Genomic DNA, 42,196 nt, shown 5'->3' on the forward strand with positions numbered 1-42,196 from the left:
TGGCATTGCTTCAACACTGTGCTACACAGCTTCAGACACAGCGTTTCATGCTATTTCATTTTGCACATCTGAAAACACTTTTTGAGTCGATGCCGCAAACCGATGTGTTGTTTGGAAAACCGATGCCGATTCAGGCTTTGAACCATGCAGACAAGGCGTTTTTGCAGGCAACGCAATCGCAAGTGCAATGGCTGATTGATAGTGAACAGCGTTTAGCCCAATACCTCAAATTTGCTGAGCAGCATCAACTGTGTCTACGCATTAATATTGAAATCGATGTGGGTTTACACCGCGGTGGTCTGAAAACGATCGATGAGCTAAAGGCTATTTTGGATGTAATCGTTCAACATCCTCAACATTTAAAATTTTCAGGATTGATGGGCTATGACGCACATGTGGCGAAGATTCCACGACTGATTCAATCTGCTGAACAGACTTATCAACAATCCCAGAAAAGTTATCAACAATTCAAAGCTTATGTACAACAGCACTATCCAACTTTATGTGATGAACACACCTGTTGGAATGGTGGTGGTAGTCCTAGTTTTAGTTTTCATTGTCAGCAGAGTGTCTGTAACGAAGTCTCGTTTGGCTCGATGTTATTAAAACCTGCAGATTTTGAACTGAAAAATTTACACGCTTTCCAAAGTGCCTTGTGGCTCGCCACACCCGTGTTAAAAGTGTTGCCAAGGACAGAATTACCACAGTTAGAATGGCTCAGTCGTTGGGCAAAATCTCAGGCTGTGTTTATTTATGGAGGCTATTGGCGAGGGGACTATGTTTATCCTCAAGGCAGTCAGCCCCATGCATTATATGGTCGAAGTAGTAATCAGGAACTTGTGCAAATTCCGCAGACAAGTAGCATAGACATAGATGATTATATTTTTTTACGCCCTGCGCAAAGTGAAATGATCATCCCTCAATTTGCACAGCTTTGGTTGTATCAATCAGATCAATTGATCGCCTTAGAGACATTCAGAGAATAAAAAAGCGTCATTACGTTCTTTGGTTCAATTGTTTCGCAATTTTTTTTTACGTGCGTAACATCAGTTATGAATGAGAACGTGATTATTATGTTGACAGCATAAAGCGCATTTCGGCTGAAATCTGCTTGAATTATCAGGAGTCTTGTAAAAGGCGGTAGAAAAATCAACTTCCATGGGATTAGAGGTTTATTAAAGTTGGCAGGGCGTGTAAAATTTAGGTCGAATTTTATTTATCCACCGTTTTTATCTTTTGAGGGTCTCCCTCGATCATAATCTCGCGGTGACATGCTCCATTGTACGGGGCATCACTCCTTAAGGATTTTTATATGCCAATTATCACTTTGCCAAATGGCGATCAAAAAGAATTTGATCATGCCGTGTCTGTGATGGAAGTTGCTCAAAGCATCGGTCCTGGTCTAGCAAAAAATACAGTTGCTGGTCGTGTAAACGATCGTTTAGTTGATGCGTCTGATTTAATTACAGAAGATGCTAGCCTACAAATTATCACGCCTAAAGATGAAGATGGTATTCACATCATTCGTCACTCTTGTGCGCACTTGGTGGGTCATGCAGTTAAGCAATTGTTCCCAGAAGCAAAGATGGTCATTGGTCCTGTCATTGAAGAAGGTTTCTACTATGACATCTGGATGCCACGTCCGTTTACTTTAGATGACATGGCAGCAATCGAAGAGCGCATGAAAAAGCTCATCGACCAAGACTATGATGTCATCAAAAAAATGACTCCACGTGATGAAGTGATCAAAGAGTTCACTGCACGTGGCGAAGAATACAAACTGCGTCTGATCGAAGACATGCCTGAAGAAACTGAAATGGGCTTGTACTACCATCAAGACTACTTGGATATGTGCCGTGGTCCGCACGTTCCAAATACTAAATTCTTAAAATCGTTCAAGTTGACTAAAATCTCTGGTGCTTACTGGCGCGGTGATGCGAAAAACGAACAGTTACAACGTATTTACGGTACAGCTTGGGCGGACAAAAAGCAGCTAGCTGCCTACATCAAACGTATTGAAGAAGCTGAAAAACGCGATCACCGTAAAATTGGTAAAGCGTTAGACTTGTTCCATATGCAAGAAGAAGCGCCGGGTATGGTGTTCTGGCATCCAAACGGCTGGACGATTTACCAAGTGCTTGAACAATACATGCGTAAAGTTCAACAAGCCAACGGTTACCAAGAAATCCGTACACCGCAAGTGGTTGATTTCACACTTTGGGAAAAATCAGGTCACGCAGCAAACTATGCTGAAAACATGTTTACGACTCACTCAGAGAACCGTAACTATGCTGTAAAACCAATGAACTGCCCATGTCACGTGCAAGTCTTCAACCAAGGTTTGAAATCTTACCGTGATCTTCCAATTCGTTTGGCTGAGTTTGGTTCATGTCACCGTAACGAACCATCGGGTTCATTACACGGCATTATGCGTGTACGTGGCTTTACACAAGATGATGCGCATATCTTCTGTACCAAAGAACAAATCGGTACTGAAGTTGCAGACTTTATTAAACTGACATTAGATGTTTATAAAGACTTCGGCTTTGAAGAAGTACAAATGAAGTTGTCGACACGTCCAGAAAAACGTGTGGGTGATGACAAACTTTGGGATATGGCAGAAAAATCTTTGGCAGACGCTTTAGATGCTGCAGGCCTAGAATGGGAACTTCAACCGGGTGAAGGCGCATTCTACGGTCCGAAAATTGAATTCTCATTGAAAGACTGCTTAGGTCGTGTATGGCAGTGCGGTACAATTCAATGTGACTTTAACTTACCAGAACGTCTTGACGCATCTTATGTGACTGAAGATAACGACCGTGATCAGCCTGTAATGTTGCACCGCGCAATACTTGGCAGTTTCGAGCGTTTTATTGGTATACTTATTGAACACTATGCTGGTTTCATGCCACCTTGGTTGTCTCCAATTCAAGCATGTGTGATGAACATTACCGATTCACAAGCTGAAGCATGTGAGTCAGTCGTCGCTAAACTTAAAGAAAGCGGTATCCGCGCGATTTCAGACTTGAGAAATGAGAAAATCGGCTTTAAGATTCGTGAACGTACTTTAGAGCGTATTCCTTACTTATTGGTTCTTGGGGACCGTGAAGTTGAGGAAGGTACTGTAAACGTCCGTACTCGCTCTGGAAAAAATTTGGGTACTATGTCAATTGATGCATTCGTTGACCTAGTAAAAGCAGCCGTAGCCGAACGCGGCCGGTACATTGTGGAGTAAAAGCGATTAAACAGCCTGACCGTAATCAACAGGGCGGAAAATCAAACCGTCCTGCCTTGAATGATGAAATTCGTGCAAAAGAAGTCCGTCTAGTAGACGAAAATGGCGAGCAAAAAGGGATTGTATCTCTTGCTGACGCTTTGCGTGCTGCAGAAGCAGTAGATCTTGACCTTGTTGAGATTGTTGCTAATGCTGAGCCACCAGTCTGCAAAATCATGGATTTTAACAAGCATTTGTTTGATCTAAAACAAAAGCAAAAAGAAGCGAAGAAAAAACAACATCAAGTACAGGTGAAAGAAATCAAGCTACGCCCTGGTACTGATGTTGGTGACTACAACGTTAAACTACGTGCCATTATCAAGTTCCTTGAAGAAGGCAATAAGGTAAAAATCACGCTTCGTTTCCGTGGTCGTGAAATGGCACACCAACAGTTAGGTTTGGCTCAATTGCAAAAAATTGAAGCTGACGTGGTTGACTATGGTGTTGTTGAACAAACACCAAAAATGGAAGGCCGTCAAATGGGTATGCTGCTTGGTCCTAAAAAGAAAAAGTAAGTATCCATTAAAAAAGCACTGCATTTGCAGTGCTTTTTTTTGCCTATATTTTGGTTTTTTAATCTCAATGATGTTCAAGGGTACCAATAATTTTTGCTGCGTATTGATTGGAAAATAGAGCAAAATTCATCAATGCGAACTTATGTCTGAGGGTATTAAGTAAGTTTCTTTAAGAAAGACAAATTTGATTATATTTTAATTGATATTCAATCGTTGTTTCGATTCAGACGTTTTGAAATGCTTTAATTTAGTTTTAATGTAGGTATAAAGTGAGCAAAGCTTTTTATTGAGCTAACTATGTGAGATCTATTTACATAAAACAGGCCGTGAAATAGGGGTTTTCAGTACCCTCCAATAGATTTTCATCTTGGTAATATTAGGTCGTATATTCCATGTCACAAAAGCAATGAGAAAAAAGCATAGTGCATAGAAATAGAACGTAGGATTATTTTTTGCAAGATACGCCAAAATTTAAAAAGAGTAGATGAACAGCTTGTAAGCCAGACCCACCAAGGATTCATTAAAAACACCTATGGGTAAGATTAAGTTGAGAATAGATAAAAAACGAAACATATAAATTGGAATCGAGACACTATATTTTTGAGATGGGATGATTTTGATTCTTTTTTGTGATGTTTTGAATCTAACTAATTCTCTTAATATAAAAAAGACCCCGAAGGGTCTTTTTAGATGGGGGCTTATTCAGCGCTATTTTCTTGGACAGGACTTTCTATCAATGCCTTTTTGCCAATTGGAATTTGGCGTGGTAGTTTTTCTTCAGGAATAATACGCTGTAAGTCCACTGTCAATAAACCATTTTCATATAGGGCTTGTTGCACTTCTATATGTTCATCTAAGCGTAAAGACAGTTTAAATGTACGACGAGCAATGCCTTTATGCAGGAATTCCACAGTTGTATCTTGCGCTTCAGTTGGTTTACCTGAAATGCTTAGCACTTGATTTTCTAAGTTTAGCGAAAGTTCATCTTCTGTAAAACCTGCGGTTGCCACCACAATGCGATAGCTATTTTCAGCCGTTTTTTCAATATTGTATGGCGGGTAATTTGGTGTGTCGCTTTGCATGGCATAATCAAATAAATCGTTGAAACGATCAAAACCAATGCTACGACGGAAAAGTGGGTTAAGATTTAAACTACTCATAATTAGAACTCTCTTTAATAAGCAAAGTTGTAACAATAAGAAATGTTCAGTGATGCTAGGCATCCACTGTTCACTAACAAGATCGTTTGATCCTTGTACATGTATCAATATCGGTCTGTGCTGATTTTTTTCAAGGGATTTTTATAAAAAAATTATATTTTTTGAATTTTTGTACCTTAAGTGATTTTAAAAGCAAAGTGATAATTCACATTTTAACGTTACTTTTCAGAAAAACTGACAAGCTTTCACTGGATTAAACATGTTATACATAAAGCAAAATGAGATTGCCTTACTGAAAATTAAAAAGGAATATAGATGATTGATCTCTACTATTGGGGTACACCCAATGGACATAAAATTACCATCGCTTTAGAAGAAATGGGTTTGGAATACCAAATTTTTCCGATTAATATCTTGGAAAATGATCAATTTCAGCCAGACTTTTTGAGAATTTCTCCGAACAATAAAATCCCTGCAATCGTGGATCAGAATGGCCCACGAGGAGAGTCAATTTCAGTTTTTGAGTCTGGTGCGATTCTGCAATATCTTGGACGTAAAACAGGTTTGTTTTATCCAGAAGATGAGTTTGAGCGCGTTGAAGTTGAACAATGGTTGATGTGGCAAATGGGTGGTTTTGGGCCCATGTTAGGACAAAATCATCATTTTAGTCGTTTTGCACCTGAACGTATTCCGTATGCAACTGAACGTTATGTAAATGAATCTAAACGCTTATATAAAGTTTTGAACCATCAGTTGATTGGTCAAAAATTTGTGGCTGGAGAGTATTCGATTGCAGATATGGCTATTCTGCCTTGGGCACTGCGTCATGAATGGCAGCAAATTCAGCTGGAAGATTATCCATACGTGAAAGACTATATCGATCGACTGACGGCCCGTCCAGCGGTACAAAAAGCCTTAGCAATACACGTTTAAAAAAAGAGCATGGAAACATGCTCTTTTTTTACGAAATAAATAGAAGCTTTTTCCACCAAGGTCTTTGGTTTTCTTTCAGGGGCTTGAGTGAGAAGGGCTGTAAGGCAACAAAGGGGGAGGCTACACCATTTTCGATATAAGGTTTGAACTTGGCACGTAAAAGTGACTGCTCAACCCGCTTATCAATGTGTGTAAGTCCAGAGCTTTTGATTAATTCAGCTTTTTGAACTTCGCCGGTGGCTAAAACATACAATTTAAAACTAAGGTCACGATTTTGATTGCCCAGATCGTCATTGTTGAAGTTAAAGATAGGTCGCTTTTGCCAAATCATTTGATCTTGTGTAATCACGTGTTGTTTGGCAACTTCAGAAGGACTTTGTGCATATAAAGCGGTCAAAATTTGTAATAACACAATAAAACTTAAGCAAAGAATTTTTTTCATAAAGTGAGTTAAAATTATTCAATATTTGCGTGGCAGATTAGAAGTCTCATGTATAAAAGTAAAGTGCGGAAAGACTCCCCTTAAGATTTTAGATAGGACGGAAGAAAATTCTAACGCTGTGTTAGAATGCGGCGCTGCCGAAAAGAACGCGTTGTTGACGGCTTAGTTGGACGATTTTGCGATGAAAGACTTTTTCTTAAATTTTACCCGTATTGTTGAAAATAACCCAAGAATCTATTGGAGTATTATTTTTGGTATTGCAGGCTGCTTAGTGCTATTTGTCGCTGAAATTGTGCATGTTCAAAATATTCTTGCAGATTTACATACCAAAGATCAAAACTTGATGCGGGCTGCGATTGAACCGATTTCTTCACAATATAAATGGTCGAGAATCGTTGTAATTGTTGCAGCAGTGCTTTGGTCAAATTTTGAATATTTGAAGTCGAAGAAAAAATTAGGTCTCTAAGCATTCGTTTCGATGTGGTCATTTTTAGTTTTATTCTTCGCGGCATTTGGGGCTGCGACCTTACTTCCTTTACAGTCCGAAGCCGTATTGCTCGGCTTGTTGAGCTATGGTCAACATAATCCATGGCTGCTGATTGTGGTGGCCAGTATTGGTAATATTCTCGGTTCTTGTGTGAATTGGTGGCTCGGTTTAAAAGTAGAACATTATAAAAATAAAACATGGTTTCCCGTGTCAGAGCTGAAAATGCAGCAGGCACAGGGTATTTATCACAAATATGGTTATTGGTCTTTGCTACTGAGTTGGCTGCCGATTATTGGAGACCCAATTACTTTAATCGCGGGTTTAATGAAAGAAAACTTCTGGCGATTTTTCACACTGGTCAGTATCGCCAAAATTGGACGTTATCTGTTTATCTACGGGCTATTTTTTCAATTACATTGAATATTTTTCAGCTGAATGCGCTCTTTAAATTGAATTTTAAAGATCTGATAAAACTTACGTGGCGCTTCGATTTTTGCCAGTTCAAATTTCTTTAATAGCAAGCGGGCAATTGGATCACTTGGACTTTGTATTAAACGAATATCGGAAATTTGGTTCTTATGATCTACGCTAAAACTAAAATCTATGCTGAATTGTTTTGCTTCAGATTCCGTCATCGGCAGCTTCATTGCGGGGACGTCTTTGTATTGAAATGTTCTATGTTGGCCAGACTGTTGGAGCTGCAAGCCCTCGGGCTCAAAATCAGCCCAGCAGGTTTTGATGGGCTTTCTTTTTGGTGTTTTACGTGTCGATGAATAGTCATCAGCATTAAATTCAAATGGCTGCGTCGCTCGGAAGGGATAGCTGATGCCCGATTCTATATAAGGCCTGAAGCGTGCCTTTTTTACCGCGTTAATGACCATATCATCCAAATCTGGCAAGCCTGAACTGGTGATGATTTTGACTGCGGTAATGTTGCCCGAGTTGTCTGCATCAATTGCGACATTGACAAATCTAGGGCGTCCTTCCAGATCTCCTGGCTCAAATTTAACTTTGGGTGCGCGCATCCAGCTGACAGGTCTGTCTTGCAATATTTTTACTTCGCTGGCGGGCGCAGTCTCAGCGGCAGCATACTGCGTGCACATCACTGTGCTTGCACAGAGCATTAGACCTATTGCTGTATATTGTTTCAACATAGTCATTCCATCAGTGCGCGGCACGCCAATTCATTATTTTAATGCCGCTAAAAATTGAGATTATGAGCAGCCATTCACTTTAAATTGAATTTCATCTTTAAAGTTCGACTTTTTATAGATCCAAAGGGTGCTCGCAGTACGTTTAACCGAGATCTGACTATTTCTTAGTGCTTCAACGACTTTCTGATCGAGTGCATAAATGCCAGAGCTTTGCTTGATCTTGACCTTTTTTACTTGTCCGTGTTTATCCACTTTAAAGTTAAATTTGACTTTACGATCATGCTGTTTCAACTCATGACTAGTGAGATCTAATTTTGGTTGAGATACATATTGGAATGGCGTTTTCTTATTTGCACTTTGTGCATTCCAAACTTTTGAATCAAAGTTGAAATCACATTCAGGCGTATTGCCTTTAACTCTCAAATTAAACGCTTGATAGCCAATAATGGCTTTGGCTTCACCATTTTCTAAATGTGGTTTGACTTTAGCTTTTTTGACAGCAGAAATTAAGATTCGGTCGAGTTGATCGACACCTGTACTTTCTTCAACACTTGCATCGGTAATTGTACCTTTTGCATTCGCTGTGACACGAATAATGGCTGCGCGGTCACGTTGCTTGAGGTCTTCATTGGCATATACCGGCTTTGGAAAAACCGACCAATTTAAGCGTGTAGTTAAATGTACAGGAGCAACTTCAATATTCTGTGCCGGAAGTTGATGGGTTTTGGTTGAAGCACTAAACGCTGTAGAAAATGGAGCGCAGGCCAAAAGGGTTAAGCACAGATATTGTTTCATAAGTCTATTCTAAGATCACTAAGTGAGTGATGAATGCGTCGATATTGCTGCGCAGTATTTCCTGTATTGGAAATACTGGCAAGGTTTAAATGGAAAATATGCCATTATTTTTTTGACTGATGGGTAATGTCGATCCAAAACAAGTCACGGGTTTTTGCCCAACTGATTGCAACAACAGCCATGGTCATACAACCACCAAAAAGTGTCGCCATGATCGTGCCCATATATTTGGCAGCCAATCCAGATTCAAATGCACCAAGTTCATTACTACTGGAGACAAACATGCCATTGACCGCGGCAACACGCCCACGCATATTTTCCGGCGGGTAGAGCTGTAAAATGGTTTGGCGAACCACCACGGAGATGCTGTCACATGCGCCGGTCATTGCCAGTGCGAAGAGTGATAACCAAAGATTGCTTGAAAATGCGAATAAAATGGTAAATACACCAAAACCCGCTACAGCCAATAACATATTACGCCATGCATGATGAGTTGGAGGGAATTTGGTCAATGCAATCATGGTGATCAGGGCGCCAATAGACGGTGCTGCCCGTAAGTAGCCTAAACCTTCAGGCCCCACTTTTAAAATATCTTCGGCAAAAATCGGTAAGAGGGCAATCACGCCACCAAAAAGCACAGAAACTAAATCGAGTGAAATCGCCCAAAGGACAATTTTGGTTTTCCAGATAAAACGAAAACCTTCACTTAAACTATCTTTTAAATTGTCAGATTCAATTTTAGGAAAACTGCGTTTATTGAGTAGGTAAATGAGAACGAAGCAGACCGTTAGTAGCGCCGCAACACTGAGTAAGCTGGTTTCACGACCTAAAAATGCCAACATAAAACCGCCAAGCATTGGCCCAATAATCACCCCACTTTGCCAACCAATCGTTGTCCATGTTGCACCATTGGCATAGAGCTCCCGCGGGATTAAAAAAGGTTTAAGCGACGTTGCCGAGGGATTATAGAAACCTCGGATCGTTCCAAGCCCAAAAATGACCGCATAAATACCCCAAGACAGTTGGGTGACATCAATTTGGCCGAGACCGTATTGGTGAAATAACCCCCAAAGAATCAGTGGCATCGGTACAGAAAAAAACAGACAAATTTTCATAATGGTCTGTTTATTGAAACGATCTGCAAAGTATCCTCCCCACAAAGAGAGAGCAATAAAAGGAATTGCTTCGGCTAAACCAATTAAGCCCAGTGTTAGCGGGTCTTTAGTGATTTGATACAGTGAGTAAGCAACAATAATTTCTTGAATCAAAATGGCTAAGGTCAGACAAAATTGATTGAGCGTAACAATCGAGAAATCCCGATAACGTAGGGCTGCAAAAGCATCCTGTGCAGGTTTCATAATGGACAGTAATAGTTGGCGTGCCGACATTATATAAGCCTTATTGGGCATCGCTTATAAAATCATCGGAAAATCTATATCAGAAAATTAATTAAGTTCGATATTCGGTAGAAAGATTCGCTTTTGTTTTGAGCAAAGATGCTTTAGAATACTCGCTCCCTTACCTGCAGGGCGTCTTTGCAATGGTGCAGACGTGCCGAACAGGTGTTCAAAAGAGGTTCTTATGCCTAAGATGAAAACTCGCCGTGGTGCAGCTAAACGCTTCAAGCCAACTGCAAACGGTTTTAAACGTCACCAAGCGTTCAAACGACACATTTTGACCAAAAAATCTGCTAAGCGTATCCGTCAATTACGCGGCTGTGTAATGGTTCACGTAAGTGACGTTGCTTCAGTTCGCCGTATGTGCCCATACATCTAAGGAGATTATAAATGGCTCGTGTTAAACGTGGTGTACAGGCTCATCGCCGTCATAAAAAAATTCTTGCTCGTGCTAAAGGTTACTACGGCGCTCGTTCACGCGTATATCGCGTAGCGTTCCAAGCAGTAATCAAAGCAGGTCAATATGCTTACCGTGACCGTCGTCAAAAGAAACGTCAATTCCGTGCTCTATGGATTGCGCGTATCAATGCTGGTGCTCGTCAAAATGGTTTGTCGTACAGCCGTATGATCGCTGGCTTGAAAAAAGCTCAAGTGATTATCGACCGTCGCGTACTTGCTGACATCGCTATGCATGACGCAGTTGCGTTTGCTGCTTTAGCTTCTAAAGCTAAAGATGCATTAGCTGCATAAGTCTTTATGACTTAAAAAGGGACCGCTTTTAGCGGTCTTTTTTTGGGCTTTAAATTCTTATGTAAGCTTAACCAATATTAATCGGTTTTTGTTTTAAGCTGGACATAAGCAAGGTCTCGGTGCTGAAAATGATAGTTATGCCAATGATAATAAATGGGAAATTCATAAATTGCATTTATTTTAAAGTGCGTGTTGTAGAAAGGTGTTTTGGGTAAAATATGAAAAGTTTGCTGGTTGTCTAATAACAACCATTTCTGACCATCTGCATCCATTGAGAGTAATTGCGCATCGGTCATTTTATGAGTGCCAAAATGCAAAGCATAATAACTATGCAATACCGGCATTAGAAAAAAGCTCAGGCTCAGCGTTAAAAATGTACTGGACAGCACGCTTCCTGTAAACGCCATTTTGGGAATATCTTTTTGTATCCACAATACGCTTGGAATGAAAATCAGCAGAAAAATAATGGCCAAACACAGCAAAACCGGATAATTGGAAATGTAAAAGAACTGCGCTTGCGCGTTTAAATATAAGCCCAAAATACCAATAGGAACGCTGCCGATAATCAGGTAGGCGATCCGCGAGCTGATCTTGGTTTGCAGAATTAAATTTTGCAGATCTTCTTGAGAAAGCGTCAGCGCCGCAATCTCATCCTGAAAATTATAATATTGTTTGAGTATTTGAATCAGCTGCCCTTTTTCATGTTCACTTAAGCATGCAAGGTGCAGTTGAGATTGAACATTTTTAAGGGGGAAGAATAAAAGCTGTGGATTTTCTTTGTTGGCAGTCTGATAAATAGGACGCTGCAGCCATGAGATCCGTTTTGGGCGTTTTATACCAAGAATGGCAAATTGACAGTATTCTACCTCCTGCCGCTGAATGAATGTGCTGAGAGGTATTTTCCACAAGCGGTAATAAATTTTATCAGGCGTAATGACCAGTTTAATCTGCGTTTTTAAGTAATCAATGACAATTATAGATACGATGTAGAGCAGGATCAGCTGGGCATGATCGGCTTGCAGCTTGTAAATCGGGAAATTTTTTAGGGTGAATTGCAGGTATTCAATCACTATGCTGACGTTAAGCGGTTGAGCTTGATCTCTAAACCATTTGAAAAAAGGTATAATAAAGACCATCGCAATGCCTAGTAAAATAAGCATTAAAATTGTTGGCCATGAAATCAGCGGTTTTTTAGCATAAATGTCAAATTCTGTTTTCATAAAGTCTCATAATAATTATGTTGAAATTTTATATTTAAGTGTTTGGTTACTATATTTAAATTTTGAATATTTGATCGATGCTTAGCGCTAAATTATATCTGAAAATGAATAGGCTAGGTAGGTGCTGCGCCCCGAGCCACGGTTTGTGCGTATTATGTCGTGATTTCAATGTTTAGCTTCGATCTTGTTGCCTGGCCGGTTTGTTTAATGCTCAGTTGAAGGCCCGCACATGCACACGGTGCTTTTCGCTCAGAACGGGAAGGTATTTATATTGCGCATGTTCATCATAATTGCGGGCAGAATTAATTCATTCATCTGGGGACAGCTAGAATCTGTTTTTTTTATAAGGCGTGCAGATAGGGGGGACGGCCATAAATGAATGGATAAATACCAACTGAAAAATTATTGGATCAATATAGTCTGTGAAAAGTGTGTTTTTATACTGCAATTGAACCTGACTTTATCAATATCGATGCAGATCTTTTAAATTATCGTGAAGAATAAAAGTTAACCTATCTTATCTAATACTGTTATCTTGAAGTAGGTTCACTTGACTCAAGTAGATCATCATGACAATGAAAAAAATAAACGTAGTCGGTACATCTGCTACAGGAAAATCAACATTTTCTAGGGCATTGGCAACAAAGCTTGGTTTGCATTACATTGAATTAGATAACTTGTTTTGGCTAGATGATTGGCAAGAATGTCCTGATGAGATCTTTTTTGCACGTATTGAAGCTGAAACCGCTAAAGCGAAAAATGGTTATGTTATTGATGGCAACTATACTCGAACGATTCCTGTTAAATGGTCTGAAATAGATACGGTGATATGGTTAGACCTTCCGTTTCCAGTCAATTTATACCGCTCTGTAAGGCGCGCATTTTCTCGGGCTAAGTCCAAACAAGATCTTTGGCCAGATTCAAATAATCAGGAAAGTTTGTGGCGAATGTTTGGTCGAGATTCAATCGTTTGGTGGATGATTAAGACCCATAAAAAGAATCGTGAAAAATATCTACAGATGATGAATGCACCTGAATATCAACATATTCAATGGATTCGTTTAAAGTCTGCAAATGCAGTTGATGCATTTTTAGAACAATTGGACTCTTATGTTTTTGATGTTTAAGTTTTGATGTTTATCAATAAAAAGTGCAGTTAAGTTACAGAAATAATCTTTATACCGCGCTTTGCGCCATGCCTAATGTATGGATAGAAAAGAACAAAAGGAAAATAAAATGTTGGCTGAAATAGTTGGTATGGGTCAAGGTAGCATCACTGTAGAGCTCGAAATGATTCCCCGCAAAGGTGAGGCGGTCAAAATCATGTATGGTGCAGACGCAGAGCTTGAGGGGGAAGTAGTCTCTGTCAGTCATTATATTAATCAACATGCCGATCAGCATCGCGTTCGATTAGAAATTCGTCCGTTTAATTATTTAACGACCTCATAATTTTGAGGTCATTCATACATAAGCATGTTCATAAAAAAGCCCTTCCATGAGAAGAGTTTTTTAGTGTTGATCACATTTATACAGTTAAAGTCCGAAGTAATAAGCCAATAAGCAAATCACTACCGTAATAATAATTAAGGTAATCACTCCACCTGCACCGGGTTTATGGGTTGGATTTGGCGTGTGTGCATGCTGAGGATTTGATTTTCTTTGCTCAGTTTTAAATCCATCCAGAGGAGAGCTTTCGACCACAGGAGTTAAACGTGCAGTTTTATAGTGATTGGCGATTTTTACGATAAATTTAGCCGTTAAATCTTCAGTTTTTTGAGCAAAATGGCGCAAATTTAACTGTTCTTCAGGTGTATAGATGCTGCCATCTGCATGATAGGGATGCTGAATTTTAGACTGAATGTGGCGGTTTAATGCATCTAAGCGATGCAAGCTGTCATGTGCAAAATCCGCTTGTGCATCCGTTGGCAAGAGTCCAAGTTTTGTAGATTCATTCGATTCGCTGCTCGGATCAGGCTGCGTACCATAATAAGGTGTGCCCAACACCTCCGGCTCAATAAAACCTTCCGCAGGTTTTTGTAAAAATAATTCTGCTTCAGTGAAGTTATGAATATCATCCCATCTTGGTAACTGCATATCCGCTTCGATGCGTTTAATGAGTTTATGGTTCAGCTCATAGCGCCAAAAGGTTTCTCGACGAATTTGCAGTTGTTGGGATGCCGGTGCTTCATAGTCATTTTCTGCGTTATACCACTCGGCAAGTTCTTTACCAAAAATCCACGCCTGCTTTTTATTTTGTTCGTGGCTCACAATAAAATGGGCAAAGGGAAGAAGTTCAACGTTAGCATTCGGATTTTGTTCATCATTTAGCAAGCTAGAGCTATGTAAACTTAAGCGTTGTACCCCTTGTTTTTTTAAGCCTTCTAGCCAAATTTGGAAATGTTGAGCCAATAAATGCTGTGATAGCAAATCACGAAAATGGAAACTGTGCTGATCAAAAATGTGGTGATTCAACCAACGTTGAAAACTCAAACCTTGGTTGAGAAATTCATTGCCATAAGTGACGAGTGTGAGCTGTTGTTTCCAGATTGGATCGAGTGCCATAAAGATTGGATCCCATTGATATTGTGTTTATCTTATACTTTTTTTAAAACTTGATGCTAATGCAATTTTAACTTGTGAATGCGCTTCATCATAACGGCTAAAAACTGTTAGAATAAGGGGTTTATATTATTTTTTTAAATTGTTGCTTTGAGAGTTACTATGTCACTGGAAGCCCTGACCACTGAAGCGCTCGCTGCGATTGCAGCAGCAGAGGACCTTGCTACACTCGACCAAGTGCGAGTGCAATTTACAGGGAAGAAAAGCCAGCTCGCGGAACAATCGAAGTCGCTCGGTAAAATGGACCCAGAAGAACGTAAAGTTTTTGGTGCTCAAATTCATGCCGTTCGTGAATCGATTACTGGCGCACTGACTGCTCGTCAAGCTGAATTACAAAAAGCTGCATTAGAACAAAAGCTTGCTAGCGAAACGATTGATATTACTTTACCCGGCCGTGGTCAAACGGTGGGTAGTATTCACCCTGTGACTCAAGTTCAAGAACGTATTTGCCAATTCTTTACCAAAGCTGGCTTTACTGTTGCGACTGGTCCAGAAGTTGAAGATGATTATCACAACTTTGAAGCATTGAACATTCCGGGTCATCACCCTGCACGTGCGATGCACGACACTTTCTATTTTGATGCGAATCATTTACTTCGTACGCATACCTCAGGCGTGCAAATTCGTACGATGGAAACTCAGCAGCCTCCAATCCGTATTGTGTGCCCTGGTCGTGTTTACCGCTGTGACTCAGATCAAACGCATTCTCCAATGTTCCATCAAATCGAAGGTTTGTACGTTGCTGAAAACACCAGCTTTGCAGAACTTAAAGGTTTGTTGGTGAACTTGTTAAATGAATTCTTTGAAAAAGATTTGAAAGTACGTTTCCGTCCATCTTATTTCCCATTCACAGAGCCAAGTGCGGAAGTGGATATCATGGATGAACGTGGTAAATGGTTGGAAGTTTTGGGCTGCGGTATGGTGCATCCAAACGTTTTACAAGCCGCTGGCATTGACCCAGAAAAATACAAAGGCTTTGCCTTTGGTTTAGGTGTAGAACGTTTTGCAATGTTGCGTTATGGCATTAATGACCTACGTATGTTCTACCAAAATGATGTGCGTTTCTTACGCCAATTTGCTTAAACAGTTTTATACCTCTCCCTAACCTCTCCTAAAAGGAGAGGGGTTGTCCATCATGACTTAGGGTTCGTCCTCTTTCTTTAAAGGGGAGCTAGAGGGGATTAGAAATTTAGAATTAATAGGTTTTTATACAATGAAAATTAGCGAAAATTGGTTGCGTACATGGGTTAACCCAGCCATTGATAGCGATACACTTTCTGACCAACTGACCATGTTAGGTTTAGAAGTTGATGATTTATCTCCTGCTGCAAAACCATTTACTGGTGTAGTAGTCGGTGAAGTTTTAACAGTGGTTCAACATCCCGATGCTGACCGTTTACGTGTCACTACTGTAAACATCGGTTCAGGCGAGCCGTTACAAATCGTTTGTGGTGCTCCAAACGTGCGTGTAGGCATGAAAGCTCCTGTAGCAACCATTGGTGCAGTACTTCCGGGCGATTTCAAAATCAAAAAAGGCAAGCTTCGTGGTGTTGAATCGCAAGGCATGCTGTGCGGTGCGTCTGAAATTGATCTTGAAGACAAAATCGACGGTCTATTAGAGCTTCCTGCAGATGCTCCTGTTGGTGTAAATGTGCGTGAATATTTAGATCTTGATGACAATGTGATTGATATCAGTATTACACCAAACCGTGGTGACTGTTTCAGTATTCGTGGTATTGCACGTGAAATTGGTGTGATTAATCAACTCCCTGTGACTGCCCCTGAAATTAAAGAAGTTGCTGCAACAATTACTGATGAGAAGAAAGTTGTTATTGAAACTGATGGTTGCCCACGTTACTTAGGTCGAGTGATCAAAAACGTCAATACCAAAGCACCAACTCCTGAGTGGATGGAACGTGCATTGGCTCGTGCGGGCATTCGTCAGCACAGTATTTTGGTCGATATTACCAACTACGTTTTAATGGAATTGGGTCAACCTTTACATGCATTCGATGGCGGTAAAGTTGAAGGGTCAGTTCGTGTACGCCAAGCAACAGCAGCAGAAAAATTAACGTTGTTGAATGAACAAGAAGTTGAATTATCTGAAAACGTGATGGTGATTGCGGATGATCAAAAAGCTTTGGCGATTGCAGGAATCATGGGTGGCCTAAGTTCAGCGGTTTCTGATGATACCACTGAAATTTTCCTTGAGTCGGCGTTCTTTGATCAACTCTATATCGCAGGTCGTGCACGTAGTTTTGGTTTGCATACTGATGCATCTCAGCGTTATGAACGCGGTGTAGACTTTGAATTGCCGATGACTGCAATGCATCGTGCTTCTCAGCTTATCGCTGATTTAGCTGGTGGTGAGTTTGGTCCAATTACTGTTGCTGAAAAAGTTGAATTATTACCAAAACGTGAAGCCATTGAACTGAACCAAGCGCAAGTTGATCAACTGCTCGGTTATAAAGTTGAATCTGCATTTATTACGGATGCTTTAACGCGTTTGGGTTGCAATGTCACTGTGAAAGCAGAAGGTGAGTGGACTGTTTTACCACCATCACACCGCTTTGACATGGCGATTTATCAAGACCTCATCGAAGAAGTAGCACGTATTCACGGTTACGACAATATTCAAATTAGCTTGCCGGTGATTGATGTCAAACTAGCGAAATACCAAGACCAATTTGAATTGGTTCAGTTACGTCAAACTGCAGTGGCTTTGGGTTATCAAGAAGCGATTAGCTTTAGCTTTGCAGATGCGAAACTAGAGAAACAATTGAATCCACAGGTTCAACCACTAGCGCTTGCAAACCCGATTTCTAGCGATCTTGCAGTGATGCGTTCAACCTTATTATCAAGTTTGATCCCATGTGTGCAATACAACGTGAACCGTCAGCAAAATCGTGTTCGTTTCTATGAGCTTGGTCTACGTTTTGATTATCAAGGTGCGAACAGCATTCATGATCTTAAACAGATCCCAACATTTGCACTGGTTGCAACAGGTTCGCGTACGACTGAATCTTGGCATGGTAAAGCACAGCCAATGGATTTCTTTGACTTTAAAGGCGATGTAGAAGAGATTTTAAATTCTGCACGTTTAAATGTTGAATATGTACGTTCAGAGCGTACGTGGTTGCATCCAGGTCAATCTGCTGAAATCTTAGTCAATGGTCAATCAATTGGTTACTTCGGTCGTTTACACCCATCTTTAGAAGATGAGTTGGATTTGGCGACTACTTGGGTCGCTGAATTAGATCAATCGGCTGTTTTGCAAACTTATGTATCTAATTTTACAGAATTATCACGTTTTCCGTCGGTTCGACGTGATATTGCGCTTTTAATTAGTGATAAGATTAATGTTAGTGAAATTCAGCAACTTATCGAAAAAACCGGCGGTGAGCTTTTAGACGCAGTTTGGTTATTCGATGTGTACACTGGTCAAGGTGTCGAAGAAGGCAAGCGCTCATTGGCATTTGCAATTCAATGGCAACATCCAACACGTACATTAGAAGATGCTGAAATCAAAACCGGTATGGATAACATACTTCAGGTGTTGGAAAACACTTACCAGGCGACATTGAGGGCTTCATGACAGCATTAACAAAAGCAGAAATGGCTGATCATTTAAGTGAGCTCACGAGTTTAAACCGTCGTGAAGCAAAACAAATGGTCGAGTTATTCTTCGATGAGATTAGCCAAGCGCTAATCTCTGGGGAACAAGTTAAACTCTCTGGTTTCGGTAACTTCGAGTTGCGTGATAAACGTCAACGCCCAGGCCGTAACCCGAAAACGGGTGAAGAAATTCCGATTTCTGCCCGTCGTGTAGTGACCTTCCGTGCGGGACAAAAATTCCGTCAACGTGTTGGAAATGAGCAGATCGATTGATCTGCTTTTTTTTGCCTTTGATTTAGGAGGTGCAGTGTTCATCATCTATCGCACAAGTCATGTTGAAGAATATTCGTTTTAAAGTGAGATGATATATTTGAGTTGAGTTGAGTTGTCGTAGAGATTGATTATGGCTTTCTTTTAGCAAAATCGTCAGTTTTTATTTTTCAATAAGCATGGGTTTAGTATTTTGAATTTAAGCTCTTTTTATGAACTAGGCTTTAAAGTTTCAGGCAATAAAAAAGAGAGCCAAAGGGCTCTCTTTTTGTGCTGAATAATCGGTTAGATTATTGAGCTTCAGAAGCAGCAGCAGTAGCTTCAGATGCAGCAGCAGTAGCTTCAGATGCAGCAGCAGTAGCTTCAGATGCAGCAGCAGAAGCTTCAACAGCAGCAGCGTCAGACGCAGCAACTACTTCAGAAGCAGCAGCTTCAGATGCAGCAGCAGGAGCAGCTTCTTCAGTTTTTTTAGCACAACCAACGAAAGCTAAAGTAGTAGCAACTGCAGCAGCAATAGCGATTTTTTTGAATAACATGGCATCACTCTCTAAAATATGAGATTAAAAAATAACCTGCGTTAGTCTGTTGTGTGCTTTTTATTATGCCTAATTTGAATAGGTATTAAAAATGCATAGAGCAGTCTAACTGGTCTGCGTGTATGCTATCACTGAGTATTTTGAAATGCTACTAGTGACTTTGAAAAAACCGTTAAAAATAGGTGAAAAACGGCCATTTTTTAACAGAAAATAACAATTAAGAGAAAGTTTTATATTGGCGAAATAGCAAATAAACTACTAAAAAGAATAGGGTTTTTTAACATATATTTTTTATAATCATAAACTTGAAAATAAGTTTATATGGAGATCTATCAAATGTTTCTTTGTGTAACTAAAGTCAACCAAATAAAAAGGCCATCGTTATAGATGGCCTTTTCAGTCAAACATTCAACTTAGTTGGATGCTTTACGTTTCATTTGATCGAAGAAATCATCATTGGTTTTGGTTTCTTTCATGCGATCAAGCAAGAATTCCATCGCTGCAAGTTCGTCTTGTGTATGAAGCAATTTACGTAAAATCCAAACTTTACGGAGGTTATCTTCAGACATTAGGCGCTCTTCACGACGTGTACCTGATTTTTTGATGTTCATCGCAGGGAACACACGTTTTTCAGCAATACGACGGTCTAGGGTAATTTCTTGGTTACCTGTACCTTTGAATTCTTCGTAGATCACTTCATCCATCTTACTGCCAGTTTCAATCAACGCAGTTGAGATAATCGTCAGTGAACCACCTTCTTCGATATTACGTGCTGCACCGAAGAAACGTTTTGGACGTTCTAAAGCATGGGCATCCACACCACCAGTAAGAACTTTACCAGATGAAGGGATTACAGTGTTGTAAGCACGTGCTAAACGAGTAATTGAGTCAAGCAAAATCACTACATCTTTTTTGTGTTCAACAAGACGTTTAGCTTTTTCAATCACCATCTCTGCAACTTGAACGTGACGAGCTGGTGATTCATCGAATGTTGAAGCAACCACTTCACCACGAACAGTACGTTCCATTTCTGTTACTTCTTCAGGACGTTCGTCAATCAGAAGGACAATCAAGAAACATTCAGGATTGTTACGAACAATCGACTGAGCGATGTTTTGTAACAACATGGTTTTACCCGCTTTTGGCGGTGCAACGATAATTGAACGTTGACCTTTACCAATCGGAGCAACCAAGTCAACCACACGCGCAGTTAAGTCTTCTGTTGTACCATTACCTAATTCCATTACCAATTGTTCGGTTGGAAATAAAGGTGTTAAGTTTTCGAAAAGAATCTTATTACGTGAGTTTTCGGGTGTGTCGTAGTTAATTTGATTAACTTTTAATAATGCAAAGTAACGTTCGCCTTCTTTAGGTGGACGAATCGTACCTGTAATAGTGTCACCAGTACGAAGGTTGAAGCGACGGATTTGTGATGGGCTCACATAGATATCGTCAGGGCCGGCTAGGTAAGAACCCGCTGCAGAGCGTAAGAAACCAAAGCCGTCCGACAGAATTTCTAGAACGCCATCACCAAAAATCTCTTCGCCGTTCATTGCGTGGCGCTTTAAGATGGCAAAAATAATATCTTGCTTACGGTTACGAGCCATTCCTTCGAGGCCCATAAACTCGGCAATCTTGATGAGTTCGCCAATCGGTTTTTTCTTGAGTTCGGTTAAGTTCATAGGTGGTCAGATAGAATCTAAAATTCTGAGGTACAGGTTGGAAAAGGGAGCAACAAATGTGCCGCGATCATGCAAGAAACGATAGCAATTGGTTTGCACAAAACAATTCAGAGATCTGATTCGTTATATGAAGAGAGATGTGAAAAACAATTCTGTTGCCGAGCGGCATTTTATGTGTTGTGTTGTAAGAAAATGACAGGATTTGAGATCCTTAATTTCTTGAGTAAACAATATAAGAGAGAACACAGCATTTGTCAATTTATCAACCAAAAAAATACGCTGTGTAAAACAGCGTATTTTCGAGTGTTATTATCGAAAAAATATTAGATGTTTTCTTCGATGAAAGCTGTCAATTTAGATTTTGGTGCGGCACCGACTTGGGTTGCTACAACTTCGCCGTTTTTAAACATTAATAATGCAGGAATGTTACGGATGTTGTAGTTTACAGCTGTTTGTTCGCAAGAAGTTACGTCTACTTTAACGATTTTAACTTTGCCTTCAAACTCAGTTGAAAGTACTTCAAGTACAGGTGCAATGGCTTTACAAGGAGCACACCAACCTGCCCAGAAATCTACAAGTACAGGAGTATCAGACTCTAGTACATCGGCTTGGAAGTTTTCATCAGTTGTATTTACGATATTGCCAGACATGGATTTTGCTCCGGAATTAATTTTTAAGTTGACTCTATGTTTATAAGTATTACATAGCCAACTATAACAATGTAGGGGGTTATGTAAATTTTCGACCTGAATGGTCAGTTTGTCTAATGGATGATCACGATGCCGATGATCGTGTATGACTATCATTGCTTCAGATAAAAAATCGATAAGTTCCGCCCGAACTACTCATAAATGGCTTTTAAATTGCATGTATGTGAATTAATCTAAGCACAATTCTGAACAGGTTTTTTTGAATAATGTCTGATTTTTTGATTGATGAAGAATTACTTGCTGCTATCGATATGGGATCGAACAGCTTCCACTTGGCTATCGCACGCGTAGACCATGGTGAAGTGAAAAAAGTTGCATCAATGTCAGAAAAAGTACAGCTTGCCGCAGGTCTAGACGAAAATAAAAATTTGACTGAAGCCGCACAGCAACGAGGATTAGCCTGCCTAGCACGTTTTGTGGGGCGTTTAAATCCTGTACAAGCTAACCGTTTACGTATTGTGGCGACTAATGCCTTGCGTCAAGCAAAAAATGGTCATGAATTTATCCAAAAAGCCGCTGAAATTTTACCAAAACCAATTGAAATCATTGCTGGTCGTGAAGAAGCCCGTCTAATTTATTTAGGGGTTTCACATACTATGGCAAATAGTGGTCGCCGCCTTGTGATTGATATCGGTGGGGGTTCAACAGAGTTGATTATTGGTGAAGAGTTTGAACCGATTCATACAGAATCTGTGCAAATGGGCTGTGTCGCTTTTACCAAAGCGTTTTTTGCTGATGGTGAAATTAACCTGAAAAGTTTTGATAAAGCGGTAAATGCTGCTCGCAAGGAAATCGCAGGCATTGCCAACACTTATAAAGCTGCGGGCTGGGATACTGTTGTCGGTTCAAGTGGCACGATCAAAGCATGTCGTCAGATTTGTGTCAATATGGGCTGGAGCAACGATCAGGAAGAACTGACACGTGACGGTTTATTTAAACTCAAAGATAAATTGCTTAAATATAAGCATGTCAATGAAATGGAATTTGATGGTCTAAAAGAAGACCGTCGAGCAGTTTTGCCAGCCGGCATTGCCATTTTGTATGCAGTCTTTGATGTGCTGAATATCGATAAATTGGTTTATTCTGATGGCGCGTTACGTGAAGGCGTGATGTACGACCTATTGGGACGTTTCCAACATGAAGATGTTCGTGACCGTTCTGTACATGCGTTGATGGGTCGCTACAACGCAGATGTAAAACAAGCTGAGCGTGTGGTAAATACCGCGCAACAACTGTTTAATGGTGTGGCGAGCGCACTGAATTTGACCAGTGATGACAGTGATTTACTGCGTCGTGCCGCGTATTTGCATGAAATTGGTTTAGCGATCAGTCATAGTGGTTACCATCGTCATGGTGCTTATTTACTGCAACATTCGGATATTCCTGGTTTCTCACAAATTGATCAAAATCATTTGTCGCATTTAGTAGCGCATCATCGTCGTAAGTTACGCAGTGACGCGCGCATTGATGTGATGAAAGTCGGTGGTAACAAACTTGTTTACTTATGTCTATTGCTTCGTTTAGCAGTTTTATTAAATCATAGTCGCAGCGATGAGATGCTTCCTGCCATTGAATTAAGCGTGGACAATGCGCAACAATGGCAACTTAGTGTTTCTGGTGATGCCAAACAGTGGCCTTTGTTGGTTGCAGACTTGCATGATGAGCAGGTGCAATTTAAGCATTGGGATATTGAACTGAATATCCAGTCGGAACAATTTATCAATTAAGAGACCAGTTAAGTTAGGGATAATGATCGACCTATGAAAAATAAAGCAGCTCAATCTAAAGCCTGGACTACGGTTCAGATCGCACGTCATCCTGAACGTCCGCAGTTTTTGGATTATGTTGGCGAAATTTTTACAGAGTTCGATGCTTTGCACGGTGACCGCCTATTTGGTGATGACGGCGCGATGATTGGTGGTTTGGCTCGTTTAGATGGTCAGCCTGTGATGATTGTAGGTCAGCACCGTGGTCGTAGTACACGTGAAAAATTACAACATAATTTTGGTATGAGTAACCCCGAAGGTTACCGTAAAGCACAGCGTTTATTGGATATGGCCGAGCGTTTTAATCTGCCAGTCTTTACCTTTATTGATACCATGGGTGCGTACCCAGGTGTGGGTGCAGAAGAGCGTGGTCAGGCCGAAGCGATTGCAACTAGCTTAGCTCAGCTTTCTTCACTCAAAGTGCCTGTAGTGGCAACGGTATTGGGTGAAGGTGGTTCGGGTGGTGCGCTCGGTATTGGCGTGGCTGACCGTGTGATTATGCTATCTCACAGTATTTATTCAGTGATTTCACCTGAAGGCTGTGCATCTATTTTGTGGAAAACTGCAGAGAAAGCAGAACAAGCAAGTGAAGCATTGGCATTGACGGCAGATAAATTGCAGAAGATGGGCATTGTGGAATACGTGGTGGACGAAGCGGAGGGCGCACATTTAAACCCTGAAAAAGTCATGCAGGATTTGAAAGTGGTCTTGAAGCAAGCTCTAGAAGAACTGCAACCAATGGATGCAAACGAACGATGCGAAGCGCGTTATCAGCGTTTAATGAAGTTTGGCAGCGACAATTTAGGGCTGACTGCTTAAGTCAAATTCAGGCGCTGCCTGAACAAAGCCGATTTTTAATAGGATGTAGTGGTGGCATGGATTCCATGTTGCTGCTGCATCTTATGTCGTTTTTGTGCCCTGAAAAAATACGGGTGATTTATATTGATCACCAACTACAAGCGTGTAGTCATGCTTGGGGCGAGTTTGTACGCGCTCAGTGTGCAGCGCTGAATCTTCCATTCATCATACAAAAAGTTCAGGTTGCGCAAGGTAACCTTGAAAATCAAGCCCGCTCAGCCCGCTATCAAGCCTTTGTCGAACATTTACAAGCAGATGAAATATTGGTACTCGCGCATCATCAGCAAGATCAAGCTGAGACACTGATGTTGCGGCTACTTTCAGGTGCCGGTGTCCATGGCCTTGCTGCCATGAAAAAATTCGATGTGCGTGAAGATTTTACATTATGGCGTCCGCTATTAGATCTTTCACGTGAGCAAATTTGCCAATGGGCAGCACAGCTGCATGTGCAAAATATTCAAGACCTCACCAATTTTGATACCGACTATGACCGTGCGTGGAGTCGTGAGATTTTGTGGCCGTTACTCAGCGATCGATTTCCTAAAATGCAGCAAGCCTTGAGTCGAACCAGTTATTTGATGCAAGATGCTGATGAAATTTTATATGAGGTGTTGCAGCAAGATTTAGCGGCCTGTGGTTCATCGCAAATGTTATCTTTGGCTGCTTTACAACAGCTCAGTCAGGCACGTCAGCGTCAGTTGTTATCGCACTGGATGAAAGGTGAGGGGCAATATCGTCCAAGTTTTGAAATGGTACAGCGTTTATTTTCAGAAGTGATTGGCTCACGCGAAGACTCGCAAGCGGCATTACACTGGAATGGGTTTTATTATCTGCGCTTTCAACAGCAACTTCATCGGATTGCCAAAGCGGATTATCTTCAAACTGACCCCATTCAAGAGGTTGAGGTTATAACTTGTGTTGCAGGTCAGTGCCACAAGTTGCCTGCCGGACATTTTGTGATTCAACCCTCAGAGGTTGGCTTATCACCTGAATTATTGGGGCAGCAACTGCAGATTCGCCCACGTCTTGGCGGCGAAAAAATTCATTTGTATGGTCGTGTCGGAAGTTGGCCGTTGAAAAAAGCCATTCAGCAGGCGCAAATTTTTCCATGGCAGCGTCATACTATTCAAATATTAAGCCGAGATAATGTTATGCTAGGCGTCTTTACGCCTCAGGGCTTTTGGTTGGCACAGTCTGAATTTTGTACTCAAGCTGGCTGGCAACCGACATTATCTCTTAACGCTAAATCTGCAATATCGGATCTTCAATCATGAGCGCAATTCTAAATTGTAATATCAGTTTCATTGGTGGCGGCAACATGGCACAGGCTTTAATTGGTGGCCTAATTGCACGTGGTGTCCCGACGACACGTATTACAGTTTCAGATCCCGTAGAAAAAGTACGTGAGCTTTTGGCTGAAAAAGATTTGCATGTGACCGATGATAATGTTGCGGCAATTCGAGATGCTGATATTGTACTTTTTGCCGTTAAACCTCAGGTGTTGGCAAAAGTTTTGGCACCATTACAAGGGTTGCTAGAAGGGAAGTTGGTGATTTCAATTGTTGCAGGTGCAGAAATTGCAACGATTTCAAAACTATTAGGCACAGAGCGTATTGTTCGTGTCATGCCAAACACACCTGCTTTAGTTCAAACCGGTGCGCATGGTTTGTATGCAGGTGAAGCGGTTTCGGCTGAAGATCGTGATCTTGCAAGTCAAGTTTTGGCTTCAACTGGTTTAACACTTTGGGTAAACTCTGAAGCGCAGATTGATGCGGTAACAGCAGTTTCTGGCTCAGGTCCTGCATACTTTTTCTATATGATGGAAAGTATGATCCGTGCAGGAAAAAACATGGGCTTGGATGAAAAAGTGGCTACAGCACTCACCTTGCAAACTGCATTAGGTGCCGCACAAATGGCGATTACCAGTGCCAACAGTCCTGCGGAGTTGCGTAAAAATGTAACTTCTCCAAATGGTACCACACAAGCCGCGATTGAAGTATTTGATCGTGCTCAGATTTCACAAAATATTCAGGCCGCTTTAGCTGCAGCGCAAAAGCGTAGCCAAGAGTTGGCACAAGAGTTAAGCGAAAGCACCAAATAATTCGATTTGATTTAGGAAAGTTCAAGTATGGGCTCTGCTCAAATTTTTGGAATCATTATTAACGTTGCAATTTTGCTCGTATTTTTCCGTTTTTTAATGCAGCTTGCTGCCGTGAGTCCATATAACCCTGTGGTTTTGGCAACAGCAAAAGCAACAAAAATTGTCGACATCTTTAGCCGAATTTTCCCAACTTTGGCCAAAGGTCGAGTGAATACCGCAGCATTGGTGTTGGTGGTGATTCTGTATTTGTTAAAAATGTTTGGTTTGATGTATTTGTCAGGCGTGGCGGTGAATAGTCCATTCCATCTGATCATTATGACCTTTGTGACCATGATTCAGGATTTAATCCGTTTCTGTCGTTACTTAATTTTTGCATCGATTATTTTGAGTTGGGTCGTGATGTTTAGCCAGTCACGTTCGCCTTATATTGAAGTGGTTCAAGAGTTGGCAGAACCGCTACTTGCGCCATTCCGTCGTATTCTTCCAAATATGGGGATGATTGACTTGTCACCAATTTTTGCGATTTTGGCATTGTTGGTTGCGGAAACCATTATGAAGCAAGTCGCAATTGCATTATTGACTGGTCTTTAATCTGAGCTAAGACGAGTTAAATTAAAAAGGACGCCGAGGCGTCCTTTTTTGTGGATTTAATATGTGGTGTAAAACAATAAATATCTACGAGGAGATATCTCACCTCCATCCAACCTTCCTCCTAGAGGGAGAAAGGCGTGAATGAACGTGAATGAGTTAGTGTGCTTCGTCCCAGTTATTACCTTGACCCACTTCCACAATCAGTGGAACGGAAATTTTCAACACAGACTGCATTACTTCAGCCAGTTGGGCAGAGAGTTCGTCGGCAATTGCAGCATCGACTTCAAACACCAATTCATCGTGTACTTGCAGTAACATTTTGGCTTGATCTTTCGGTAAGATTTTATCGACGGCGATCATGGCCAATTTAATAATATCCGCCGCAGAACCTTGTAGCGGCGCATTAATCGCTGCACGTTCAGCGCCTTGTTTCACCATTTTGTTGCTCGCCATAATGTCCGGTGTATACAGACGACGACCTAAAATGGTTTCCACAAAACCTTGTTCACGTGCCACTTGGCGAGTACGTTCCATATATTCTAAAACACCAGGGTAGCGTTGGAAGTATTTACCAATATAGTTACGTGACTCTTCGCGAGTGAAACCCAACTGACGAGTCAAACCGAATTCTGACATGCCATAGAGCAGACCGAAGTTCACCGCTTTGGCTTGACGACGTTGGTTGCTGGTCACTTCATCGAGTGGAATACCCAAAACTTCTGCCGCAGTACGTTTATGTACGTCTTGTCCATGATTGAAGGCATCGACCAAGGCATGATCTTGCGAGAAATGTGCCATTAAACGTAATTCGATTTGCGAGTAATCGGCTGCAAGTAATATGCGACCTTCAGGTGCAATAAAGGCTTTACGGATTTGGCGCCCAATATCTTCACGGACAGGAATGTTTTGTAAGTTGGGATCTGTGGATGATAAACGACCTGTAGCTGTTAACGCTTGGTGATAACTGGTATGCACACGATGTGTGTCATTATTCACTTGCTTTAACAGACCATCGGTATAAGTGCTTTTCAGTTTAGAGAGACCACGATATTCCAAAATTAAATCGGTAATCGGATGATCGATTTTCTCTAGAACACTTTCACTGGTACTGTACTGACCTGTAGAGGTCTTCTTACCGCCTTTTAAACCTAATTTATCAAACAGAATCTCGCCGACTTGTTTAGGCGAGCTGACATTGAAGCTTTGACCCGCAAGATCGGTAATTTCGGTTTCTAAATTTTGAATGGTATTGGCAAATTCCACACCAAGTTGGTCGAGGAATGCCATATCTAGCTCAATGCCGTTTTCTTCCATAGAGGTCAGAACACGGGCAACTGGCATCTCAATATTGTGCAAAATATTGATCAGTTCTGGATGGGCTTGTAACTTTTTATCGAGTACTTCATACAGACGATAGGTCACATGGGCATCTTCAGCGGCATAATGGGCTGCCGTTTCGAGCTCAATTTGGTTAAAGGTCTTTTGTTTTGCGCCTTTGCCGGCCACTTGTTCGAACGTCGTTGTGAGATGACTTAAATACAAACGTGCGACATCATCCATTCCATGACGCGTAGCCACAGAGTTGAGGACATAAGAGGCCAACATGGTATCGAAATACCAACCTGCCAAATGAATGCCATGATTTTCTAAGACATGTGCATCATATTTGAGATGATGACCAATTTTTTGTACGTCATTATCTTCAAGTAAAGGTTTGAGTTGATTCAGAATTGTGTTGCGATCAAGTTGTTGCGGCGCATCTTCATAATCATGCGCAAGCGGCACGTAATAGGCATCTTGTGCATCTAAAGCCACCGAGAAACCTACAATCTGCGCCACGCGGTAGTCAAGGCTAGTGGTTTCGGTATCAAAGGCAAAACGCTTTTCAGTACTTAGACGCTTGAATAACACATCCCAATCTTCTTGGGTCAATACCGTGTGATATCGAGCTTCACCGAGTAAATCATCAACACTGGTTTTGTCCGCTTGATCTTCAGCTTCAGGTGCATTGGCAACAGTCGCCGTGGTGTTGATAGCTTTGGCTGCTTGTTTGTAGGTTGCACCATTGGGGTTGTTCGGATGATCTAATGACTGCAGTTGGTTACGGAATTCTAGTTCAGTATATAAATCACGAAGTGCTGGAATATTTGGATCAGCAAGTTTCAAATCTTCGTATTTAAGGCCCATGTCGAGGTCGCAAACAATGCTCGCCAGTTGGTGGTCAAGAGTAATCCCTTCGACATTGTCTTTAATGTTTTGACCGACTTTACCTTTAATGCTGTCGACATTTTCTAAAATGCCACCAATCGAGCCGTACTCAGTTAAAAGTTTCGCTGCTGTTTTTGCGCCAACACCGGGTACACCACGAATGCCGTCAGAGGCGTCGCCCATCAGCGTGAGGTAGTCAATGATTTGATTCGGCCACACCCCAAATTTTTCAAAAACGCCTTGAACGTCCATCGGTTTGTCTTTGAAGCTGTCTTCTAAAGTGACACGCTCAGTAACGAGCTGCGCCATGTCTTTGTCACCAGTGGAGATCAAAACTTGATGACCGGCTGCTTCAGCGCGTTTGGCTAAAGTTCCGATAATGTCATCGGCTTCAGCACCTGGCAACATATGCAGCGGAATCCCTAGAGCACGAATTAATGCATGAAGATATGGAATTTGTTGTGATAATTCTTCAGGCATGCTTGGACGGTCACCTTTATAAATCGGGGACAATTCATGACGGAAGGTTGGTTCAGGTGTATCGAAAATAACGGCCATGTGCGTCGGTTGGATACGACGCATTAATTTTTGGATGGCAGAAATGGCACCTCGGATTGCATTGGTATGCAAACCGGTTGAAGTGGTTAATGGTGGCAGTGCATGGTAGGCACGAAATAAAAAGTATGAGCCATCGACCAAGACAAATGGTGGCATGGATAATTTCCTAATCCTAAAAACGGTTTTATTGTACGTGATTTTTTGCCCGTACGCTGAGTCTAGATTGTATATGTAACTTACCGAATCACTGATGAATAGTTTTAATCCATCGGTCAGGCTCATGTATCATCAAAACATTCAGGAAAATGACGAAGCAGGTATGCTGAAACAGAATAATGAAATCAAGATGATTTGGTTGATGACGCTGATCATGGTAGGGATCGGGGCATGGTATTTAGATGTCCGAATCCTGAGTTATATCAGTGGTATCGGTTTTATGCTCAGTGTGATGAATTATGTCGATGATTTACAGCATGGCGCTGATGCACTGAGCTCATCAAAACAAGCATTTCAAGTGACATCAAAGGTTCCGTTATATATTGCATCGTTATTAACGGTCGTTGGACTGTTAACAGAATTGGGATATTTGGTTGCGATCGGGATTAGCCTGTGGGTTTATTTTTTTCTGCGTTGGCTGAAACGATTAGAACGTCAGCTGCATCTATTGCAAGGACGTGCGCTTCAGTCGCAATCGTGTCATGTGGCTACTTCAATGTCAGCATCGACAATAGACCGTCCTGAAAATTTTGATTCTGACGATACACCATCTGTACATCCCGCGACTGCAATTGGTACAGCTAGACATCAGGCAACATTCAATTCAACGCCTTCTAATACATCATCCAAGTCTGCACCAAATTTATCCAGTCAAATTCAGCAATGGCTTTTCCAAGGTAATCCCGTGTTAAAAGTGGCGGTACTGGTCTTGGTGATTGGCGTGGTGCTATTACTTAGATTTGCCACAGAGCATTGGCAACTAAGCTTGGCCATGAAGCTGTTGATTGTGAGTTTGATCAGTGCTGGTGTTGTCGGACTAGGATATTGGCTGCAAGCCAAAAATCGAAGTTTTGCCTTAGCGCTAGAAGGTCTAGGTCTTGCAGCGCTGTTTTTGACCTTATTTTTTGCCTATTACAATGCCGTGATTGCGGGCTTTGGCATGGCCTGTGTACTGTATGCAGTGCTTATGGCATTGACGATTTGGCTCAGTTTGAAACAACAGTCGGTAGAACTGGCAATCATGGCAATGCTGATCGCCTATCTTGCGCCATTTACCTTGCCTGTTCGTGATGCAACTGCAACGGAATTCATCGCCTATTATCTTGTGATTAATATTGCTGTTGCGGTCATGAGTACTTTAAGACCGTGGAAATATCTGAATCAAATCGCATTTTTGATGACGGTGATTATGGGTGGTGGATATGCTTTTTACCACGGATACACCACCGAACGTCAGATGATGAGCGTGCTGGTTTTAGCCCACGCTGCGATTTTTATCTGGCTAGGTTTTCGTTTTAGCCAGTTATTGGCGAAACAGGATCTTGCGCATTTTCAACTCAAACCTGCCTTGGATATTGCACTGATTTTTGCTGCACCACTGCTTGCTTATCTGGCATTGTATTTGATGTATTTTGAGGAAACCGTATGGCAGGCGGGGTATAGCTTGCTATTTGCAGCGCTTTTTGCCGCACTGTATAGCATCAGTAAACGTAGTGCTGTGATCCCACTGATTGCACAAAGTTATTTGAGTTTGACCTTAATTTTCTTGGCATTGATTCCACCGATAGTATTGAAAGAGCAGTGGAGTGTGGTCGGTTGGGCAGTTGAAGGTGCATTGATATTTATATATGCCCTATACAAGCAGTCCAATATCAGCCGTTATTTAGGCATGGCGCTCTTGGTGATGGCGGGTTGTTCAAGTCTGTATTATTTGGTTCAACTGCCACATTTCCCTGCACAGATGTATTGGGGCGTGTGTTTGAGCTATTTGGCGGCCATTATCGTGACGCATGCTGTTCCTGCATTTCATAAACAGCTTTCAAGTTCGAGTATTGCCTTTCAATGTGTGCAAATGCTCTCAGCAACTACTATGTTCACCATGTTGCTCTTAGATTGGCTGCAGAGTAGTCATCAATTGGCCTTGAGTTTATTGATTGTCAGTGTGGCCTATCTGTTGGTGAATGAAGGCTTGTTAAAACGAAAAGCTTCGTGGAGTTGGTCCATCATTAAGTGGACCGGTCTAGTGCCTGTTTATGTGATGGGGCTGTACCAAGTTATTTCAGTGAGTGAGAACGGTCAGTTAATTTGGCATTCAACGATGGAGCAGATTTATTTTGCATTCGCTGGGCTGAGCTTGACGCTGCTTTGGCTACGACCATTACTCGGTGTGCGTGAAGAAAAAGAATGGGTCAGTCTCGGAATTTTGAGTAGCTTGGCGTGGACCAGTCTGACGCTGATACCCAGTATGCCGTATATCAGTGTGGTAATTTTGCCGCTGATATTTTGTGCATGGTGTTATTGGCAAGCGCAGCAACCGGTCTGGAAAATGTTTTGGCAGGCTCGCAGTAGCTTGCTTTTAAGTTTGGCTTGGATTATTTGTTCACAACTCTTTAGTCAGCAGGCCTTTGTGGGATATATCTTGCCGATACTGAATCCTTTTGATGCAGTGAGTTTGCTGTTGTTAGCGGCTTTTTTATGGATGTTGAATCAACAGTTAAAAGCTGGTTTAGATCGTAGCTTGGCTGCCGTGTTGAGTGTCCTAGGGCTACTTTGGTTAAGTAGCTATGTTGTGCTCCGTGCCTTACATAGGTATCTGGATACACCTTATAACAGTTTAGACATTTGGAGTGATGCGACCATTCAACTCAGTTTTACCGTGCTGTGGGTGTTATTGGCTTTGGTGAGTATGCGCTTTGCCAGTCAGCGCCAATTACGTTCAGTTTGGCTGCTCGGCGGCAGTATTTTGGTCTTGGTGACGTTGAAATTGGTCTTGCTGGATTTATCTCATGTCGGCACACTCATGCGAGTGATTTCGTTTATGGCGGCAGGTTTTGCCATGCTTTTGATTGCTTATATTGCCCCCATGCCGAATGACAAGATTGAGCCATGATGAAGTTCTTAAAGGTACGAAATCACTAAGCTGTACAGGTCGATGGCTATAATAGTAGATGATAAAAAAACCCTGCACATTTGAAGATATGCAGGGCTTTTCATATCAAGTCTATAAACCATTATTTGAGTTGAGGTTCTCGTTGGATCTCTTGTGCATTGGCATATTGATCGACGTCGGCATTGCTTGCTTGCGTAGAAAGCGGGTGGTCAACAAAACCCATTTTCGGTACAGGAATTTCAATTTTATTTTCTACAAAGGCATTGCGAATCCGTTCCTGCATTTCATCACGGACTTTTAGGAAATTCTCTCTTTGACACCAAATAGCAAAAAGCAGCTCAATGGAAGATTCACGAAAGGCAGTGACGGTCACGGCAGGTTTAGGATCGGCCAAGACCAATGGATATTTACTGACGGCATCTAATAAAACTTCACGGACTTTGATGATGTCTTCATGAAAGTTAATTGCAAGGGTAATTGGAATGCGCCGTATTGGAAACTTAGACAGGTTATGTACAGGTGCCCGAATCAGTTGTTCATTCGGCAAACGGACATAGACATTGTCCTGCGTGAGTAATTTGACCGACAGTAAATCAATCGAGATTACTTCACCTTCAATGGTATGCCCGCGAATCAGTGTCAATTGAATGGTATCACCAACCTCAAAAGACCCTTCACCGATCAAGAACATCCCGCTGATCAGGTTGGATGCGGACGTTTGCGAGGCAAAACCCAGTGCGACCGTTAAAATACCTGCTGCACCCAAGAAGACGCTGAGTTTAAAGCCGGCTTCTTTTAAACTGGCCATCACAAAGATTAAAAAGATGAAATAGAAAATCCCGCGACGCCAAACCAACTGCTGATGAGCATTGAAACGCATACCCACAGTGCGGATAAAGGTGTTTGAGATAAAACGTGCAATCAGAAAGCCGATGACTGCCAATAAAACAGCCACCAATAATTCTGTCAGCCGATCAGTATTGAGATTGGCGACCATTCCTTTTAGGCTGCTGGTAATTTCTGTCGAAATATTTAAATCTGCCATGGCTCACCGTTAGAAAAATGAATCAAACATATTGAACAGCACATTGGCTGACTCGCGTGGCGGATGTAGATAAACAACGTCACCTGCTTGTGGCGGTGTACGGTTTTCAATTTTGACCCGCGGCGGTTTGTCATGACCTTCATGCACGACTCGAATTTGTGAAGTCCATAAACGTCCTGTACTTTCACTATAAAATAATGGCAAAGCCGGTACAGGGACATTCATACGGTCAAAACGAATCTGTTGATTACTCACGTTATGAAACTCAATAGGGGTTACTGCACGAAAAGCACGAGGTTTGAGTTGTTTAAGTTCTGTACGACCATCAACTGCTGTGGCATAGCAAATTTCACCCATTCGATGGTTCGGACCAAACCAGGTATCTTTTGGTAGAATCACAGGTATATCAAACAAAGGTTCTCTAAGACCTTCGACAAAGCCAGCAATCCACAGCGGTGTGCTGATATACAGCGTTCCGCGCTGTCCCGCTGGAATATAAATCGGATCGACCGGTTTAATCACCACAGACCGATCTGCCAAACGTGGCATGATTTGAATTTTGTCATGCGTCTGGCGGAACATATAACGTTCCATTTTAATGGGTTGTGGAAAACCAAATTCAGGGTCTTGTATCGGATGCCATTGCTGCTCATAGTCAAACTGAAAGGTCGGGCGATGGTATTCCATACGCCACTCTTGCATGCCGCGCGTCACACGAAACAATAAAGACCCAAACTGCCAACTGCGCGGGTGATTCAGTTCAAATTGATATTCCCCCCACCATTTACGTTTTGGGGATTCCTTTTCAGTCAAATCATTTTCTAATGGCAATGCGTATATCCCTTGTCCTGATAAATCCTAAAAACAGACTTCACGCTGTCAGATGCTTAGAGTACACTCAAAACAACTTTTTTCATCATTATAATGCGTGATGCAAGTACTTAAACAATTACAAATACCATATAGTTTTGCCAAACGTCATGGCGTATTGCTTCGATATGAGGGTGATCAAGCTTTTATTGTGCGTCGTGACAGCACGCCACTACTGGCTTTGCAAGAAGCACGTCGCTATTTAGGGCATCCTGCACAATATCAATTATGTAGTGAGCAAGAGTTTAATCAATTACTCAGTGCAAGCTTTGCCGGAGACACCGGTGAGTCTCAACAAGTGGCAGCGGGTCTGGAAGATCATCCTGATTTACTTAGCCTTGCGGACTCTGTGCCAGAAGCTGAAGATTTGATGGATCAGGAAGATGATGCGCCGATTGTACGCTTAATCAATGCTTTATTGTCGGAAGCAATTCGTGTTGGAGCTTCAGATATTCATATCGAATCTTTTGAAAAAAAGCTGTCTGTCCGCTTACGTGTTGATGGTCAATTACGTGAAATTGTGCAGCCTCGTCGTGAACTTGCGCCATTGTTGGTGTCACGGATCAAAGTCATGGCCAAACTCGATATTGCAGAAAAGCGAATTCCACAAGATGGTCGTATTTCTCTGCGTTTGGCGGGCCGTGAAGTCGATGTTCGTGTATCAACCTTACCGTCTTCGTATGGTGAGCGTGTGGTGATGCGTTTACTCGATAAGCAAGCTGGGCGTTTAAATATGACCCATTTGGGCTTGATGCAACATGACTATGATCGACTGAAACAACTGGTGCATCGTCCGCATGGCATTATTCTTGTGACTGGGCCGACAGGCTCGGGTAAAACCACCACTTTATATGCGGCATTGTCCGACCTGAATGACGGCTCAAAAAATATTTTAACCGCTGAAGACCCAATCGAATATCAACTGGAAGGTATTGGGCAGACTCAGGTCAACACCAAAGTGGATATGACTTTTGCCCGGGCTTTAAAAGCCATGCTGCGACAGGATCCAGATGTGGTGATGGTGGGTGAGATTCGTGATTTGGAAACAGCAGAAATTGCCGTGCAAGCATCCCTTACGGGTCATTTAGTCCTTTCAACCTTGCATACCAATACCGCGATTGGTGCAGTAACGCGTTTAAAAGACATGGGGATTGAGCCGTTTTTACTTGCCAGTTCTTTAATTGGTGTGATTGCCCAGCGCTTGGTTCGTACCTTATGTCCACGTTGTGCAACATGGCATGAAGCGGATGCTTTTGAAACAGAAATTTTCCGCCATTTAGATGTCGGCACTGAACTGAAGTTACCGCAACCCAAAGGTTGTGAGCACTGTTCACATACCGGATTTATCGGGCGTACTGCCATTTATGAAATTGTCCCGGTCGATGATCAAATGCGCCGTCTAGTGCATGGCAATGCTGCGGAATATGAAATTGAAACCTATGCGCGTAAACAGTCGGGTTCTATTCGGGATGATGGTTTGCGCAAAGTGTTGGCCGGTAAAACCACATTGGAAGAAGTGCTTCGAGTCACCAATGAAGCGGCGGAGTAGAGAGTTTTTCTGTAATTTTTAAATATAAGATGTACTTATAAAGTGCATCTTATATTTTGGTAGGTATGAAATTAGCTTATTTTTCTAAAATCTCTTTTATTTCCATTTCTAATCTTTCATAGAATTGATCTAAAGTCATATTCTTATAAAATTTATTTCTATTTACATAGGGTAAAGCTTCCTGTACCAATTGATTATATAAAGGATCATTAACATGCTTCGCCAAGACTAAACGAGAGATAGCACCTAGCCCTGTAATATATTCTTTTTCATCTCCATGATTCAGCCATTGGTTTAATGTTTCTATATCTTTATGTTTTTCTGCATCATAAATTAAAAAGTCATAGAGCTGATTTAATATATGTTGTAGTTCTTTGGGATTATTAAAATGGCTAGCCTCGCCCTCAATACCATGAATATTTGGAAAATATTGTAGGGTTTTATCATTTATGTGGTGTGTTCTAAATATTTTGATTGCTTTATCTAGTGTAACTTGTACGTAACTTGCCAAACTTAATTCACTATAAGCAAGAACATTTTTTTTTCTTGAACATAGAATAAAAATACTTTCATATATATTTGAATTTATATCCCTATAGAGATTATCTGAAGTAGGATATTGATGCTTTTTTTCTATTTTTGTAAATTTTAATTTATTATAATTTGACTCTAACCATTGGTAAGCGAATCTACTCAATTTATCACTATTTGATGGAACTGCTTTAAATTGTAATAACTGTTCTTTAGTCACTGCTTGAACGGCATTCAACATTTGCTCAATGCTTTTTTGGTCAGGAAAAATAACATCCCGACTGAAAAACACATAATGCTTTGCATCAAAAGCAACGAGATTATGCTTGCGCAATGTTTCGACCAATATTTTATAAAGGTATTTACTTTTTTCCTGCAAATATTCAATCACAAAAACATTCGTAGAAAAGTTAAAGAAGCCCTTTACATTACTAAAGAACTGGATAATTTCTTCATCGAAATTTTCTGCAAGTTCAGGATTAGTCACAATACTTTCAACTTCAATGAGCCAATTTTTCAGATTTTCTGTAAAACCTAAATCTTGAGGATTGGTTGCAAAATATTCTGCCTGTTCTAATGTAGAAATTGTTGTTTGAAAATGATGCTGTTCAGCATCCCATACATAAAATAACGCAGACATTTCTTATAAACTCGGTTTTAATTATTCGTCTTATCTTATTTATGTTTGAAATATAAGGCTATATTTTTTATAAAATTTATTTTGATAATTTAGGAAGCTACCCTAAAACATTTTGTTTTAGGGTAGGAGTTCATCAGGTAATCGCATTTAACGTTACATTGATATTGCCACGTGTTGCATTGGAATAAGGGCAGACAATATGTGCAGCATCGACCAGTTTTTGGGCTTCTGCCTGATCCATCCCTTCTAAATGAATATTTAAGGTCACTTCAATACCGAAACCGGTCGGGATCGGACCAATACCAACTTCACCTTCAATATAGGCATCTTGAGATATATTTAATTTATCGCGGTTGGCAACAAATTTCATCGCACCTAAAAAACACGCTGAATAACCAGCGGCGAAGAGTTGTTCAGGATTCGTACCATTACCTGTACCCCCCATAATTTTCGGCACAGCCAATTGAACATCTAAATGACCATCGGATGTCGTTGCACGACCATCACGACCACCAGTGGCTTTTGCATGGGCTGTATAAACTGCTTTTTCTAAAGTCATTTTTCTAATCCCTCAGATGATGGTTCAAAATCATATCGTGGGGGATTTTGTTTAAATAATATTCAGTTTTTTTGTAATTTTATACAGAGTGAAAATCAATATTGAACCAAAACACGGTGCTGCATCAGTGGCATTGATGCACGAATCTGCTGCTGTTCGTCTAAGTCAAAAGGAAATGTGAGTAGTTGAGCGCCTTCTTCTGCGGTGATTGCTAAAATTTGACCACGGCTGTTGCTTGCTCCAGCATGACCCCAAGTTTGACGCTTTTCACCATGCCAGCCTTGTTGTGCGGCACCTAATACAGCACATTGACTATCCATGGCACGAGCTTGCAGTAACAACTGCCAGTGCATTTCACCCGTGGTATAAGTAAAAGCTGCAGGCGCCGTTAAAATGTTTGCACCTTGGCTACGAAGTTTCAAAGCCAGTTCAGGAAAGCGCAAGTCGTAGCACACCATCAGGCCAATATTGCCAAAAGGTGTTGTTGCAACTACGGTTTCAGTACCAGGTTCAAAAAATTTTGATTCTTGATAGCCACCGACAGCGTCACCAACTTGCACATCAAATAAATGAATTTTGTCATAACGTGCTTCGGTATGTTCAGGGCTGATACACAGGCTAACAGTACGGACACGGCCATCTTGAATGATTGAACCATCTGGACGATAAGGGCATGGGAGTGTGCCCGCAACAATCCAAAGTTGATAACGATGTGCGAGTTGTTCTAGTCGCTGCTGAATACTTTCAAATTGCGCCGCGGTTTCGCGTTGTTTACCTGCGGCAAAGCAGACAAAATTTTCAGGAAATACAATGAGACTCGCACCTTGAGCCTGACATTGTTGCATCAATGACTCGATCACTTTGAAGTTATCTTCAATGTCATTTTGAGAATTCATTTGTGCAACGGAAAGTAAAGTCATGCGAAGAGGGTCTCTGCTGTGATTAACCTAAATTAGACATTTTGCTGCTTGGGTTGCTCTAGATTATCCTGCTCTTTTTGCAGTTGTTTGACCAAAGGCTCAAACATATTTTGGTTGCTATCATTCAGTTTCATCAGCGTTTTGTGTGCATCTAAAACCGTATTCAGCATATTGCTATGGGTAATGTGTTCTTCCATAAGTGCGCGAGTGCATACACTTGGATCACCACAATAATTCAAAATAACAAACACTTGACCTAAACCCATGCTATTGGCAAGCGTTGTGATATCAGAGTTTGTAGACAACATTACCGCTTGGATATGGTGAACTTGTTTGAGCTTCAAACCCAGTTTCGCCAAAATGCCAAGAACAGTACTATCGATAAATGTCGTTTGGGTTAAATCAACGATTGCACCGACGACATTTTGTTGCTGTTCAATTTTGTTTAATAACTTGTCTAGACTAATACAAGATTGGGCACGCACTTCGCCAATAAGCTTAAAAATATGCGTTCCGTTCAAGCTTGCATATTCAACATGACCTGTTGACATATAAATGCCATTTGCAGAGAAGGATAGTAAATTATCCCATAGGGGCACAGCTTACTCAAGTAGCCGAGTATGATCAGAAAGTCGTATTTGGTTTAAGTAATTGATTTCGTGATTAATTGATTCGACGTAAACTTAGGATGGCAATGTCGTCAGCAACATGGTCTGGTGCTTGAAATGATTGATTTTGCAAGTGATAAACCAATTGACCTAGCTGTTCATTCAATCCACCGTCAAAAGGTTCAAGTGCGCCATCCGAGCAAATTACAAAGCGCGAATAACGATTTAAGGTAAATTCAAACTCTTCCACTTCTAGGTCTTCAGTTAAGCCGAGTGGGAAGCTACTGGTGTTTAAAATTCTTGCGGGAAGACCAGGTTCAAATAAAATGGCCGGCGGATAATGCCCTGCACTAGACCATTTCAAGACATGCGTATCGAGATTGAGTATCCCCGCAATCATGGTAATGTGCTTTTCAATATTTTCTTGAACCAACATACCATTGAGTTTTTTGATCAACTCTCTTGGGGTTTTTGAACGACCGTGAAAAGCAGCCATCCATGAGGTTAGTAAACTACTCGTTACCCCATGACCAGACACATCTGCGAGATAAAACATGATTTCTTTATCGCTGATTTTCCAGTAATCGTACCAATCACCCGATAAATAAGCAGAAGGTTGGAAGAATGTTTCAACTTTATAATTGTGGAGTTCGATTGGATTTGGCAGTAAGCGTTTTTGCAAATCTGCAGCAGAAGGGAGGTCGCGGCTGTCTTGATTGCGTTTGTATTGCGCATCAATTTTAGTGAGTGCTGCTTGGAGGTTAGTTGGAATATGATCCCAAACCCATCCTGCTAAAGCGCCTTGTTGCCAAGCTTGAGCCAATGCAGCACCTTCATGCTCAAAAGCGAGCACAATGGTGGGAAGTGTCCATTGGTGATTTAAAAAGTCGGCAACATCAGCAATTGCAATGATCGTTGGATCATACAAGTCTAGATCTTCAATGTTAATCATTTGTACGCTAGGAAGCGCATCAAGTACCTGATCTAAATATGGAATATCACGAGTAGGTTGAATGAAATACATAAAGAATTAGATGAATCCTTCGATAGACAATAAGTGTACTATAGCAAGCTAATGATGGCTGGAGGGAAAAACCACACCAGCCAATTGAAAAATTTTATTTATTCAGTTGTTACCGTGTCAGTTTCATCTGAACTTGTGTCATCAATGAAATCGCTAGAATCATCAGATGAAACATCTGTTGAATTATCTTCAGATTCATCAATATCGTCATCTTCTTCATCAATAAATAAGTTTTCTTCAGCAATCCCTTTTTTCTCGGCAATAGAATAGTTCAGGCGTTGCAAATAGATGTCACGAATTTGAGCGTATTTATCGCCTTGCAATACACCTTCGATATCCAGTAATTGAGCGCGAGTATCGATTCCACGTAAAGTTTGCTCAGACCAGTAAGCTACATCATGACCATCAAGCATATATTTCTGTGGACGTCCTTGACTATCTACAGCTAGACCAACGGTTTGGCGCAATGTGCTTGGGCCAAGCACTGGTAGAACAATATAAGGACCAGAAGGAATACCGTAATATCCTAAAGTTGCACCAAAATTTTCATCTTCGGTTTCTAGGCCTAGGCGACTCGCAGGGTCAGCAAAGCCTAAAGTTGTCAGTGTATTAACAGTAAAGCGACCTAGACTTTTTGCGGCACGTGTCGGTCGTCCTTGGATGAGTTGGTTAAACGCATTCCAAGGTTCGCCTAAATTTTTACGGAATAAACGATAAGATTCACGAATATCCTTTGGAGTTTTTGCGACATATTGCACAGCAGCAGGGCGGGCAATATGGACATCTAAATAATCATTAAATGCGTAAACTTTCCGGTTGATCGGTTGGAAAGGGTCTTTATCTTCTTCTGATTGTGCTGCATTGGCATTTACAGATAATTTTTTTGCAACTTCAGATGACTTGACCATCGCAGCATGCGCAAGTTGTTGTGTTTTTGATTTATTGGCAGCTTCTGAGTCTTGAGCAACAGGTGCTGAAGCCTCGTCATTTGCAAATACAGGTGTTGTTACGACAAGTGACAATAATCCTGCATATAAAAAAGAAGTTTGGCGCATATATAGTCCTGACGCTTTTAGCGCGGCAAAATGTTTGCCGTATAATAAGTAAAAACGTTCAAATAATCTTGATTTATTACTATTAAACCAAATTTGATCAAAATATGAATGAAAAAATGTAATTTGAGCGAAAAATGTGCGCTCAAAATAATTATTTAAAAAAAGGTGTTGCGTTGGATCAGAAATGCTGTAGAATGCACATCCATCGGCGGTGATGAAGATTAAAACTTCTGATAAAACAATGACTTGGTTGAATTGATTAAGTTGGGTTTTATTTGATAAGTTTAAAAATAATTTAAATTACCGGTTGACTCTTTAGAAATAAAGAGTAATATAGCCGACCTAGCTTGCTGGTGACGAACCAACAAGAAGATCATTAAGAGATTATGAAGAACAACTTGTGTGGATTTTTACTGGTTGATCAATCGAAAATATTTCATTGATTGATGGTAGAAATTACTCGAAGTTTATTTGAGCAAATTTTTGTCAGTAATTGATGAGCCAAGATTGGTACACTATATGTACTATTGATTTTAAACTGAAGAGTTTGATCATGGCTCAGATTGAACGCTGGCGGCAGGCTTAACACATGCAAGTCGAGCGGGAATAGGTAGCTTGCTACCGATTTCTAGCGGCGGACGGGTGAGT

General features: G+C 41.2%; 39 protein-coding genes and 1 rRNA gene (1 of these 40 running past the window's edge). 21 read left to right on the forward strand and 19 right to left on the reverse strand.

What is annotated here, in order from left to right:
* The 3 genes from FTU64_RS09895 to infC all read left to right on the forward strand — a co-directional run.
* On the forward strand, nt 1–986 hold the 3' portion of the coding sequence (locus FTU64_RS09895; protein WP_180050170.1) for an alanine racemase. 166 nt of this gene lie to the left of the window's left edge; 986 of the gene's 1,152 nt are visible here — the last part of the coding sequence; the start codon falls outside the window, past its left edge; it ends in the stop codon at nt 984–986.
* A 326-nt stretch (nt 987–1,312) separates the two neighbouring features.
* Nucleotides 1,313–3,235 (forward strand): threonine--tRNA ligase, encoded by a 1,923-nt coding sequence (thrS, locus tag FTU64_RS09900; RefSeq protein WP_078189589.1) that lies wholly within the window; start codon nt 1,313–1,315, stop codon nt 3,233–3,235.
* Between the two features lie 5 nt (nt 3,236–3,240).
* The gene (gene infC, locus FTU64_RS09905; RefSeq protein ID WP_078192643.1) at nt 3,241–3,789 is read left to right on the forward strand and encodes a translation initiation factor IF-3; all 549 of its coding nucleotides are present in this window, start codon (nt 3,241–3,243) and stop codon (nt 3,787–3,789) included.
* Between the two features lie 698 nt (nt 3,790–4,487).
* Here the strand turns inward: infC and FTU64_RS09910 are convergent.
* Nucleotides 4,488–4,949 (reverse strand): Hsp20 family protein, encoded by a 462-nt coding sequence (locus FTU64_RS09910; protein ID WP_168378471.1) that lies wholly within the window; start codon nt 4,947–4,949, stop codon nt 4,488–4,490.
* Nucleotides 4,950–5,264: 315 nt separating this feature from the next.
* On the opposite strand from FTU64_RS09910, the gene FTU64_RS09915 reads away from it, so the two are divergent.
* The gene (locus FTU64_RS09915; protein ID WP_168378472.1) at nt 5,265–5,882 is read left to right on the forward strand and encodes a glutathione S-transferase N-terminal domain-containing protein; all 618 of its coding nucleotides are present in this window, start codon (nt 5,265–5,267) and stop codon (nt 5,880–5,882) included.
* Between the two features lie 28 nt (nt 5,883–5,910).
* Here FTU64_RS09915 and FTU64_RS09920 read toward each other — a convergent pair whose 3' ends face one another.
* Nucleotides 5,911–6,324 (reverse strand): energy transducer TonB, encoded by a 414-nt coding sequence (locus tag FTU64_RS09920; protein WP_180059694.1) that lies wholly within the window; start codon nt 6,322–6,324, stop codon nt 5,911–5,913.
* A 181-nt stretch (nt 6,325–6,505) separates the two neighbouring features.
* Between FTU64_RS09920 and FTU64_RS09925 the strand changes: the two genes are divergently transcribed.
* On the forward strand, nt 6,506–6,790 hold the full coding sequence (locus FTU64_RS09925; protein WP_078192639.1) for a hypothetical protein: 285 nt from the start codon (nt 6,506–6,508) through the stop codon (nt 6,788–6,790).
* A 12-nt stretch (nt 6,791–6,802) separates the two neighbouring features.
* Complete coding sequence (locus tag FTU64_RS09930) at nt 6,803–7,231, forward strand: YqaA family protein (RefSeq protein WP_111884728.1); 429 nt, start codon at nt 6,803–6,805, stop codon at nt 7,229–7,231.
* Here FTU64_RS09930 and FTU64_RS09935 read toward each other — a convergent pair.
* From FTU64_RS09935 to FTU64_RS09945, 3 genes are all read right to left on the reverse strand, one after another.
* Nucleotides 7,219–7,965 (reverse strand): energy transducer TonB, encoded by a 747-nt coding sequence (locus tag FTU64_RS09935; protein WP_180059695.1) that lies wholly within the window; start codon nt 7,963–7,965, stop codon nt 7,219–7,221. The two genes, FTU64_RS09930 and FTU64_RS09935, sit on opposite strands and share 13 nt — an antisense overlap.
* Before the next feature lie 60 nt (nt 7,966–8,025).
* Nucleotides 8,026–8,760 carry an energy transducer TonB gene (locus tag FTU64_RS09940; protein ID WP_180059696.1) on the reverse strand — a complete coding sequence of 245 codons (735 nt, stop codon included), beginning with the start codon at nt 8,758–8,760 and terminating at the stop codon, nt 8,026–8,028.
* 104 nt (nt 8,761–8,864) lie between these two features.
* Complete coding sequence (locus tag FTU64_RS09945; RefSeq protein ID WP_180055953.1) at nt 8,865–10,118, reverse strand: MFS transporter; 1,254 nt, start codon at nt 10,116–10,118, stop codon at nt 8,865–8,867.
* 223 nt (nt 10,119–10,341) lie between these two features.
* On the opposite strand from FTU64_RS09945, the gene rpmI reads away from it, so the two are divergent.
* The gene (gene rpmI / locus FTU64_RS09950; RefSeq protein ID WP_065994397.1) at nt 10,342–10,536 is read left to right on the forward strand and encodes a 50S ribosomal protein L35; all 195 of its coding nucleotides are present in this window, start codon (nt 10,342–10,344) and stop codon (nt 10,534–10,536) included.
* 11 nt (nt 10,537–10,547) lie between these two features.
* A complete protein-coding gene (rplT, locus tag FTU64_RS09955; RefSeq protein ID WP_004647525.1) occupies nt 10,548–10,907 on the forward strand; it encodes a 50S ribosomal protein L20 in 360 nt (119 codons plus the stop codon).
* A 77-nt stretch (nt 10,908–10,984) separates the two neighbouring features.
* On the opposite strand, the gene FTU64_RS09960 is transcribed toward rplT, so the two are convergent.
* Nucleotides 10,985–12,127, reverse strand: a complete 1,143-nt coding sequence (locus FTU64_RS09960) for a hypothetical protein (RefSeq protein ID WP_180055942.1) — start codon at nt 12,125–12,127, stop codon at nt 10,985–10,987.
* Nucleotides 12,128–12,702: 575 nt separating this feature from the next.
* Between FTU64_RS09960 and FTU64_RS09965 the strand changes: the two genes are divergently transcribed.
* On the forward strand, nt 12,703–13,254 hold the full coding sequence (locus FTU64_RS09965) for an adenylate kinase (RefSeq protein WP_180055954.1): 552 nt from the start codon (nt 12,703–12,705) through the stop codon (nt 13,252–13,254).
* Nucleotides 13,255–13,363: 109 nt separating this feature from the next.
* Nucleotides 13,364–13,576, forward strand: coding sequence for a hypothetical protein (locus FTU64_RS09970; protein WP_111884721.1), 213 nt, complete (start codon nt 13,364–13,366; stop codon nt 13,574–13,576).
* An 84-nt stretch (nt 13,577–13,660) separates the two neighbouring features.
* Here the strand turns inward: FTU64_RS09970 and FTU64_RS09975 are convergent, their stop codons facing one another.
* Complete coding sequence (locus tag FTU64_RS09975; RefSeq protein WP_180055943.1) at nt 13,661–14,689, reverse strand: hypothetical protein; 1,029 nt, start codon at nt 14,687–14,689, stop codon at nt 13,661–13,663.
* A gap of 159 nt (nt 14,690–14,848) precedes the next feature.
* On the opposite strand from FTU64_RS09975, the gene pheS reads away from it, so the two are divergent.
* The 3 genes from pheS to FTU64_RS09990 all read left to right on the forward strand — a co-directional run bounded on the left by pheS (nt 14,849) and on the right by FTU64_RS09990 (nt 18,634).
* The gene (gene pheS, locus FTU64_RS09980) at nt 14,849–15,829 is read left to right on the forward strand and encodes a phenylalanine--tRNA ligase subunit alpha (RefSeq protein ID WP_180024390.1); all 981 of its coding nucleotides are present in this window, start codon (nt 14,849–14,851) and stop codon (nt 15,827–15,829) included.
* Between the two features lie 130 nt (nt 15,830–15,959).
* A complete protein-coding gene (pheT, locus tag FTU64_RS09985) occupies nt 15,960–18,341 on the forward strand; it encodes a phenylalanine--tRNA ligase subunit beta (protein ID WP_180055944.1) in 2,382 nt (793 codons plus the stop codon).
* Nucleotides 18,338–18,634, forward strand: coding sequence for an integration host factor subunit alpha (locus FTU64_RS09990; protein WP_004649746.1), 297 nt, complete (start codon nt 18,338–18,340; stop codon nt 18,632–18,634). The genes pheT and FTU64_RS09990 overlap by 4 nt, the downstream gene beginning before the upstream one ends.
* Nucleotides 18,635–18,921: 287 nt before the next feature.
* On the opposite strand, the gene FTU64_RS09995 is transcribed toward FTU64_RS09990, so the two are convergent.
* From FTU64_RS09995 to trxA, 3 genes are all read right to left on the reverse strand, one after another.
* Nucleotides 18,922–19,167: a hypothetical protein gene (locus FTU64_RS09995; RefSeq protein WP_078192631.1), complete on the reverse strand. Its 246-nt coding sequence runs from the start codon at nt 19,165–19,167 to the stop codon at nt 18,922–18,924.
* 413 nt (nt 19,168–19,580) lie between these two features.
* A complete protein-coding gene (gene rho / locus FTU64_RS10000; protein WP_067731074.1) occupies nt 19,581–20,849 on the reverse strand; it encodes a transcription termination factor Rho in 1,269 nt (422 codons plus the stop codon).
* Between the two features lie 323 nt (nt 20,850–21,172).
* Nucleotides 21,173–21,499 carry a thioredoxin gene (gene trxA / locus FTU64_RS10005; RefSeq protein ID WP_078192629.1) on the reverse strand — a complete coding sequence of 109 codons (327 nt, stop codon included), beginning with the start codon at nt 21,497–21,499 and terminating at the stop codon, nt 21,173–21,175.
* A 266-nt stretch (nt 21,500–21,765) separates the two neighbouring features.
* Here trxA and ppx point away from each other — a divergent pair, with 266 nt between their 5' ends.
* From ppx to FTU64_RS10030, 5 genes are read left to right on the forward strand one after another with little or no spacing between them, the layout of a single operon-like run.
* Nucleotides 21,766–23,286, forward strand: coding sequence for an exopolyphosphatase (ppx, locus tag FTU64_RS10010; protein ID WP_180059697.1), 1,521 nt, complete (start codon nt 21,766–21,768; stop codon nt 23,284–23,286).
* A 33-nt stretch (nt 23,287–23,319) separates the two neighbouring features.
* Nucleotides 23,320–24,144 (forward strand): acetyl-CoA carboxylase carboxyltransferase subunit alpha, encoded by an 825-nt coding sequence (locus tag FTU64_RS10015; protein WP_078189570.1) that lies wholly within the window; start codon nt 23,320–23,322, stop codon nt 24,142–24,144.
* The gene (gene tilS / locus FTU64_RS10020; RefSeq protein WP_180055946.1) at nt 24,081–25,457 is read left to right on the forward strand and encodes a tRNA lysidine(34) synthetase TilS; all 1,377 of its coding nucleotides are present in this window, start codon (nt 24,081–24,083) and stop codon (nt 25,455–25,457) included. The genes FTU64_RS10015 and tilS overlap by 64 nt, the downstream gene beginning before the upstream one ends.
* Nucleotides 25,454–26,284 (forward strand): pyrroline-5-carboxylate reductase, encoded by an 831-nt coding sequence (gene proC / locus FTU64_RS10025; protein ID WP_168378486.1) that lies wholly within the window; start codon nt 25,454–25,456, stop codon nt 26,282–26,284. The genes tilS and proC overlap by 4 nt, the downstream gene beginning before the upstream one ends.
* 27 nt (nt 26,285–26,311) lie before the next feature.
* Entirely contained in the window at nt 26,312–26,875 is a 564-nt protein-coding gene (locus tag FTU64_RS10030; protein WP_078189567.1) for a YggT family protein, read from the forward strand.
* 156 nt (nt 26,876–27,031) lie between these two features.
* On the opposite strand, the gene polA is transcribed toward FTU64_RS10030, so the two are convergent.
* A complete protein-coding gene (gene polA / locus FTU64_RS10035) occupies nt 27,032–29,797 on the reverse strand; it encodes a DNA polymerase I (RefSeq protein ID WP_180059698.1) in 2,766 nt (921 codons plus the stop codon).
* A 163-nt stretch (nt 29,798–29,960) separates the two neighbouring features.
* Here polA and FTU64_RS10040 point away from each other — a divergent pair, with 163 nt between their 5' ends.
* Nucleotides 29,961–32,747 carry a DUF2339 domain-containing protein gene (locus FTU64_RS10040; RefSeq protein WP_180055955.1) on the forward strand — a complete coding sequence of 929 codons (2,787 nt, stop codon included), beginning with the start codon at nt 29,961–29,963 and terminating at the stop codon, nt 32,745–32,747.
* Nucleotides 32,748–32,868: 121 nt separating this feature from the next.
* Here FTU64_RS10040 and FTU64_RS10045 read toward each other — a convergent pair whose 3' ends face one another.
* Both FTU64_RS10045 and FTU64_RS10050 read right to left on the reverse strand, forming a co-directional pair.
* A complete protein-coding gene (locus FTU64_RS10045) occupies nt 32,869–33,792 on the reverse strand; it encodes a mechanosensitive ion channel family protein (protein ID WP_180050202.1) in 924 nt (307 codons plus the stop codon).
* A 9-nt stretch (nt 33,793–33,801) separates the two neighbouring features.
* On the reverse strand, nt 33,802–34,623 hold the full coding sequence (locus FTU64_RS10050; RefSeq protein ID WP_111884712.1) for a hypothetical protein: 822 nt from the start codon (nt 34,621–34,623) through the stop codon (nt 33,802–33,804).
* 100 nt (nt 34,624–34,723) lie between these two features.
* On the opposite strand from FTU64_RS10050, the gene gspE reads away from it, so the two are divergent.
* Nucleotides 34,724–36,211, forward strand: a complete 1,488-nt coding sequence (gene gspE / locus FTU64_RS10055; RefSeq protein WP_180055948.1) for a type II secretion system ATPase GspE — start codon at nt 34,724–34,726, stop codon at nt 36,209–36,211.
* 76 nt (nt 36,212–36,287) lie between these two features.
* Here gspE and FTU64_RS10060 read toward each other — a convergent pair whose 3' ends face one another.
* The 6 genes from FTU64_RS10060 to FTU64_RS10085 all read right to left on the reverse strand — a co-directional run bounded on the left by FTU64_RS10060 (nt 36,288) and on the right by FTU64_RS10085 (nt 41,548).
* On the reverse strand, nt 36,288–37,382 hold the full coding sequence (locus FTU64_RS10060) for a hypothetical protein (RefSeq protein ID WP_180059699.1): 1,095 nt from the start codon (nt 37,380–37,382) through the stop codon (nt 36,288–36,290).
* Between the two features lie 133 nt (nt 37,383–37,515).
* Entirely contained in the window at nt 37,516–37,941 is a 426-nt protein-coding gene (locus FTU64_RS10065; RefSeq protein ID WP_180055950.1) for an organic hydroperoxide resistance protein, read from the reverse strand.
* A gap of 95 nt (nt 37,942–38,036) precedes the next feature.
* Nucleotides 38,037–38,861: a carbon-nitrogen hydrolase family protein gene (locus FTU64_RS10070; RefSeq protein ID WP_180055951.1), complete on the reverse strand. Its 825-nt coding sequence runs from the start codon at nt 38,859–38,861 to the stop codon at nt 38,037–38,039.
* Nucleotides 38,862–38,893: 32 nt separating this feature from the next.
* Nucleotides 38,894–39,412 carry an anti-anti-sigma factor GigB gene (gene gigB / locus FTU64_RS10075; protein ID WP_078189558.1) on the reverse strand — a complete coding sequence of 173 codons (519 nt, stop codon included), beginning with the start codon at nt 39,410–39,412 and terminating at the stop codon, nt 38,894–38,896.
* A gap of 112 nt (nt 39,413–39,524) precedes the next feature.
* Nucleotides 39,525–40,493: an RsbU family protein phosphatase GigA gene (gene gigA, locus FTU64_RS10080; RefSeq protein WP_180005046.1), complete on the reverse strand. Its 969-nt coding sequence runs from the start codon at nt 40,491–40,493 to the stop codon at nt 39,525–39,527.
* Nucleotides 40,494–40,591: 98 nt separating this feature from the next.
* Nucleotides 40,592–41,548: a VacJ family lipoprotein gene (locus tag FTU64_RS10085; RefSeq protein WP_180059700.1), complete on the reverse strand. Its 957-nt coding sequence runs from the start codon at nt 41,546–41,548 to the stop codon at nt 40,592–40,594.
* 535 nt (nt 41,549–42,083) lie between these two features.
* Here FTU64_RS10085 and FTU64_RS10090 point away from each other — a divergent pair.
* Nucleotides 42,084–42,196 (forward strand): 16S ribosomal RNA (locus tag FTU64_RS10090); the annotation flags it as partial.

The organism is Acinetobacter sp. YH12128 (assembly GCF_013418655.1).
Classification (GTDB): domain Bacteria; phylum Pseudomonadota; class Gammaproteobacteria; order Pseudomonadales; family Moraxellaceae; genus Acinetobacter; species Acinetobacter amyesii.

Excerpts from the sequence above, each read along its gene's own strand:
- FTU64_RS09920 (WP_180059694.1), bottom strand. The coding sequence starts at position 6,324 with ATGAAAAAAATTCTTTGCTTAAGTTTTATTGTGTTATTACAAATTTTG.
- gigB (WP_078189558.1), bottom strand. The coding sequence starts at position 39,412 with ATGTCAACAGGTCATGTTGAATATGCAAGCTTGAACGGAACGCATATT.
- FTU64_RS10040 (WP_180055955.1), top strand. The coding sequence starts at position 29,961 with ATGCTGAAACAGAATAATGAAATCAAGATGATTTGGTTGATGACGCTG.
- FTU64_RS09915 (WP_168378472.1), top strand. The coding sequence starts at position 5,265 with ATGATTGATCTCTACTATTGGGGTACACCCAATGGACATAAAATTACC.
- FTU64_RS10030 (WP_078189567.1), top strand. The coding sequence starts at position 26,312 with ATGGGCTCTGCTCAAATTTTTGGAATCATTATTAACGTTGCAATTTTG.
- FTU64_RS09935 (WP_180059695.1), bottom strand. The coding sequence starts at position 7,965 with ATGTTGAAACAATATACAGCAATAGGTCTAATGCTCTGTGCAAGCACA.
- rho (WP_067731074.1), bottom strand. The coding sequence starts at position 20,849 with ATGAACTTAACCGAACTCAAGAAAAAACCGATTGGCGAACTCATCAAG.
- polA (WP_180059698.1), bottom strand. The coding sequence starts at position 29,797 with ATGCCACCATTTGTCTTGGTCGATGGCTCATACTTTTTATTTCGTGCC.
- pheS (WP_180024390.1), top strand. The coding sequence starts at position 14,849 with ATGTCACTGGAAGCCCTGACCACTGAAGCGCTCGCTGCGATTGCAGCA.
- FTU64_RS09975 (WP_180055943.1), bottom strand. The coding sequence starts at position 14,689 with ATGGCACTCGATCCAATCTGGAAACAACAGCTCACACTCGTCACTTAT.
- pheT (WP_180055944.1), top strand. The coding sequence starts at position 15,960 with ATGAAAATTAGCGAAAATTGGTTGCGTACATGGGTTAACCCAGCCATT.
- rpmI (WP_065994397.1), top strand. The coding sequence starts at position 10,342 with ATGCCTAAGATGAAAACTCGCCGTGGTGCAGCTAAACGCTTCAAGCCA.
- FTU64_RS09995 (WP_078192631.1), bottom strand. The coding sequence starts at position 19,167 with ATGTTATTCAAAAAAATCGCTATTGCTGCTGCAGTTGCTACTACTTTA.
- rplT (WP_004647525.1), top strand. The coding sequence starts at position 10,548 with ATGGCTCGTGTTAAACGTGGTGTACAGGCTCATCGCCGTCATAAAAAA.
- FTU64_RS10060 (WP_180059699.1), bottom strand. The coding sequence starts at position 37,382 with ATGTCTGCGTTATTTTATGTATGGGATGCTGAACAGCATCATTTTCAA.
- FTU64_RS09965 (WP_180055954.1), top strand. The coding sequence starts at position 12,703 with ATGAAAAAAATAAACGTAGTCGGTACATCTGCTACAGGAAAATCAACA.
- trxA (WP_078192629.1), bottom strand. The coding sequence starts at position 21,499 with ATGTCTGGCAATATCGTAAATACAACTGATGAAAACTTCCAAGCCGAT.
- FTU64_RS09925 (WP_078192639.1), top strand. The coding sequence starts at position 6,506 with ATGAAAGACTTTTTCTTAAATTTTACCCGTATTGTTGAAAATAACCCA.
- FTU64_RS10085 (WP_180059700.1), bottom strand. The coding sequence starts at position 41,548 with ATGCGCCAAACTTCTTTTTTATATGCAGGATTATTGTCACTTGTCGTA.
- tilS (WP_180055946.1), top strand. The coding sequence starts at position 24,081 with ATGCGAAGCGCGTTATCAGCGTTTAATGAAGTTTGGCAGCGACAATTT.
- FTU64_RS09990 (WP_004649746.1), top strand. The coding sequence starts at position 18,338 with ATGACAGCATTAACAAAAGCAGAAATGGCTGATCATTTAAGTGAGCTC.
- FTU64_RS09910 (WP_168378471.1), bottom strand. The coding sequence starts at position 4,949 with ATGAGTAGTTTAAATCTTAACCCACTTTTCCGTCGTAGCATTGGTTTT.
- proC (WP_168378486.1), top strand. The coding sequence starts at position 25,454 with ATGAGCGCAATTCTAAATTGTAATATCAGTTTCATTGGTGGCGGCAAC.
- FTU64_RS10070 (WP_180055951.1), bottom strand. The coding sequence starts at position 38,861 with ATGACTTTACTTTCCGTTGCACAAATGAATTCTCAAAATGACATTGAA.
- gigA (WP_180005046.1), bottom strand. The coding sequence starts at position 40,493 with ATGTATTTCATTCAACCTACTCGTGATATTCCATATTTAGATCAGGTA.
- ppx (WP_180059697.1), top strand. The coding sequence starts at position 21,766 with ATGTCTGATTTTTTGATTGATGAAGAATTACTTGCTGCTATCGATATG.
- FTU64_RS10015 (WP_078189570.1), top strand. The coding sequence starts at position 23,320 with ATGAAAAATAAAGCAGCTCAATCTAAAGCCTGGACTACGGTTCAGATC.
- thrS (WP_078189589.1), top strand. The coding sequence starts at position 1,313 with ATGCCAATTATCACTTTGCCAAATGGCGATCAAAAAGAATTTGATCAT.
- FTU64_RS10065 (WP_180055950.1), bottom strand. The coding sequence starts at position 37,941 with ATGACTTTAGAAAAAGCAGTTTATACAGCCCATGCAAAAGCCACTGGT.
- FTU64_RS09970 (WP_111884721.1), top strand. The coding sequence starts at position 13,364 with ATGTTGGCTGAAATAGTTGGTATGGGTCAAGGTAGCATCACTGTAGAG.
- FTU64_RS09960 (WP_180055942.1), bottom strand. The coding sequence starts at position 12,127 with ATGAAAACAGAATTTGACATTTATGCTAAAAAACCGCTGATTTCATGG.
- FTU64_RS10045 (WP_180050202.1), bottom strand. The coding sequence starts at position 33,792 with ATGGCAGATTTAAATATTTCGACAGAAATTACCAGCAGCCTAAAAGGA.
- FTU64_RS09930 (WP_111884728.1), top strand. The coding sequence starts at position 6,803 with ATGTGGTCATTTTTAGTTTTATTCTTCGCGGCATTTGGGGCTGCGACC.
- FTU64_RS09945 (WP_180055953.1), bottom strand. The coding sequence starts at position 10,118 with ATGAAACCTGCACAGGATGCTTTTGCAGCCCTACGTTATCGGGATTTC.
- FTU64_RS09940 (WP_180059696.1), bottom strand. The coding sequence starts at position 8,760 with ATGAAACAATATCTGTGCTTAACCCTTTTGGCCTGCGCTCCATTTTCT.
- gspE (WP_180055948.1), top strand. The coding sequence starts at position 34,724 with ATGCAAGTACTTAAACAATTACAAATACCATATAGTTTTGCCAAACGT.